The 53,102-nt window shown below is 57.4% G+C and carries 40 protein-coding genes; 20 read left to right on the forward strand and 20 right to left on the reverse strand.

Going from position 1 to position 53,102, the window contains the following annotated elements; all coding sequences use genetic code 11:
• Window positions 1–193 (forward strand): hypothetical protein (locus AOQ71_RS46640; protein WP_205668228.1); only part of this gene is annotated, 193 nt, incomplete at its 5' end.
• A gap of 1,206 nt (window positions 194–1,399) precedes the next feature.
• On the opposite strand, the gene AOQ71_RS15340 is transcribed toward AOQ71_RS46640, so the two are convergent.
• A complete protein-coding gene (locus tag AOQ71_RS15340; RefSeq protein ID WP_057747517.1) occupies window positions 1,400–2,062 on the reverse strand; it encodes a DUF6875 domain-containing protein in 663 nt (220 codons plus the stop codon).
• Window positions 2,063–2,195: 133 nt separating this feature from the next.
• On the opposite strand from AOQ71_RS15340, the gene AOQ71_RS15345 reads away from it, so the two are divergent.
• A complete protein-coding gene (locus AOQ71_RS15345; protein WP_157083517.1) occupies window positions 2,196–6,479 on the forward strand; it encodes a non-ribosomal peptide synthetase in 4,284 nt (1,427 codons plus the stop codon).
• Window positions 6,480–7,803: 1,324 nt separating this feature from the next.
• Here AOQ71_RS15345 and AOQ71_RS49705 read toward each other — a convergent pair.
• Complete coding sequence (locus AOQ71_RS49705) at window positions 7,804–7,938, reverse strand: hypothetical protein (protein WP_283809594.1); 135 nt, start codon at window positions 7,936–7,938, stop codon at window positions 7,804–7,806.
• A 1,314-nt stretch (window positions 7,939–9,252) separates the two neighbouring features.
• On the opposite strand from AOQ71_RS49705, the gene AOQ71_RS15355 reads away from it, so the two are divergent.
• Window positions 9,253–9,402, forward strand: coding sequence for a hypothetical protein (locus tag AOQ71_RS15355; RefSeq protein WP_228749897.1), 150 nt, complete (start codon window positions 9,253–9,255; stop codon window positions 9,400–9,402).
• A gap of 354 nt (window positions 9,403–9,756) precedes the next feature.
• Here AOQ71_RS15355 and AOQ71_RS45085 read toward each other — a convergent pair whose 3' ends face one another.
• The 5 genes from AOQ71_RS45085 to AOQ71_RS15375 all read right to left on the reverse strand — a co-directional run bounded on the left by AOQ71_RS45085 (window position 9,757) and on the right by AOQ71_RS15375 (window position 14,996).
• Complete coding sequence (locus tag AOQ71_RS45085) at window positions 9,757–10,062, reverse strand: hypothetical protein (RefSeq protein ID WP_157083518.1); 306 nt, start codon at window positions 10,060–10,062, stop codon at window positions 9,757–9,759.
• A gap of 855 nt (window positions 10,063–10,917) precedes the next feature.
• Window positions 10,918–11,517 carry a DsrE family protein gene (locus AOQ71_RS15360; RefSeq protein WP_057747519.1) on the reverse strand — a complete coding sequence of 200 codons (600 nt, stop codon included), beginning with the start codon at window positions 11,515–11,517 and terminating at the stop codon, window positions 10,918–10,920.
• 41 nt (window positions 11,518–11,558) lie between these two features.
• The gene (locus AOQ71_RS15365; RefSeq protein WP_245316886.1) at window positions 11,559–12,188 is read right to left on the reverse strand and encodes a hypothetical protein; all 630 of its coding nucleotides are present in this window, start codon (window positions 12,186–12,188) and stop codon (window positions 11,559–11,561) included.
• On the reverse strand, window positions 12,185–13,267 hold the full coding sequence (locus tag AOQ71_RS15370) for a TAXI family TRAP transporter solute-binding subunit (RefSeq protein WP_430648623.1): 1,083 nt from the start codon (window positions 13,265–13,267) through the stop codon (window positions 12,185–12,187). The genes AOQ71_RS15365 and AOQ71_RS15370 overlap by 4 nt, the downstream gene beginning before the upstream one ends.
• A gap of 7 nt (window positions 13,268–13,274) precedes the next feature.
• Window positions 13,275–14,996: a coiled-coil domain-containing protein gene (locus AOQ71_RS15375; protein ID WP_057747522.1), complete on the reverse strand. Its 1,722-nt coding sequence runs from the start codon at window positions 14,994–14,996 to the stop codon at window positions 13,275–13,277.
• Window positions 14,997–16,280: 1,284 nt separating this feature from the next.
• On the opposite strand from AOQ71_RS15375, the gene AOQ71_RS15380 reads away from it, so the two are divergent.
• On the forward strand, window positions 16,281–16,598 hold the full coding sequence (locus AOQ71_RS15380) for a hypothetical protein (RefSeq protein ID WP_057747554.1): 318 nt from the start codon (window positions 16,281–16,283) through the stop codon (window positions 16,596–16,598).
• 1,781 nt (window positions 16,599–18,379) lie between these two features.
• Here AOQ71_RS15380 and AOQ71_RS15390 read toward each other — a convergent pair.
• Complete coding sequence (locus AOQ71_RS15390; protein WP_157083519.1) at window positions 18,380–18,562, reverse strand: hypothetical protein; 183 nt, start codon at window positions 18,560–18,562, stop codon at window positions 18,380–18,382.
• 431 nt (window positions 18,563–18,993) lie between these two features.
• Between AOQ71_RS15390 and AOQ71_RS15395 the strand changes: the two genes are divergently transcribed.
• From AOQ71_RS15395 to AOQ71_RS15405, 5 genes are all read left to right on the forward strand, one after another.
• Window positions 18,994–20,538: an SUMF1/EgtB/PvdO family nonheme iron enzyme gene (locus AOQ71_RS15395; RefSeq protein WP_057747555.1), complete on the forward strand. Its 1,545-nt coding sequence runs from the start codon at window positions 18,994–18,996 to the stop codon at window positions 20,536–20,538.
• Between the two features lie 21 nt (window positions 20,539–20,559).
• The gene (locus AOQ71_RS15400; protein ID WP_057747525.1) at window positions 20,560–21,021 is read left to right on the forward strand and encodes a DUF4399 domain-containing protein; all 462 of its coding nucleotides are present in this window, start codon (window positions 20,560–20,562) and stop codon (window positions 21,019–21,021) included.
• Window positions 21,022–21,648: 627 nt separating this feature from the next.
• Complete coding sequence (locus AOQ71_RS47840) at window positions 21,649–21,849, forward strand: hypothetical protein (protein ID WP_083514226.1); 201 nt, start codon at window positions 21,649–21,651, stop codon at window positions 21,847–21,849.
• Between the two features lie 904 nt (window positions 21,850–22,753).
• The gene (locus tag AOQ71_RS43240; protein ID WP_083514228.1) at window positions 22,754–23,092 is read left to right on the forward strand and encodes an H-NS histone family protein; all 339 of its coding nucleotides are present in this window, start codon (window positions 22,754–22,756) and stop codon (window positions 23,090–23,092) included.
• A gap of 171 nt (window positions 23,093–23,263) precedes the next feature.
• Window positions 23,264–23,548, forward strand: coding sequence for a hypothetical protein (locus AOQ71_RS15405; RefSeq protein WP_057747526.1), 285 nt, complete (start codon window positions 23,264–23,266; stop codon window positions 23,546–23,548).
• A 71-nt stretch (window positions 23,549–23,619) separates the two neighbouring features.
• Here the strand turns inward: AOQ71_RS15405 and AOQ71_RS15410 are convergent, their stop codons facing one another.
• The gene (locus AOQ71_RS15410) at window positions 23,620–24,582 is read right to left on the reverse strand and encodes a UDP-glucuronic acid decarboxylase family protein (RefSeq protein WP_057747527.1); all 963 of its coding nucleotides are present in this window, start codon (window positions 24,580–24,582) and stop codon (window positions 23,620–23,622) included.
• A gap of 348 nt (window positions 24,583–24,930) precedes the next feature.
• A complete protein-coding gene (locus AOQ71_RS15415; RefSeq protein WP_057747528.1) occupies window positions 24,931–25,197 on the reverse strand; it encodes a hypothetical protein in 267 nt (88 codons plus the stop codon).
• Window positions 25,198–25,698: 501 nt separating this feature from the next.
• Here AOQ71_RS15415 and AOQ71_RS15420 point away from each other — a divergent pair.
• On the forward strand, window positions 25,699–25,974 hold the full coding sequence (locus AOQ71_RS15420) for a hypothetical protein (RefSeq protein ID WP_057747529.1): 276 nt from the start codon (window positions 25,699–25,701) through the stop codon (window positions 25,972–25,974).
• 25 nt (window positions 25,975–25,999) lie between these two features.
• Here the strand turns inward: AOQ71_RS15420 and AOQ71_RS15425 are convergent, their stop codons facing one another.
• Entirely contained in the window at window positions 26,000–26,737 is a 738-nt protein-coding gene (locus AOQ71_RS15425) for a metallophosphoesterase (RefSeq protein WP_057747530.1), read from the reverse strand.
• Between the two features lie 591 nt (window positions 26,738–27,328).
• On the opposite strand from AOQ71_RS15425, the gene AOQ71_RS15430 reads away from it, so the two are divergent.
• Complete coding sequence (locus AOQ71_RS15430) at window positions 27,329–28,759, forward strand: undecaprenyl-phosphate glucose phosphotransferase (RefSeq protein ID WP_057747531.1); 1,431 nt, start codon at window positions 27,329–27,331, stop codon at window positions 28,757–28,759.
• Window positions 28,760–29,606: 847 nt separating this feature from the next.
• Here AOQ71_RS15430 and AOQ71_RS15440 read toward each other — a convergent pair.
• The 6 genes from AOQ71_RS15440 to AOQ71_RS15465 all read right to left on the reverse strand — a co-directional run bounded on the left by AOQ71_RS15440 (window position 29,607) and on the right by AOQ71_RS15465 (window position 37,269).
• A complete protein-coding gene (locus AOQ71_RS15440) occupies window positions 29,607–30,062 on the reverse strand; it encodes a hypothetical protein (RefSeq protein WP_157083520.1) in 456 nt (151 codons plus the stop codon).
• Between the two features lie 217 nt (window positions 30,063–30,279).
• On the reverse strand, window positions 30,280–31,566 hold the full coding sequence (locus AOQ71_RS15445; protein WP_157083521.1) for a hypothetical protein: 1,287 nt from the start codon (window positions 31,564–31,566) through the stop codon (window positions 30,280–30,282).
• A gap of 274 nt (window positions 31,567–31,840) precedes the next feature.
• On the reverse strand, window positions 31,841–32,482 hold the full coding sequence (locus tag AOQ71_RS15450) for a hypothetical protein (protein WP_057747535.1): 642 nt from the start codon (window positions 32,480–32,482) through the stop codon (window positions 31,841–31,843).
• A gap of 68 nt (window positions 32,483–32,550) precedes the next feature.
• Window positions 32,551–34,965, reverse strand: coding sequence for a polysaccharide biosynthesis tyrosine autokinase (locus tag AOQ71_RS15455; RefSeq protein WP_057747536.1), 2,415 nt, complete (start codon window positions 34,963–34,965; stop codon window positions 32,551–32,553).
• 650 nt (window positions 34,966–35,615) lie between these two features.
• The gene (locus AOQ71_RS15460; protein WP_057747537.1) at window positions 35,616–36,599 is read right to left on the reverse strand and encodes an NAD-dependent epimerase/dehydratase family protein; all 984 of its coding nucleotides are present in this window, start codon (window positions 36,597–36,599) and stop codon (window positions 35,616–35,618) included.
• Between the two features lie 391 nt (window positions 36,600–36,990).
• The gene (locus AOQ71_RS15465) at window positions 36,991–37,269 is read right to left on the reverse strand and encodes a hypothetical protein (RefSeq protein WP_057747538.1); all 279 of its coding nucleotides are present in this window, start codon (window positions 37,267–37,269) and stop codon (window positions 36,991–36,993) included.
• A 438-nt stretch (window positions 37,270–37,707) separates the two neighbouring features.
• On the opposite strand from AOQ71_RS15465, the gene AOQ71_RS15470 reads away from it, so the two are divergent.
• Window positions 37,708–38,808: a glycosyltransferase family 2 protein gene (locus tag AOQ71_RS15470; protein ID WP_083514229.1), complete on the forward strand. Its 1,101-nt coding sequence runs from the start codon at window positions 37,708–37,710 to the stop codon at window positions 38,806–38,808.
• On the opposite strand, the gene AOQ71_RS15475 is transcribed toward AOQ71_RS15470, so the two are convergent.
• Window positions 38,809–40,116 (reverse strand): hypothetical protein, encoded by a 1,308-nt coding sequence (locus tag AOQ71_RS15475; protein WP_157083522.1) that lies wholly within the window; start codon window positions 40,114–40,116, stop codon window positions 38,809–38,811.
• Window positions 40,117–40,254: 138 nt separating this feature from the next.
• Between AOQ71_RS15475 and AOQ71_RS15485 the strand changes: the two genes are divergently transcribed.
• From AOQ71_RS15485 to fcl, 6 genes are all read left to right on the forward strand, one after another.
• Window positions 40,255–41,448 carry an acyltransferase family protein gene (locus AOQ71_RS15485; RefSeq protein WP_083514230.1) on the forward strand — a complete coding sequence of 398 codons (1,194 nt, stop codon included), beginning with the start codon at window positions 40,255–40,257 and terminating at the stop codon, window positions 41,446–41,448.
• Window positions 41,399–42,943, forward strand: coding sequence for a glycoside hydrolase family 16 protein (locus AOQ71_RS15490; protein ID WP_083514231.1), 1,545 nt, complete (start codon window positions 41,399–41,401; stop codon window positions 42,941–42,943). Before AOQ71_RS15485 ends, AOQ71_RS15490 begins: the two co-directional genes overlap by 50 nt.
• A gap of 180 nt (window positions 42,944–43,123) precedes the next feature.
• Window positions 43,124–44,224, forward strand: coding sequence for a glycosyltransferase family 61 protein (locus tag AOQ71_RS15495; protein ID WP_083514232.1), 1,101 nt, complete (start codon window positions 43,124–43,126; stop codon window positions 44,222–44,224).
• A 13-nt stretch (window positions 44,225–44,237) separates the two neighbouring features.
• Window positions 44,238–45,797, forward strand: a complete 1,560-nt coding sequence (locus AOQ71_RS15500; RefSeq protein WP_057747545.1) for a lipopolysaccharide biosynthesis protein — start codon at window positions 44,238–44,240, stop codon at window positions 45,795–45,797.
• The gene (gene gmd, locus AOQ71_RS15505; protein ID WP_057747546.1) at window positions 45,790–46,872 is read left to right on the forward strand and encodes a GDP-mannose 4,6-dehydratase; all 1,083 of its coding nucleotides are present in this window, start codon (window positions 45,790–45,792) and stop codon (window positions 46,870–46,872) included. Before AOQ71_RS15500 ends, gmd begins: the two co-directional genes overlap by 8 nt.
• Window positions 46,853–47,809 (forward strand): GDP-L-fucose synthase, encoded by a 957-nt coding sequence (fcl, locus tag AOQ71_RS15510; RefSeq protein ID WP_057747547.1) that lies wholly within the window; start codon window positions 46,853–46,855, stop codon window positions 47,807–47,809. Before gmd ends, fcl begins: the two co-directional genes overlap by 20 nt.
• Window positions 47,810–47,902: 93 nt before the next feature.
• On the opposite strand, the gene AOQ71_RS15515 is transcribed toward fcl, so the two are convergent.
• The gene (locus tag AOQ71_RS15515) at window positions 47,903–48,703 is read right to left on the reverse strand and encodes an FkbM family methyltransferase (protein WP_057747548.1); all 801 of its coding nucleotides are present in this window, start codon (window positions 48,701–48,703) and stop codon (window positions 47,903–47,905) included.
• A 483-nt stretch (window positions 48,704–49,186) separates the two neighbouring features.
• Here AOQ71_RS15515 and AOQ71_RS15520 point away from each other — a divergent pair, with 483 nt between their 5' ends.
• Complete coding sequence (locus AOQ71_RS15520) at window positions 49,187–50,230, forward strand: polysaccharide pyruvyl transferase family protein (protein WP_162268358.1); 1,044 nt, start codon at window positions 49,187–49,189, stop codon at window positions 50,228–50,230.
• A gap of 10 nt (window positions 50,231–50,240) precedes the next feature.
• Here AOQ71_RS15520 and AOQ71_RS15525 read toward each other — a convergent pair whose 3' ends face one another.
• Complete coding sequence (locus tag AOQ71_RS15525; RefSeq protein ID WP_057747550.1) at window positions 50,241–51,893, reverse strand: putative Ig domain-containing protein; 1,653 nt, start codon at window positions 51,891–51,893, stop codon at window positions 50,241–50,243.
• 298 nt (window positions 51,894–52,191) lie between these two features.
• Here AOQ71_RS15525 and AOQ71_RS15530 point away from each other — a divergent pair, with 298 nt between their 5' ends.
• Entirely contained in the window at window positions 52,192–53,010 is an 819-nt protein-coding gene (locus AOQ71_RS15530; protein ID WP_057747551.1) for a glycosyltransferase family 25 protein, read from the forward strand.
• Window positions 53,011–53,102 lie beyond the last annotated feature (92 nt).

Below are 53,102 nucleotides of genomic sequence, written 5' to 3' on the forward strand. Positions count from 1 at the left end.
CCCTGCAATCCCAAAACAGGCCACAACGAATATTGCGATCCCAGCTCAATCGCTTAGCCGCTCTTCACGGACGACGAGGAAAGCTACCAGCAGCCAGGTGATCACGTTCGTCTCCAGTGATGGAGTTGAACGCGCTCATCCGCGCACAGTCAAAAACTCAAGCCGAAGTTTTTCAATTTCGGCCATTGGCTGAGGATTCAAAGCAACGGTTGTGGCCGCTGTCGGTCCTATAAGCGGAATGCCAGGAACAGAAGAACCCCAACAACGCATGCCGCCAGTAACAGCAAGTAAATACCCACGGCAACTCCCCGACTCATTTCAGATTAGGGATTTAAGTGAGAGCTTACGCCATCCCGGTGGCCAAGCTCAATTTTCCCCAGAAATAGCGCGGAACTGCCTCGGACCGTCGGCCCGGGACTAAAAACTTCAAACGGAGCCGACGGTCCGTTGGGCAGGGCGCGTCACGCGGAGTGCCTGCGCTCGCAACAGTACTTTACCTCTAAATGATCAAAATGAAAGAATTTTATTGCTGCATTAAATCAAATTAATCATGGTTGTTCAGTTTCCGGCGGCTAAGTGCACGCGGGCGGCGTGGAGCCAAGGCACTTGGCTCGTCGTCGCAGCATTGGAGCATAGCCATTCAAGCTGAAAGCTTGGTTCCGCCGCCGGCGCGCTGCAGAGGGAAATATGGCGCCCGCCTAACTCTGGACTTCGGGGCGTCCGTAGCTGGATCAGTCCGGGTCGGAGACCTTTATCGCTCATCGAGGGTAGCCAAAACTCCCCGAGACTTACGCGCTCGACAGTGCATGGCGAGGCCCCGCCGCTTTATTCATTGGCGGATCCAAGCTCCCGAGAAATACCCAAGTCAAAAGGCCTTAGCGTCGGGAGTAGGTCTTCCCCAGGGTTGGCGACCTCAGACTCAAGCCGAGGTCGTTTGTCTTGGATGCAAAAGGCTGTCCAAAGCCGCTTGCCAAACCGCCCCCGTGCTCCCTGCCTTTCCGGTTGTGCCTCGTTGCGCATTAGTCCGGATAGTTTGAGCGCAGCCAAGCTGTGGAAATTGGTACAGTGATCGACCGCCAGGTTCGCCACATCAACTTTGTTTGTTGACGGATAGGACGACAGCAAAAACGTCGTACCGAGACAGCCAGCGACCGCCACTGCGATCAAGATCGTGCGCATAGGAGACCTCCTGGTCCCCCCGATTTGAGGGTTGGTCCAACCGCTCGGTGAAAGGTTCAATGGATGGGCGATCGATCGTGCCTCACCTTGTGGTGGAGGTATCGAGTACACGCCGCGGGACACAATTGTTCACCAGCAAGAGATGAAGGAAGTGCGTCAGAAGCCGCATTTGAAGCTCAACAGACCGAGTTGACTGGTACAAACAGCCATTCAATTTAGGTTATTGGTGACCTGCATAAGCGGATTTTGCGCGTTCATAGCAAGTGATGAGGTGTTTGTGATACGGATACAGAAACGCACCTCCCTGCGCGAATCGGCTTCCAAACCTGCTTTCATACGCTCGAAATGCTTGCTCATCGTCATGTAGAAACATGATGTCGTGTAACGTCATATTGCGGATCGCCACCAGAGGAACCGGAGATCGCGAGATTGCGTTCCACTCAGGATTGTGGATCGCTTCTTCCCGGCACCTCGGATGAAACTGACCAATCATCAAACCAGACTTGACGATCTTCGGCTTGATGGTCCGGTGGCACTCATCGAGTGCCCCTAGGAATTTCTCCTCGATATTCGGGAATACGATGAGCAGCGCTTTTAGCGCCTGCTCATGCCGCGCAAAGGGGGGCGCCTCCTTGAAGGGATTGACGTATCCCAAGATTACGTCGGCAATCGACCCGGCATCTTCTCCGTTCAATTCGTTATGAAACACCATGTAGAGGGAGTTCGCTTTAATCGAGGCCTCCACATAGGGACAAACCGTCTGAGGCGGGTAAGGACGTCTGACCTTTTCTTCCTCCCGCGCAAGATAGTTCCTGGCCCAGGCAAGAACTCGAGTGGCGGAGATAACGTCTTCAGTCGTCACAAAGCTCTGAATCTTCCGCATTTTCCTTCAATCCCCGCGTACTGTGCCCGGCCAGATTTAAAGCACCTTACATTAATACCTTGGGGATTTATTAATTCAACAAAATCATATATTGAATTTTCTCTAGATTATATTTAATCGAGTGGAATGACAATTGAAGATCGCAAACCATCGGCAAGGCAATCCAACCGGCAGGTTCAACACAGGTTTAACAGCCTGTCCTCAGCGACCAATCAGCATGATTGAAGACGTGTACGCGCTGTCGCCGCTACAGCAAGGCATGCTGTTCCACAGTTTGTCGGCTCCCGGAACAGGGGTCTACACCGAGCAACTGCTGTGCGACTTGCACGAAGCAGTTGACGAAGCCTCTCTGCGGCGCGCCTGGAGAATCGTGGTCGCTCGTCATCCGGCTTTGCGAAGCCAGTTTCGCTGGACCGACGTCAATGAGCCGCAACAGCAGGTGCAAGCACAGGTCGAGATCCCTTGGCAGCGACAGGACTGGCGCGGAATTCCAGATTCCGAACAGGATCGACGAATGGCTGATCTATTGGAGACGGACCGTCGTCGAGAATTCGATCTCGCGCGAGCGCCGCTGCTTCGTCTAACCCTGGTACGTTGTGGCGAGGCGAAGTACCGCCTCATCTGGACGTTTCACCACGCGCTGTTGGACGGCAGGTCATTCCCGGCAATTCTTGGCGAAGTCTTCTCCTACTACGAGGCTCTCCGCGCTGGCACAGCAATAACGCTAGAGTGCCCCAGACCTTATCGGGACTACATCAAGTGGCTGCAAACACGGGAGTTCTCCAAGTCCGAAACGTTTTGGAGGAGCACCCTTAAAGGCTTCACGGCGCCCACTCCGCTGGTGGTGGATCGCTTGCCGACCAACGAGCGGAACGTCGACGTCCAGGGCGGCAATAAGGAGATATTGTTGTCGCGTGAGATCACCTCCGCACTTCGTTCGCTTGCGGGGCAGAATGAGCTGACTCTCAATACGATCATCCAGGGGGCCTGGTCGGTGCTGCTAAGCCGGTATAGCGGCGAGGCGGACGTCGTGTTCGGAGTGACCAGGAGTTGTCGCCGAAGCGCGATCGAGGGCGCTGAAGCCATGATCGGCTTGTTCATCAACACATTGCCGTTGCGCGTGTACGTGGACCGCGACGCCGCACTCATTCCTTGGCTTAAGGAAGTACGCGCGGCAATTGTGGCGATGCGCGAACATGAGCATACGCCGCTTGAGAAGGTGCAGGCTTGGAGCGATGTGTCAGCGGGCAGGCCGTTGTTCGAAAGCATCGTTGTATTTGAGAATCATCAACTGAACTCCCTGTTGCAAATGCGGGGACGGTCTTGGTCGACTCGGAAATTCCATCTCTTTGAGCAATCCAATTATCCGATCACCTTGGCGGCTTACGACGGGACCGAGCTATGCCTGAAAATTGGATTCGATCGCGGTCGACTGGATAGCGCGACGGCTGGCCGAATGCTCGGCCACTTACAAACACTGCTTGAGGCGATGGCAGAGAAGCCGAAGCAACGGCTCGGTGATTTGCCGCTATTGGGAGCGGCTGAGCGTCACGACCTGCTGGTCGCGTGGAATGAAACACTGGCAGACTACCCGAAGGATGGGTGCATCCATGAACTCTTCGAGGCGCAAGTCGATCGAACTCCGGACGCCGTGGCAGTGGAATTCGGCGAGCAGCGCCTGACTTATCGCGCCCTCAACCATCATTCAAATCAGCTTGCCCATCATTTGCGCGAATTGGGGGTCGGTCCCGGGGTTTTGGTAGCTATCTGCTTGGAGCGGTCGCCGGAGTTGATCATCAGCTTGTTCGGCGTCCTCAAAGCTGGAGGCGCTTATGTGCCAATAGATCCAGCCTACCCACCGGCACGCATCGCATTTATGCTGAAGGACGCCAACGCGCCCGTTCTACTCACGGAGCGCAAGCTGAGCCGAATTCTGCCCGATCTTAAAGCGAACGCCGTCATTTTCATGGATGACCCTGCAGTCTGTGCGGGGAGCGTCGGCAACCCCAGCCGCGCTGCGACCGACTCGAGCCTTGCTTATGTAAATTATACCTCGGGATCTACAGGAAATCCGAAGGGGGTCATGATTCCTCACCGAGCGGTCAGGAATCTGATGGCCTGGATGCAATCGACGTTTCCCTTGAACGAGGGCGATCGCGTATTGCAGCAGATTTCATTTAGCTTCGATCCCGCGGTCCTGGAAATCCTGGCACCGCTCTTCGTCGGCGCGCGTCTGGTCCTGGCACAGCCGGGCGGACATCGTGACCCAGCATATTTGGTCCAGACGATCATTCGATGCCGGATTACTGTCATGCACCTCGTGCCATCGACGCTGCGCTTGCTTCTGAAGATACCGGAACTCAAGGCCTGCCGAAGCCTCCGGCATGTGTTCTGCGGGGGCGACGTATTGACTGGAGAACTCGCCGGAGAGTTTTTTGGAATGGTCGGCGCAGAGTTGCATTATTTTTACGGACCAACCGAGGCCACAATCACCTCGCTGTTTTACTCAGTCCCGCGTCAGCACGCTGACGATGTTGTTCCCATTGGCTTGCCAGTAGCCAACACTCAGGCTCACGTGCTGGATGCTCATATGCGGCATGTCCCGGTCGGCGTCCCTGGCGAGTTATATCTGGGTGGCATTCAGATAGCTCGGGGCTACCACAATCAGCCGGAATTGACGCGTGATCGATTCATTGGCGATCCTTTCAGCAAGGTGCCGGGAGCGCGGTTGTACAAAACGGGTGATATGGTTCGACGACTGCCGAATGGCATGCTTCAGTTTCTTGGTCGAGTGGATCATCAGGTAAAAATTCGTGGCCATCGCATTGAACTCGGCGAGATTGAGACGGTCGTGACCACGCATCCAGCGGTGCAGGAAGCGGCGGTTGTAGCGCGAGAGAACTCAGCGGGGGACAAGAGACTGATAGCTTATGTGAGGCCGGCGATCTCGTCGGCTGGCCTCGGCGCCGAACTACGGAGCCTGTGCAGAGATCAACTGCCGACTTATATGATTCCTGCGGACTTCGTCTTCCTGGATGCATTTCCCACGACCCCTAACGGTAAACTGGACCGCGGGGCATTGCCATTGCCCGGTGTGAGGTCATCTCAGTCCGAGGAATTGTATGTGCCGCCAAGCACTCCGATGGAAGAAGCGGTTATCAGCATATGGTGCGAATTACTTGAGCTGAAGAAAATCGGGATCAAGGACGATTTCTTCGAATTGGGCGGCCATTCGTTAATGGCTGTGCGGATGATCAACCGGATCAAGCAAGTAACGAACGCAACCCTTGGGATTTCGGATCTCTACAAAAATCCGACAGTGGAAGAGCTATCAAAGGTCATTGCTACCCGAGGGCTAGCGACACGACCGCCGGTAGTTGAAATGCAGAAGGGCAAGGCGGAGCGCCCGGTGTATTTCGTTTACGCGGGGCCGGATGAATTCGGGCTCGCCGAATTGCTGGATAGCCAGGTGTTCGGGATCGATATGCGTCCTTGGCCCCTGCAATGGCGTGCCGCGGTCGCAAACAACCGGAAATCCGCCTTCCCGACAATCGAACAATTAGTTGCGCCATATGCAGCAGCCCTGAGTGCACATTTAACGTCGTCATCCTGTGTGCTCGCGGGGCACTCCTTCGCAGGGATCATTGCCTTTGAAATGGCTCATCAAATGCAAAAGCAAGGTCGCCGGGTAGATCTGGTGATGTTGTTCGATACCTCTGCGACATATCCAACTACACGTGAAGTTGCTTGGCGGAAATGCCGACAAATTTGGAAGCAAGCTCCGAACGAGCTGTCTTCACCAACAATCGCATCGCGCTTGCAGCGCTCATGGCAAACCGTCCACTGGATGCTCGATGAGGAAGCGCGGAAGTGGTTTCGAGGCATCTGGAGAGGACGAAGCACTTTTACCACCATGGTCGACGAGGACGGGGCTCCGTTGCCGACGAGGCTCGTAGAACGATTGTATACGAGGATCCTGCGGTCTTATCGCCCGCGCCTCCTTGACACTCGGGGGGTTCTTTTTCGGTCAGAATCGGGGGACGGTATGCGGGGTTTGGACGACAGCCTTGGCTGGAAGGGTCTGTTTCTTTCGGGTCTGGAAATCATACCCGTGAATGGAGATCATTTGTCGATGTTCCGGGAGCACAATCGAACGCTAGCTCAGAGGATCAACGCAGCGCTGAAGCGATTTGGCACGATGTCGGAATGTGCCCAGATTGGGCCTCTACGTACGGGTCGAGCAGCAAGCACACAAGAGGGTAGCGCCTTCGATAATTCGGAGCCTGATACCCATCTCATTGATCAACATCGACTGGAGCATTACGAGGGCTTCGCCGATTGCGGAGACGCTGATAACAGCGACGCTGCACGCCAGATTGCGTCCCGGCGGCAGGATGTGGAAAGAAGGGCTGGCTAAGACGTTGGCTGCAAGTGAGCTGTGGGCGTGTCACCATTGCGCGTAACCGCGCGTGGTGAATTGCGTATTGCCCTTATCGTCGACCGAGCAGCCGTCGTGCAGTCCGGGTTGATAACTTCCCTCTTCGCCGCATTGTCCTTGCCTCCGCTTGACGCAGCCGAAAACGAAGTCCTTCCAGTTCTGTAACAAGTGCGATTAGACCCTGCACTCGGTCTCTCAGAATGGCCGAATAGTTGTAAACCTGACTTCGACTACTCATCAGCAGTTCCTAGAAACAATGGCCGAAATGACCGCGGCGCTATCGGGAAAACTATGCAATCGCAAGTAGGCGCATGATGCAAGGCAAAAAGGTTAAAAAGGCCTACTAATGTAGTGTGAACGAGCGTGCGCTCCTTTCGCTTTGGTTTCGGATCGAGTTTCACCTGAACCCTGCAGTTACAGCGCCTGCCAATCAGCCCTCAGCGTTTCGGACGAGAAACCAAAAGGGTTCGGATCGGTGGGGCGAAATGCGGCTCGGAAATCCTGCGCCGATAGGAGGGTGGAAAGACCGCGGGCGTTTCATGGCGGACCCGACGCGGCTCGGCATCGAAAGCCACGAGTTCAGGCGTCTATAGCGAAATGGCCACACGTACAAAGGTTCCGCAGCTGCTGAAATGGATTTGGTGCTGCATCAGGCAGCCATTCGATTAGGATGGCGGAGTCATTGGATGGGATCGCCATGCGGTACAAAGCCTTCCTGGTGGACAGTAGCCGGCACCCGATCTGTGCCGCAAAGCTTGATTGCATCGACGAGCAGAGCGCGAGATATCGGGCCGAGCAAATGTCTAGCGAGCACGATGTTGAGCTTTGGGAAGGCGATCGGCTCATTGCGGTCTTTCGAACCCCTGGGGGACGTCGGGACAACTAGACGCTGAGCGACATCGGCTACATTGTTCGTCTGGAACGTGAATTGTGTACGCTCCTGCGAAATCAGCTGCTATGGTTGTCGCTTAGCCGTCGTCGGCTGGCAGCGCATCTTTAATCCATCCCTCGCAGGACCTGCGCGATGCGCGCCAATACCACATCTTCGTCCCGATCTTAACTTTTTGCACCAACATCAAGCTTAACGAGCGGCTCTGGTTGCGCAACGGCAATGCCCTGATACGCTTTGGGTGCATCATGGCTGCGTGTTTGCGATGATCAGATATTCATCCTACGGCACGACAAACTTCTCGAGGCGATCTCCTGCGGTCGAGGATTACGATCCACTTCGAGCAGCGTATGACGAGCTGTTGAAGTTACGCGAGAGCGTCGCCATCGCCGAAGCTAAAGCGGCGAAGCAGTCTCATGCAGGCTGGAAGGCAAATTGATCAAAAATGGCGGCTAAGCCGTTCAGGCAAAATGGTTCAGGCTTGGTCTGAAGGCTGGTTTCGCCTCTTTCGTATCTTGCCGCGCGCGCAATCTGCTTCTCATCGTGCATGTCGCGGATCCAACAGTGGGGACAGTCATGATCCCGCGGGCAACAGCAGGACTGTAATTCCGACCTTGAGCACTCCAGCGGCTGCACACTACGCAAACGGCTACTCCGGTCATGGCGCTTCTCCCGAAAAAGTCGCCTAGCGAACTGAGCAATCTGAGTCTCCGCCTAGAGTCGTGGCATCGGAAATGGCGCCATTATTTATATTAATATGGCGAAATTTAAATTGATAATAATTAAAAATTAAACTATAAATTTAAAGACAAAAGCCGACGGTGGGCTTGTCGGGCCAACGACACCTCCCGGCAAGCAGCAGGCCTGGCCGTTGGATATGGTGCGGATGTCAGAAGCCAGCGGAGGAGGGCAGCATGAACCCGCAGCGACTGGAGGATTGGTTCATTGATTGAGTCGTGGACGCTGCCCGTAGAGGTCGATGAAGCTCTGGCCGCGAGGCTCCTGCTTGTCATCTGACAGAACTCCAAATTATTCGAGGCAGGATCTCGGACTTCGAGGAGAACACCACGCGCTGAGATAAGGGGTACGTGGACACGACGACGAGAGGCCAGCCTGCCGCGCGAACCTAACACTGAGCTTTCCCAATTGTGAATGGGGGCTTTCAATGTCAAACTTCGTCGAAGATCTACAGATGCTCCGCTTGATCAGAGCATTTCAGAAAGTAACGGACCCAGCTGCTCGGCGTACGATCGTGATATTCGTAGAGGAGCAGGTGCAGAAGCAGGGCGCGAAAAAACCCGAGGATCGCATGAGCGGGCCAGCCTAGCTGGGGGTGCCTGGCCGGACTGTCTGGTTCGTTCGGGCCTCCGTCGGAATGTTCGCTCGATAGTTATGCGATTTCGTCTCGACCCGGGCAGCGCGTCGCCAGTCTTCGTCCGTGCGATGCGCATTTGCCTGACTGCCTTCGAAGACACATCGTCGAAGTTGCTCGGCTGGTCTCAATTATGCAGCGAGGCCATTCGGAAAAATCCGCCCCGCAGCCGCGCCTTGCCTCAAGCTGAGGCCCCGAAAACCCCAATGTCTCAACAAGGTCTAAGCCGCAGCCGCGCTGCGGTTCACGGTTCAGAAGAACGCGGGTTGCCTGAGGTGTCGAAACCGACGCGCCCGACGATTCCGCTTAGAGGGCTCTGCTATCAGTCAGAGGGCGGAGCAGCTAAAGGTACGCCCGGTCGCTCCCCAGCGGTCTCAAGGGAGCAATAGTCTTGCTACCGCCGATTGGTTGCACTTTTCATCGTATCCGCCCACCCTATCGACGTCGTGATTCGGGGAATCATGTATCAGGACCAGTTCGAGAGAATGTCGATGGACGAACTGTGGGAGCTCCACAGCATGGTCAATGCCATTCTTGCGGAAAGGCTGATTGCCAAAAAGCTCGCGTTGGAGACGCGGCTCAAACAGCTTCGATCGGAGAGCGCTGACGCAGGCAGTTCATCGCTGAGGCGGGATCAGTGAGTGACGATGCATGGCACGTCCGATCGAGCTGTCCGTGTCGTTGAACGGTTCTTCATTCGATGGAGATGTCCGCGTGCGCTGCGATGGCGGACATCGCCGAATGTGAGAGGGCTTCCGGTCGCGGCTATACAGTCGAGCAACGTGCATCCGCAACGCTAATATCTCGTCGCTGCGGTTTTGCTTTGATTTCGATACACTTGACGTTGCGGAATGATAAACGGGTCCTGTGCTGCCCGGCATATTGACGAGAACCACGATTCCATGGCCGGTCGGCGGCGCTTTGGTGTCGTGCGCTCAAGCTCGCCTACAGGCGTGCTTAGCTCCGTCGGATGGGCCCGCCCACGAAACGGTAGTCTACGGTGCTGTTTTTGGTCCAACCCCTTTGAGCACTGCATGAAGAAAGGCGCTTGCGTGGTCATACTTCGCCGCGCGATCGACCGCCTGACCGCTTGGGCCAAACGCGCGGCCGCCACTTATTGGATCATACACCCCGGCGGGATCTGATGCGGGATCGAGGAGGTCTTCGCAAGTGCTTCGAGTGGGCACAAAAAGCTTGTGCAGTCGAGATGCGTCGTAATGGTTTTCTTTGTGGTCTACAGCCAACAAATATAGCGCAATAAAGTCACGGAAATCGGCGCGAAATGTTGCTCGCTGGGCCATGAGTATTCTCTCCGCCCCGATCGATAATTCGAAAATCAAATCAAACAATACATGATTTGAAATGGGAGGGCGACGAGAAAATTGCAGTCCGATTCGCGCGGTCGAGCGTTCCGAAGCCGAGCGACAGGCATCGGAGAAAAGATACCGCGGACCGGGTGCACTAGCGTTGCGTGCGGATCCTAACGTGCCCTCGCAACTCACTCAGCAGCTTCAGAGCCGGTCAGCTCTACCCGATCACCTTCGCGGCTTGCGACGCCCCTTGCGACGAGCCGATCAACTACCGCGTCGCTGATCCGCTTGGTCCCGAACCGCCAGCCGCCGCGGACGCGCTTGTTAAAAGGTCCAAGTTGCAGCAGCCGAATGTAACTACGATCCTCTGGCGAGAAAGTCATATTTGGCCCCGAAAATTTAACACCGCCCAAGCTCTCTATATTAAGAATAATCAGTCGATCGCGACAAGTCTTAGCGATTTACGACCGAGGCGGTATTTAAATGCCGGCTGCACGAGCCGCCGAGCTAAGAAGCTGTAAATTGTGGTCTCTTGGCCGAATAGGGTGCATCGATTGACGCGGCCGAGTGCCGTCCCTTGGCGAGATCAACGGGGTGGCTTAAGGGGCCAGATGCCGATGTTCATGGTGCGCTGCGGCTTTGTCTTCCTCAAGTGCCGCCGAGAGGCACTGTGGACAAACCGAGAATTGTTTTTCAGTCACCGCCCTACTCAAAGCACAAGCAGGTTTCGATGCGGCATGCGCGTTCGGGGCGTATCGCATCGCGCGCGAGGCGGCACGTCACAGACTGAGCGATGTTCTTCCGGCTCGCTTTACCGAGAAGCAGCGCTACGATGAATGCTCCCGCCTATGGCTTAACATAGGTCCAGCCCTGCTCTTCCAACTCCATCACCCGCACGACGCCGGACTTGACCACTTCAGCCTGGGGGATAATCGGGATGTCCTTGTTCTCAGCCTTCCGCATGTTCTCTTGGGTGTTGCCGCAGGCCTTGAATGAGACCTCCGGCGTGCTGAGCGCCATCGTTTCGATCCGCGCTTTCACTGGCGAGGTGTCTTCGCGGAACATGTGCAGCCCGGGACCGAACGCGATCACTTCGATTTTCACCTTGTCGCCGGTGTCTTTGTAATATTGCGTGACGTTCATTGCATTGTTGAGCGTGAGGTTCATTGCTGCGGGATCATTTGTATTCACCTGGAGGACCAGATGGTGCTGCTTGCTATTCGCCATGGCGTGGCGATCCGTCCGGGGAGACGCCGCCTGATGGCGCGTCCGCGCACTCGCGGGCGACGTCGCACGCGTGCTTGTGGTGCGCGTCCCTTCCGCAACTGCCGGCTTTGGCGCCGGCCACGGACGGGCGTACTCTTGCCCTGCAGAGAACGACGCGCCAAGCAGGAGTGCTGCGATGCAAAGGATGGCTATTCTTAGCATGTATCGAAACTTGCTCATGTTCCAATCTCCTATCTGAAAAGACAGTCTTCTATCGCGCACTAGTTGTTGGGCTTCGCGATCGCTTGCGGCCATTTGCATGTAGCGGCGATCTTGGCGCGCACCCTGTCCAGTCCGGTCAAAAGGAAAGAGGCGTCTAGAAATGCTTGTGTCGACCGGGAAAGTTGCACGTCAAGCTGACCCTGGCTGGGAAGCGATTGTATCAAGGCCGCTGCATCAGTCTTGAACGCGACACCGCCTCCAAATGCTGGAGTAGCCGCAGGGAGCTGTATGACCTGGCCGCCATTAACCCGATAGGAAATGGCGTAGTCCTCACCGCGACCCGAAACATCAGATCCTGCGACCACGAGTTCCGTGCGTCCTGCGCGGCATCGGATCGAGAGCCGCGTCGCACTGCCTACATCTTGGCGCGATGATATCGTCGCGGTGGCGATCGGTGAGAAATCGACCGGTGATCTCGTTTGGCCGACAACCCAGCCATCCTCGTTGCGCCCCAGAGGAATAGCAGACGTGATGGCCTGGGAGAGTTCGTCAAGGCATTTCAGCCGCTGCGCGCCTGCCATCCCGGAGCAGGCGCGAAGCTGTGCTGTCGGATGGTCCTCCCCCTGCGCTAAGGCTACGCCGCTCACAAACACGAGAACGGCTGAGTCGAATGCGACGGCCCGTTTCATTGCGATGCCTGTGTCGCGGGCGGATGGGCGTCCAGCCATGCTTGTGCGGCAGGGAAACGCGAAAGCCCAGGAACCGTCGCCGCAAGATTGATCGATTTCCACTTCGGATCGAAACCCGCGACCTGCAAGCTCTCAATCCGCGAGAACAGTCGATCGACAAAGCGCGCGACGCGCCCGAAGCGGTTCGACTTCGGCGCCCAATTGAAGGCGACCAGCGCCGTCGGCACTGCGATCGTCGGCACGCGCTCGCCTGGCTTGATCAGGCTGGGATAATCGCTCGCGTCGAGAAAGGCAGGAACATAATAATCCTCCAGCTTGCCATCATAGAGGACGGGAAGGAACTTGAACCCTGGATCCCAGTGACCGCGCACGAACGCATCGACCGGCTTCGATGTGATGAATACAACTGCGGCGATATCGCCCTTGCGCATCTGCTCCAGTGCGACCTGATGTGGAATGAATGTCTGCTCAACGTCGAGGCCGAGACGACTGAAGATCAGCGGTCCCGAATAGGCCGCGGCGGTGCCCTGGGTATTGAAATTCACCTTCTTGCCGACCAGATCGCTCAGCTTGGAAACCTCCGGTCGCACGAAGATGTGTAGCTCGGATGGAAATAGGTTGAGAACGTAGGCTAGCCTGCGCTGGATGTCGGGCACCTGGCTCCTGTACTCTTCGAGTACGTCGGAATTGATGATCGCAGCGTCGACACCGCGAAGGTAGAGCAATGAATTGACGTTCTCGGTCGGTCCCCGCGTCACGATCGGCAGGACGTGGAGATTATCTCCGTCATCGACGACGCGGGCCATCTCGGCGGCGAGTCGGATGGGGGCGCCTTCGATGAGGCCTCCAGCAAGACCGATCGTCCAGGCGTTCATGGTATCTTGCGGCTTAGGCGCTTGATGTACGCTAACGCCCTGAGCCTTGAAAGTTTTGGCACGCGCCTCAACCCAAGCCGGCCGTAAGGTCAGCAATAGCGAAATTGAGGCAGCGAAAGCAAACAGCGTCCATCGACCGAAAGAAGAGTTCATTTGCCAGGCCCTCCGATGGATCAAATTTCTGTCTGCGCCGCCTCTCCTCAATCGCGGGTCAGCGCCGCGACGAGTCGAGCCGCTCTTCTGCTTCCTTGATGCCGCCGGCCCGTGCTCTTGCGTAGAGATCGCGCGCTTTCGCCGCGTCGCCGACCGTCCCATACGCCCCCCATTTGCGAAGGACGATCGGGTCATAGGTCTCCGCAAGTGCGAAGCTTGCATGCGCATCCCCGATCTCGGCGGCACGCTCGAGCACCGCGCGCGCCGAGGCGATATCACCCTGACCAAGCAAGACACTTGCCCGGGCTACGAGTCTTGCCACCTCTGCAGCATTCCCCGAATCAGGCCTGGCGTTCGTTCGCGTGGCGCCTAGGGTTGTCTGGGACGTCGCAACAGGCCTGATCGCGTCAGCCTCGGGCCGTTTGTCCTGCACGCCCCGACGCTTCGTGGTATCCCCGGATGCAGCGTTCCGCTGCGATGCAAGCTCCCGTTCCAGCTGTGCGGTCTTTTCGCGCTCCTGCTGAAGCAATCTCAAGGAGACCGCCGACGTGTCCGCGACAACCTGCTTCAGCCGAGTAGCTTCGGCGCTCGCCTGGGCGGCCTGCAACTCAATTTCCAGCCGGGCCGCCTCGAGATCATGCGCCAGCCGCTCGCCGCGTTCTTGCTCTTGTTGCAAGGACCTCCGCAACTCCGCGGCGCCGGTCTCTGACGCCTCCTGGGGGGCAGCCGCCCGATCAGCGACCCTGCGGGCCTGAGCCTCATACGCGTAGATTGTGGCGTGCGCCATCGACAGATCGTTCTCGAAAGCCTCGGCCCGCTCGTGCTCTTTCTCCAACGTCAGCTTGAGCTCCGCAGAGCTCTGCTCCGCTGTCTGCTTCATCCGGTTTGCTTCATCGATCGCTTTGGTTGCCAGTGCCGTTTGAGCTTCCACCTCACGCCGGGCCGCTGCCAAGGCTGCCTCCAAGCGGCTTGCGCGCTCTTGTTCGTGTTGCACGACTTTGCGAAGCTCCGCAGTGGTGTCGTCCATGACCTGCTTGGCTCCGCTGGCGTCGTCCATCCCCTTTGCGGATGATGCCGTCTGCCCCTCGGCGTTGCCGCTGCCCGTTGTCAAATGCCGTTCCAGTGGCCCGACATGCTCCTGTTCTTGTGGTGCGGAATCGGAGGTGCCAGAGCCGCTGTCTCGCGCCGCATCATTTCTTCTTGGGACCTTTTCGGTCTCAACCTTTTTCTGTTTCTCACTCTGAGCGAGCATCTCTGTCAGGCGCTTCTGTTCTGCCGCACCGGCCTTTGCAAGACATGCGCTTACTTTTTCGCTCACGCCTGCAAGAGCACACCAAGCCTCATCGGACAGTGCCCTACAAGATTTGAAGGCGCTCAATATGTTGCCTCCGCACGAGGACTGGTAAAGCACGATGTCGTCGCTCTTGGCTGTTCGATGTTTTTCGGAGCACTCCCGGCTCCTCTGCGCTGCTGCATGGGCGTAGTCGATCTGCTGCCGCTGATAGGTGGTGCACTCTTGTTGTGATTTCGGCTCCGCCGGCGGAATTGGCTGGTCGTCGGCAACCACGTAAGAAGCAGGGACGACCAGCGCTGGCAGCAGAAGCGTTATTGCTAAAGGACTTGAGCGAAACATCTGAGGACCATCGGGACAGCAGGGCAGTTCCTGGATTGCGTCGGATAAGCCCGTGAAATGGGTCGCCTCATGCCAATGAAGCTCCATCGGAAGTGTGTGCGGTATGGACAATTCATCGATCTGTCGTTCAATGGCTTTCCACTCCAATGTGCAGCCTCGTATCCAAGCCGTGAAAATGGCTCCGGCTGGATGGGGCTGGGCCACAATGCCCGAGCCAGAAGAGGCACGGCTGGCGCGTTCAAGGCCTTTCGAACCTGCAGCCGTAAAAACCCAATCCAAATTTAATTATTATATCCATATAGAATTAAAGCAATATTTAATTAAAAGCAAGCTCGAGTCGGGCATCCCACGAACCAATGCGCCGTGGTAGCGAGGCGCGTCTATCATATGAGCAGCCGCTGGAATGACACGGCCCGCCTCTCTTGGTCCAATGCAGGTGTCCACTCATTTCACGCAAATACACGCAATGCTGCGGGACTAAACCTTCGGAATGGCTATTGTCCGGCCGCGTTCTCTCCCGCGAAGAGTCCATGAGCGGGTGCCTTGAAGCTGCATTAGCAGTCCGCTCGCCAGCAAGCGGATGATGTTGCGCAATGGAAGCGTTTTTGGTCTTTTCTGCAAGGGCCCGGCGTAAGGCGAACTAGTTAGTCTTGATCCTGAATACTTCAGCGACCATGCGACCAACGGTCCTTGTAAGCGATTTCATCCGCTTCTCCATGACGACGAAGAGAAGCATCAACCAAGTCGCGAGAGCTGAGCACCACAGCAGGGCTTCTAACGTTCTGGGCATAGCGCGACTCCCAAGATGCTTCTTAAATCACAAACAGCGTTTGCCGGACCGGTGGTCCTGGCAAGTCCTGGTAAAAGCAGCGGCGCCTCAACCCACTCGGCAAACGACACAACGCGGCAACGGGGGAAACGAGAGCGATCGAGAGCCGACAGTTGGCAAGACCGGCGCCTGCTCAGAGCTAACGGTGCCGCGACAAAGCCATCCCAGAACCGCCGATGCCCTCGAACTCCAGATGTTCGAAGCAGTCCTTCGCAAGCCCTGTCCTGATCGACTGTGTCGGCGCAAAGGACCTCGAGATCGCCCTTCTCGCCAGAAGTAATCCTTACCGAACCGATTGTGACCGAACCGATTGTGCTCAGCCGCGCTCAATCGCGCTGACAGCCGCTCCGCACGAAGCACCGAGCGGCAAGGAAACGGCCCGGCACCCTTGGGGGCGTAAGCAGGGGGGCAGGAGGATGCCGGGGCCGTTTCTCGCAGGTCCTTGGCGCGTCCATCCGGCGCCAGCGACCACCAATCCTACCTCAAATTAAAATCGTGTCCACGATTAATGTCGATTTAAACTTGATTATAAAACGACCGCATGAGTAAATGGCGCAACAGTCGAAATGATGCAGCTATCGAAGTCCTTTAGAGGTTCTGGCATGACCCGCTCCCCATCCATAGTGCCTCTCGTGGCGGCAGATCAGGACGTCTATCTTGTGCTGGAGGATTTCGGGAGCCGACTTGGGAGAGCTTGGTGCGAGACGGCCGAAGAGGACACCTCCCGCGCGACACTGGTGCGGCGTTTGATCGATGGTCAGTACGAGCATCCCAGCCGCATCGTGGCGTTCAACACGGCGGAAGGATGGTCCCGTGATGTCACCACTGACATCGCAGATGAGCTGCGTCGCCGCTTTGTCGAGATCGACGAAGTGACTCCGGCGCTGCTGGAATTCTTGGAGAGAGCGGCGAGACATTGAGGCGGAACGTAAACACTCTCTGTGTGGGGTGATGCGCCCATTATATGCGAGTCGAACTCGCCTCCTTGCGCCGAAGGTCGCCCGCCGCCAACAGCGGCCCGAGACCAGCCTCGCCGCATCGATGATCCGCAAGGCCGACTGTCGCGCCAATGCAGAGTTTCTTCTACACCTCGAGCCGAACCACCCCGCGATCTCTGCTCAGGCAAGCTGGCGAGGGTGTTGGCCCGCTGCCCCCGATCAGACCCAACCAGCGAGACGCCAAAATATGCCACGCCCTGAATACCCGCCGGGTCACTCCCTTCCCGGTGGGCGGACCATCCCGAGGGAAGATTTGCTTCGAGCGGTCGCGTTGGCGACCGCTTAAAGCGGCGCTCTCCAGCCGACTGCTATGCTCGCTGAAAATCAGAATAAAGTACCCTTTGCCTATATAAAATAGTTATTAAATGTAATCGTAATGGCTAGGACGTAAAAATGGAATTAGACTTCGAGAAAATAATACCAAGGGAGGAGTGGATGGACACCGTACGCCGCTTGCGCGCGATGGCACAGCTGTGCCGACAAACTGCGGCTCATCATCCCGATCGAAGTTGGAAGTTGCTCGCTGAGGCCGAGTATTGGGAGCATTTGGCCGATGGCGTACTTCTTGCGCGACCAGAGCAATGCGAAACGGGGTGCGCCACCATCAATTGAGCATTCCGAACGCAGCGCCGCGGCAGCTTCATGCTTCGGCGCTCGTCTGATCTGCTGATTTTGACGAAATGATTCGTTAGCTCCCTCTATTCAATATTCATACCGGGTGGATTGTCGAAGTTCAGGCTGGATGCATGACTTGTTCGACCCGCCTAACGAACAGCGCTCGGCAGTGCTCCTTGTCTCGCGCGCCTACACCTGGTCGCGGACAGTAGTCACGCGATCCCCCCTTGGATCCCGATCGCGATGGCTGTCAGCCGCTTCGATTTTGTCGCGCGCGCATCTTCAAGCTCTGCGGGCGGCTAATGCCACGCAGGCTCGTCGCGCGTCAGGGTGGGCGAAATCCGGGAGCGGGGTACGTCATGCTGCGTGCGGATTGACCACTGTGTAGCCTCGCAGCGAACGCGCGTGAATCCTCGTCGCGTGGCCTCCCGAGTTTGCATCATACGCCAGCCAAATATCGCCACCGATGTGCTGTTCCAAGACGAAAACGTGTCCGTGTCGCGCTGCCACCATACCGGGCGCTGGCGACGTCCGCGGGAAGCGCAGCCAATTGGCTGCGAGATTCAGTTCTGGCACGATGCGGCCAAAGACACGCATGGCCGCACCGCAGCCGCAGAAGGATTGAGGACAGCCCGCAGGGCGACCTCCAACGATACGAGCGGCTGGGACGTCTACTCTGCCCGCGGACATAGCGAGTCCGGCAAACGGCCTTCGCTCAAGAACATGCAGTCCATAGGAAGATCGAGACAATCGTGCCGCACCTGGCAGGGAATAGGAAAAATCGCACGGCATTGTCACATTGCATTCTGGCGGCCGGCTCGTGCGGAACGGACGAGCCTGCGAGGAGATGGGCTCAATCGAAACAAGCAGGGACGCAACAATTATTTGTTTAAACATGCAAGACTCCGGGGTTAATGGGTCCTGCCCCGGAGATAAAGACCAGTGCCAATTTGACCAAATTTAGTCACGCAGTGCGAACCGGAAGGTGGAATTCGTCAGGATTGGACTGCGAATTGGCCGAAATAAATGCGGATCTTGTTGTCGGCGACGTGTGCTGCGGCAACAGGGGTGCGCCGCGGCCGGCCTCCTCAATCGGCGGCGTGCCAGCTGCGTTGTTGCTGGGAGTCTTTCTCGTCGTGAGTCTGATCAGCCGCGCCATGACCTGCTTTTGAAGGCTTGGCGCTTTCGCCGGCGAGCAAAAGCAGTCTTTGCATTTCAGCAAGGCGGGCGCGGCAATATTCGCGATAGAGCAGGTCGAATATGACGAGCATGGTCGCCTCCATCCTTGGAGTGCGCACCTATGGGATATTCCGGCAAGTGCGGCGACGCACCTTAGCGCTCTCGTTTCAATTCCGTTGTGACCCCGTTCACAGCGGCGGCTGCTTTCCCGCAAGCCAACCGATCGTCCTTGCTGTTCATGAAAAAGAGCAGGGCCGGTGACCAAAGTTCGTTGCACGAGGTAATCGGCGAGAGGCCCGCTCGACCCCGCGGAACCATCTAAGCAATTGATCGCTTGTCGCAGCGCGAGAGCCTGCAACGGTCAGAGGATACACCAGGAGATCACTACATTGAAGTCAGGTAATAGGTCCGATGATAGACATTGACCTCCCATTTAAATGTGGTCTATTTAATATTATTTTGATCACGCCAATCGAAAGCTGCATGGCGACCCAAGAATTGTCCGCAGCCCTGGAGCTTAATGATGGCCGAGATACGCAATTTCAGGTCGGGAGAGCGGGAGGGAGGTGGGGACAGTAGCGCGCCGCGCCGCCTCGCAGCGATCATCGTCGGTGATATCGCCTCCTATAGCCATCTCATGCAGTTGGACGAGGAGGGGACCCACAAGCGTGTCAAACGCATTCAGCGCGATTTGGTTGAGCCGAGCATAAGCGAACACGAGGGGAGGCTCGTTAAGACGACCGGAGACGGCTTTATCGCGATTTTTGACAGTCCGGTTGAAGCGGTGCGTTGCGCAATCGTGATTCAGCAGAACCTGCTTGGCCGCAACGTCCCTTTGCCGAAGCATTCAAGAATCGAGTATCGGATTGGCGTCAACCTGGGTGACGTCATCGTCGAGCCGGACGACATTTACGGCGACGGCGTCAACATCGCCACGCGCATCGAAGGTCTTGCTGAACCAGGGCAGGTATTCATCTCCGGTGCAATCTACGAGCAGATCAAACACAAGCTGGTCTGCGGCTATGAAGCGTTGGGAGACCGGCGCGTCAAGAACATCACCGATCCTGTGACGATTTATCGGGTGCTCCCCGATGCACAGGCGGTTGCAGGTCGGCGGAATCGTCGCGAGACGATCCTGATCTTGCTGCTGGGCGTCACAAGTCTGGTCTTGGCGAGCAGTGTGCTGTGGTACCTGGTCCAGCAGCCGAAGGCTGGAGCGGGGCGGCAAGTTTCGGTGCCGTCTTCGACCCCCGTCGCTCCACTCACGCCGACAACTCCCAGTCTGACTCAGTCTCAGCAGAGCCCTGAGGCGCCGGCATCGTCAGGCGTCAACGCGCCAACCATCGTGGCGAAGCCGAGCACACCCGTTCCGCAGGCGCCTCATGAGCCTACTCCGCGCGAGCCCGAGATGGTCCCGATTCCCGGTGGTGCGTTTGCAATGGGCAGCAATGATGATCCGACGGAACGGCCGATCCATCAGGTGACGGTGCGACCCTTCTCAATTGGCAAATACCCGGTGACCGTTCGAGAATGGAATGAATGCGCCGCCGCCAAGGCGTGCACCGTTGCCGCAGCCGGAGACGACGAGGCGCCAGCGGGCAACCTGAGTTGGACGGATGCACGACAATATGTGACGTGGCTGGCCAAGGTCACCGGCAAGCCATATCGGCTGCCGAGTGAAGCGGAGTGGGAATATGCGGCGCGCGCAGGCACTCAGTCCAAGTATTGGTGGGGCGATCGGATGATGCCAGGGATGGCGGGATGCAAGGATTGCGAACCGTCCTCGTCGGCGGCTCCGGTCAAGGTGGGAAACTATCCGCAAAATCGGTTCGGTCTGTACGACATGGGAGGGACGGTCGATCAATGGACCGATGACTGCTGGCATAAAAATTATCAGGGCGCGCCGACAGATGGCTCACCCTGGATTACAGGGGACTGCACCTCGCGCGTCATTCGGTCCGGCTCTTGGAAAAACGATGCCAGATACGTGCGTCCCTCGAACCGAGACAGCTATGACACTGGTGTCAGATATCCGACGCACGGCCTGCGCGTGGCCCTAGGTCCCTGAGAACTGGCAAGGAGGTACCGGATGAGGATTGTGGGTATGGTTGTCCTTGTAGCGCCGCTCTTGCTGACAGAAATGGCGCATGGGCAAGGTAAATCGGCTCCGAATGACGCGAAGCTGTACTTTATCTCGCCCGTGGATGGCCAGAAAATCAAAAGCGGCTTTTGGGCCCGGTTCGGGCTGCGAAACATGGGCGTGACGCACGCGGGCGACGACTACGCGAACAGCGGTCATCACCATCTCTTGGTGGACGTTGACGAGCCGGTCGATCCCAAGGAGCCAATCCCGCAAGACAAATCTCACTTGCACTTCGGCGCCGGACAGACCGAAACGTATCTCGAACTTCCGCCTGGAAGGCACACTCTCCAGCTCGTTCTGGGCGACGCCAAGCACTACCCATTCGATCCTCCAGTCGTATCGGACAAAATCACCGTCCGGGTCGGAGAGGAGGCTATCAAGCGGCGTCGCTGGCGTCGTCTGCACTAGGCGGCTCCTGGCTCGTGGCCCAAAATCTCGCGATACAGGCTCGCAAATTGTCCACGAACGACCCAAGAAAGCGTGCAGCCCCCCGAGCCAAACTCCGATCGTGAGCCTTGCCGTTGGCATGCGACCAGGTTTGTTAATTAAAACCGAAAGCGCTCAGTTCGTAATAATTCCGGAAGCCTGTCAGCTCCGGGCGGTTCGCCTGCTTCGACATCGCCTAACCCGCGCTATTTTCATTGTATCCGGCACCCGAACGAATTTTTGCCAGTAGATTTTTTTATTAACCGAGTTGGAGACAGCGATGCGACGACACGTCGTGAGACCGTGGAGCTATCAAGATCTGGCCTTATTGAGGACACTAGCGCGAGAATTGCCCACCCGAGAACTTGCGTCGAGGCTTGAACGCAGTCCAGCTGCCGTCATCTCGAAGGCGCGAGAACTTAAGCTTTCCCTAAAAATCCCGAGGATGAAAAAGGGCAGTCTAGTCTAGCGACTTTAAAAAATGCACAAAATTCCCTGGCTTGAAATATATCCGATTGAACCCTTGGATTGTTTTGCTAAACTGACGAATAATTTCTTTGAATACGTCTCTCGATCCGATCCTTGTATCTTTCATTCTCCGGGGGCACGATGTTTGATGCCGCTACCACTGCCCTGCTACGTGCAGTTCTGAACGAGATCTGCGATGGCGTTTCGCCTCACGAAACCGGTGCCCGTGCGCATGTGGCATCCAAAATTCTCGAGGCCGCGACGAAAGGCGAAACATCGGCCGATGGCCTGATCCAGGTCGGCCGGAAAGCGCTGAGTGACGCTCCTACTATGTGGCGGTAGCCCCGCCCGCGGTCCAACGTTGGCGCAGCCCGGAGAATGATGCCAAGGGCTTTGGGCCAATCATCAGTTGGTGTGGTCTCCCCGGCTCGAGAATCCTTCGGTGCGAACTTGCCGGAGTTCGCCCGCATCTGTCACCGCTTCGTAGAAGCGGAGTAGCAGCATCAACCGCGCAGGCCCGGGAATTTCCGCTGGAGATGCTCCGGCGCGGGGAGGGGGATCCTAAACTGGCCGGGTGCCCGTGCCAGGTCCCGCTCAAGTCCGGTTGTGAGCGCCGCCAAAGCAGTCCGGCCAGTCGAGGCTTGACGGCTATCGCGAACCTGAGAGGTTGGAGAAATAGGTGCTGCCATCGAGTTCTGCTCATCTCGTTCTATACGTCTGAGCAGACCAAGGCCTTCTCGGCCACCGCAAACGCCGTGAATGGCGATGCATCGAGCTCGATGGTGCCGGTGCTTTCGTAAAGCGGCCTCCAACGCGCCATATAGCCAGGGCGATCATAAAAACTGGGACCATCGATGCTCTCGACGCTGACTACAAAAGAAAGGCCGTGAGTGCTTGCACTCCATATGTCCATGTGCGTGACAGAGCCACGGAAATGCAGTGGCATCGCAGAAGCTCAGCAATATGGTGGTTGTATTCAAAACGAGAGTGCTGGCAAGATCATATTTAAAACGAAGACCTGCATCCATTTGAATTGCGCTGCTCGATGATCTGTTCAAGGACGCTCGGGCTGATCATTGCTGACGATTGAACCACGCGGCAGATGGACCAGCCTGTATTCGGCGGCGAAAACCCAGGTCCGATAATGATAATAATGTGGATTATATCGCCCAACTCTTGCCGGTCACCCGCAGTAGATTAGATTGCCGCTTGCGGCGCAAACACGGTGTCTTGCTTTGGGGGGGTCATGACAAGTGACGACTTTGGATCCATGTGCACAGATGATCTGTGGATTTTGTATCAAGAAATCACGGATGTGCTGGCTGAAAAGATAGTCGCCAAGAAAGCCGCATTAGAATTGCGCCTTTGTGAACTCGACACTGCCGAGAGGATGAGGGGTGTGCGAAAACGCCGCTCGTACCCGCCAGTTTTCGCCAAGTATCACAATCCAGATAATCTGGTGCAAAGTTGGTCAGGCCGTGGCAAGACACCTCTGTGGCTCAAAGCACAGCTTATGGCTGGAAATAGGCTGGAGGACTTCCTGATTGACCGTCCACGCGGCGAAGGCCGACGCAGGAGCGGATAAGGCCTCGTGCCTTCGCTCGTCATCCTCGCGCCTCGCGCCAAGCGGGGCCACGAGGGGCTGCTTGCTCGCGTATCAGCACTATCAACGGAGTCCCTCATTACTGCCGATGGTGCGCCCATCACTGTCCATTAGGACAGTAACGCCGGCATCAACATTCTCCGCTCAAGCAGCATGACCACGCACATCAACAAGGTCCATCACGTCACCACCCTCGCCAAGGTCGCCAAAGACCTCGGCGAAGATGAAGATTGGCTGTGGGACATCGCCAACGAGGTGGAGATCGAGGATGGCGTCATCTGGGTCTATGGCGTCGGAGAAGACGCTGCGGCCTACGCCAAACGGATACTCGAAGCGCGGCGCCGGCGAGAGTCAAATTGTCGATTAGTGGTGGCTTGGATCTCGCTCGAGCTACTGCGCGCCGTGGATTCGATTGCAGAGGTCATTTCAGATCAGTAGACAGCGGCCCGACTGCACGCTCACGTCCGGCATGCCAGCAGCGGACGAGAAGATGGAAGGCGCGAGCGGGCTCAGACCATTTCGAGCGAGTGCTTGAAATAGGCGATGGTCTCCTTCAGGCCGTCCTCGAGCGCCACCTTCGGCTCCCAGTTCAGGGCGACCTTGGCCTTGGTGAGGTCGGGCTGGCGCTGGCGCGGATCGTCCTGAGGCAAGGGGTTGAACTCCAGCCTTGAGCGCGATCCCGTGAGCTCGATGATCTTCTCGGCGAGCTCGCGGATGGTGAACTCGGAATTGTTGCCGAGGTTGATCGGGCCGGTGACGTCTTCGCCCGTCACCATTAGCCGCATGATCGCCTCGACGAGATCGTCGACATAGCAGAACGAGCGGGTCTGCCCGCCGTCGCCGAACACGCTGATCGGCTCGCCCTTCAGCGCCTGAACGATGAAGGACGATACCACGCGACCGTCATTGGGCTGCATACGCGGACCATAGGTGTTGAAGATGCGCGCGACCTTGATCGCCAGGCCGTGCTGGCGCCAATAGTCAAAGAACAACGTCTCCGCACAGCGCTTGCCCTCGTCGTAGCAGGAACGGATGCCGATCGGATTGACGTTGCCCCAGTAATCTTCCGTCTGGGGATGGATCAGCGGATCGCCGTAGACCTCGCTGGTCGAGGCTTGGAAGATACGCGCCTTCAGCCGCTTGGCGAGGCCGAGCATGTTGATGGCGCCGTGCACCGAGGTCTTGGTAGTCTGCACGGGGTCGCGCTGGTAGTGGATCGGCGAGGCCGGGCAGGCTAGGTTGAAGATCGCGTCGACCTCGATGTAGAGCGGGAAGGTGACGTCGTGCCTGACCGCCTCGAATAGGGGATTTGCGATCAAATGGGCAATGTTGCGCCGGCTGCCGGTGAAATAATTGTCCGCAGAAACTACCTCGGCGCCGGCATCGAGCAGTCGCTCGCAGATGTGCGATCCGATGAAGCCGGCGCCTCCGGTTACGAGGATGCGGCTGTTCTTGTAGCTTTCAAACGGCATGATCGGTTCCAGATTGTCCGCGCGGCGGGGCGGGCTGAGTGGTATCGGCAACAGCCGGACTCTCCAACAGCCAAGTGGCTTGGGTCGAGCTAATTAATTACTCTACTATGCATGCGGTTGTTTTCGTATTTTTACCAGCCGAGGCGCGCGGCGATGCGCGTCTAGTCTAGCCGGGGCCTTCCCCGCATGCGTACGCATAGCCCAACTTACGCAGTTGAAAAGCGCTCCGCGGCAGTCCCATCAGCGAAAAAGCTCGAGCTTGCAACGCAAACCGCCGCTGCTCGGTTGCCCCGATGTAGCGGCGGTCGTTGTTCGAGCGTGACTTGGCTTAGCTAATCACTCCGGTGCTTACCGAAACCAAAATGGCCACCAACCACGACGAGGGATCGGCTGGGCCTGTGCCTTCATGGCCTGGACCTCTTCGACGGGACGAAGCTGCGGGCCATAGACCGCGGGGGGATAGACGTCGTCCCAAAACACATAGCCGGTCTGGACGTAGGCCGCGCGATGGTGCGATGGGGCAAGCGCCAGTTCTGCGGCCGGAGCCATGGTTGTTGTCATGGCGATGCCCAGTACGGAAAGGGCAATCGACGGAACAAGGGCACGGAGGCTCATTGCATGGAATCCCTATTAAAATGAGACGGGCAATAATGCTACGGGTTCCGAAAGGTTGCAAGGGCGTCCGGTCGCACCAAATGCCGCGGACAATCGTTTTCGGGGCATGGAGTCCGTGCGCAGTCGTGATCGGCCGGACAGGTGTGCGGTGAAGATCGAGTCCGACGCTGCACACCAAAGATCTCACGTGATCAATTTTTCGGCGCCAGGAATCATGATGTCGACACACTACTCACTCTTGATGACTGTCAGATTCCTCAGGACGCGTTCAATGGTTTCTGCCTCTGTCTCCGCATCGTTCTTCTGCTCCGGGCTCGCCTTGGGATACGCATTGCGCGCCTGGCGTGTCCGACGGAAGGTGGCAAACTTGTTCCTCTCCGCCTCGCGTCCTTCAGCAAGACCTGCCCGGACATCGACTTTCGGACATACGCGACGGGCTTTCTAGCCTTCGTCCGGTCATGCTGTAGATGGGCATCGTATCACTTTAGAGGGGACGACGACATGAGCGAGCCAAAGAAGGATGCTCCGCGGCGCTACATCAAGGACGGTGCCGGCCAACGTGTTCTGGTCGGCCTGACGATTTCCGAGACAATCGAATTCGAGACTCTCGAGAGTGGGCAAGCCCGCCCGGGCGCTGACTTGCTCGCCGGTGAGCCTGGGATCCGTCAGCACAAGCATAACGAGCGTTGGCTCGAACTCTACGTCAAACACGAGCAGGCCTGGAGCAATTGGATGGCCGAGACCCGCACTCGGCTGACGCCTCACATGCTCAACTAGTCCATCGACTCGTTCGCATTCGATCTCACACCGCCAGCATTCTGCTTCCCTGGATGCTCATCAGAGTGAGATTGCCGGTAGCATAGGCGCCGGTGTCGATGTTGGCGCGGTTATATCGTACGTCGGCGCTGCGCACCGGCGTGTGACCGTGCACGACATATTTTCCAAAATGCTTTTTGCTCTCCAAGAACTCCTTACGAATCCACAAAAGATCGTTCTCTTGCTGTTCGGATAGCGCCACGCCGGGTCGAACGCCCGCATGCACAAAGAAGAAATCCCCGCACGTAAAGCTAAGCCGCAGATTGTCGAGGAATTCCAGATGCTCAGTCGGCATTGCGCGAATCAAATCGCGCAGGATCGACGTCGGCTCCTCGCGCTTCAAATCCGGCGGGGCGAGCCCGTAAGACATCAATGTCTGGGCCCCCCCGACCGCAATCCAGTCCGCGAACAGTGAAGGGTCTTCGAACACGCTCACCAGAAATGCCTCGTGATTACCCTTGAGGAAGACCGCATTGCCCCGGCGACTACGCTCGACCAGGATGTCGAGGGTGGCGCGCGTGTCCGGGCCGCGATCGATGTAATCGCCCATGAAAACCTCGATCGCATAGTGCGGGCGGCTGCGAGCCACGTCGGCGTCGATCACCCGCAACATCGGCTGCAGCAGATGCGCACAGCCGTGAATATCCGAGATCGCATAGATGCGAAGCCCGTCGGGCAAGCGCGGCTTGTGGATTGGCCGACGTGGTCGGGCGAAAGATATCATGGGGCAAAATCGATCAGGTGGTCGAGAAATTTCCCCAAGTCGCCGGCACCTGAGAACTCCCCATCTGATACGAACAATGCGCGGATGATGGAGTAGGTCCTCGTTCTCCGGCTTGATCACGCCAAAAGAAGGGCGGAACTTCTTGCCTACCCTTGCGACGGGTTCCACCAGTCCGTGGAAATTGCAGCGCTGAACTGCATAGCGCGGCAAAGATGCATGCCTCATTTCATGATGCATCCGCAGATTGAAATTCATCTGTATTCCCGCAAGTGACTCCTCGCGGCCTCGCGACAGGTGAGCGCCTCAAAGATGAGCGAAGACGCGCTCGCGTGACCGTTAAAGCACGCGGAGGATATGGAACTTGATTCAAAATGCGGCAGCGCGTCGCCGATATGTCAGCACCGTGACGAGATCTTCAGTGCGCGTCGAATTGTCGATGCGCATTTTGACGCGACACATCATTCGTGCATCGCAAAAGTTTTGCATGCAGCGCCACAATGTCGCTGCGATCACTTAACACCCTTCGTTTGGAAGCGGTAAATCTTCAGCATCACAATGACCGCCAGGCACTCTCCACACGTAGAGGATCGAATGGTTGTTGCCACTTATGGTTCTGACAGCACCTATGCCACGTCCTCCGCACGGGGCACGGCTCTTCAGAAGCCTTTTCAGCTCCTCGTCATCGCGGCCGACCTTTTGCTGATCTTGCTCTGCTACGCGCTGGCGTCGGAACTCTATAGCGTCGCCGCGCCGTCATCTGGAGACGGAGCGCCCATCGGCGCCGGACTGATCGTCAGCGCAGTGTTCGTTGCAATCGCCTATTTTCAGGGTGTGTATGCAACGCACCGTTTGCTTAGTCTGGTCTGGCAATTGCGCAAAGCGGTGATCATCTGGCTGGTGTCACTGACGATCCTTGCGGTCGCGGCGTTTCTATTGAAATCGTCGGACAATCTCTCCCGCGGCACGTTCCTCGTCTTCACCGGAATTGGCGGCCTTGGGTTGCTCAGCCTGCGCTTTGCGTGGCAATGGGTGCTCGGCACGAACTTTGCTAAGGGCCGATTGGTCGATCGCAAGGTTGCCTTGCTCAGCCTGAAGCCGCTTGATTTCACCTCGAGCCGTTTCAAGGACCTGCGCAAGAACGGATTCGACGTGGTTCGCCATTTCGTGCTTCCCGCTAACAACCATGGCGGCAGCTGGGAGAGGCAAATTCGCGATGTCATTCTCCAATCCCGTGCAGCGGATGTCGAGGAGTACCTGTTGGCGGTTGATTGGAATGAGCTGCCGTTGTTGCAGCAACTCGAACTGCACTTGCGCGCTGTACCACAGCCGATCCGTCTCTTGCCGGATAATTCGATCGCTGATTTGGTATCGCGCCCGTTTTTGCCGGTCAGCGGCACGGTGGCAATCGAGATTCAGCGACCACCGCTCAGCGTGTTTGAACGTCTCCAAAAGCGCTGCCTCGACATCGGTCTGGCGTTGTTTTCGCTAGTGGCCCTGGCGCCGGTGCTGATCACCGTCTCCATTCTGATCAAGCTGGAGTCGCCTGGGAGCGTGATCTTTCGACAGTCGCGCCGCGGCTTCAACGGCAAGCCGTTTGACATCTGGAAATTTCGCAGCATGTACGTGTGCGAGAATGGTAACTCGATTACTCAGGCAACCAAGAGGGACGCGCGCGTCACGAGGATTGGGCGCTTCCTGCGCATGACCAGCATTGACGAGTTGCCCCAGCTCTGGAACGTGCTGCGCGGCGACATGTCGTTGGTCGGACCACGCCCACATGCGCTTGCCCACGACAATTATTATGACGAGCTCATCAGCAATTACGTATACCGCCACCACATGAAGCCTGGCCTCACGGGCTGGGCTCAGGTTAACGGCTTCCGGGGCGAGACGCCGACCATCGATCTGATGGAAAAGCGGGTAGAATATGACGTTTGGTACGTAAGGAATTGGAGCATTTGGCTCGATCTGAAAATCATGGCGCGCACGGCGGCTACCGTCATTTCCCAGGAGGCGTACTAGGTCAGCGCGGGCGCCTTGGCGGGGCGCGGCGCGGACTCATTCATATGCGCCGAGCTAGATGTGGATTGACGCGAGAGCTCCTTTTGGAGCCTTTGAAGCAGGTCGTCGCGCTCATCACCAAGTTTTAGGCCTTATACCTACGCGTCCTGTTCCATAGCCGCACGATGACCTCCCGTATTGCGATCAGCCGGGGCATCAGGACGAAAAAGACTCCCGTCGCGAGTGATCCGAGAGCGTGGCGAAGGGAGAATGTTTCGTTGCTATCGAGCTGGTCTTGATTCTTTTCGATCGGGACCGGCGCAAGGATTGTTCCCGACCTGTTGAGCCGCGATCGCGACCCGCGGGGAGGAACCACGATGAGCACGAATAAAACGTTGAGCAGCAGCCAGATGCTTAATATGGCAAGTATCGTCATCCAGTCCCACCGAAATGCAGCAGTATGGGATCAAGTTAACCGTCGGAACCTCGGAAGGAAAGGGTGCGCAGCGCTGTTGCAGCGTCAGCTGGCTCCTTTCAGCCGACGAGTTCCCGAGATTGTCTCGATCACCCCACGACCGCCTTCGTCAATCCCCGCAAACATCGGCTACGACAATGACCGTCGTTTGTGGACTCCGCACCACTACGGTTGGCGCTGGACTTATGGATCGCGCGAGCGCTAGGTGAGTTCGCCGGCGGCGGGAACCGCCCCGTATAGCGCAAGAGAATTGATCGTGAAAAGAAAAACGCGCGGCAGCGCGCGCTTTTTCTGAACGATCGAAGATCTGTAACCTATGAACGAAGCGGTCAACTCCGGCATCACCCGGTGGCGATGGCTCCCCGCACTTCATCAGGAGTGTCCTGTCCGAATTCAACCGCGCAGTGTCGCCAGGAAGGACGGGTCGATCGATTCAACGGCATCCTCCAGGAAAGCTTTGCCCAGTTTTGATGCCCTCCGATAAGCGGACACGAGTGCCGATCTCGACCCAGATCGGCGTATCAGGATGAGCCGAATGTCATTGCGTACGAGGTCCTTGACATCGGGAAGGGCGAGTGGGTCGAAGTGCGCCACCATGTCGATCCGCACCGGCATCAATCGCGCGTCGTTTGGTGCGACGAAATATGCCATCTTCAGGGCCTCGACCACGACCGGATCGTGCGGGTCGCGCTGGACCTGAAGCAGCGCCAGCGCCATCCATAGTTCAGGATTGTAAGGAGAAGTCGACAGCGTCCGCCGGACCCGGTTGAGAGCGTCGGTATGCGCTATTGATCGTAGGATCGTGGGCCCTAGCTGACCGGACTCAATTTTCTGCAGCGCGCCGATCAAGGAATGATTGCTCTCCAGCTCCGATCCAAACGGCGAGCGCGTTCCCAACACTGAGGTCGCATCTCCAGTCCACCGCGCCCCAATCTCGGCCGCATCTGCGGGAAATGTTGTCCGCCCTAGCGCCGTCACGGCCGACGCAATGGTATAGCATCCGACCGTCACGGCCAAGGCCATCAAAAGAATGCGAAAGGAGCCCGATGAACTCATTGTCGATGCATTAGTTCAATATAAAGCTAGTATTGCGGTGCGCGGATGGCGCCGAGTGGTTGGCGCCACTGGTCCGTCCCACTGATTGTGCAAGTCCAACTCCAACCATCATCGCGACAATCGCTTGAATCGTGGGGTTTGAGAGGCTTGAGTCAAGAAAGCTCTCGCAGAGTACAACGACGACGCCGGCGGCCGCGGTGGCCGCGAAAAAGGAATCACGTCCTCGCCGGACGGCGCCGCGAAAGCTAACGAGGAAGAACTGGGCGGCGAACGCTGCCAGGAGGGCGCTCGGCAATCTTCCCGCCTCGACAGCCATCAAGACTGCGGTAGAGGGAGGGTCTGCCAGCGCAGCTCCGAACTCCTGATAGGCTCTCGAAGTCAACCTAAAGGTTCCGAGACCATTCCCCCACGTCGGTGCATCAGAGAGCAGGTGCCTTGCCGGCGCAACTGCTTCCGGGGGGAGGCTGACGAATCCAACGAGACCCAAGCCTCCGGATAGCGAGTGCGGCACAACCATCGCGCTCGCGATCGCTGCAAGGACCAAGAACAATAGAGCCGAGGGCCAAAAGCGAAATCCCAAGCGCCGGACAGCGGCTATGAACACGAGGACCATCAATCCGCAGCCAGTAACCGCCACCAATGTGTGTTGTTCGAGGGCCGCAAGTGCGGCGAAGGCTACGGCAATTCCTAACAGGCCGCAGAAAACGCCGACCCACAGTTGGGGGGAGGCCAGATTGTGGATGTTCTGCTGGTGCAGGTGGCGTTCGAGTGCCCGAGCGACCAGCGCGCCATTTGTCAATATCGCAAGAGCCGCAGCTGCCGGAAACAGATTCTTAGCTGCGCCGGACTGGGGAATGATTCCGGCGAATAAATCGAGCCGGCCGAGTAGGAACTCGACTGACATAAGGGTCGTCACTGCGCTCAATACGAACAGGATCGTTTCGGCCATACGGCGATCCCTTGTGATGATGACGGTCGACACCAGCAGCGACACATTGACCAGATAGAGGAACAGGCTTTGCAGCGTTGCGCCCGTATCAACGCTAATGCTTCCCTGCAGCGATGGCTGATTCAATGCGATCGAAGTCGCCGACCAGATCGGGTTCGCAAGCGAAGACATCGGAAAGATTTGCAACGTCATCCAGACGACCGGAAGCAAGAATATAATGAGAAACTGCTTCAGCAACTGCGCCGCAGACGCGATTTGCGCCTCCGGACCTCTTGTTGCCATTGCCATCATCAAGGCAGTAGCAAGTGAAATCACATGCTGTGCGAAGGAGCCACTTATGATGGCCAAGATCGGACTCGCGGCCAGCAATGTGATCAAAAGCCAGGAAGCGATAAGCAATCGGAGAACCGTGAGACGTGGAAGCGGGAATGGAGCGCAGCATTGCGCGAGTGAGACATTGATACGCGTCGCATAGCCGAGCACGCGACGCCACCGTCGTCTCGGTGATGGATGGCCGGATAGTTGCCACTATGACGCATCATCACAACGCGGCCTGTCAACTCGTCACATGCAGTCGATTTACGGGATTCGCCCGGCATGACAGTTTCCGTGACCAGCTAAACTATCGAGCATAACAGTACTGCGACAAGTAACGGAGAGCCGTCGCCAGTCCAGCCATCGGCACCGCGCCGCGGATCGCGCTCGGTGTAGTCCCGATTTCGACCGCAAGCTCGTTTGCGGTTTGCCAGTTGCTGGCAGCAAGCTTCGAGGCGTCGGCGGGTAGTAGGAGCGCCACGCCGCCCTGGATTACAGATGCCTGGAACTCTGCGCGCTTCTCTCCTGCCATGAGGGCTACGTTCGGTCGCGCCGAGCGGGACAGTGGCTCGAGTACAATGAGTACAATTTCGATGCCGCCCTTCCCGCATTGCAGGCTCAGACCAGCAAGGCGTGTATCCGACTTGGCACTATCGACGACATGCATCACTGAAATGGCATCGTCGCCGCCGTCTGGATTCTTGCTCTTCACTAGGCGCCATCCGCCCTCAAGCTGTGTCGATTGGCTGCCGGACTCGATCTGCTTGAATGCCTCTTCGTCGCAACGTCGACGCTGCTCGGCGCTGATGCCAGACCCGCAGTTCAGAATGCCCGGACGCACCGGCTCGGCTCGACCGGGAGTCGTCGTCATCAACAGACCGGTACCGAGCAGAACTGAGAGCGCCATGAGAAGCGCCGACCTGACATGCGCTAGCGCCAAATCATTCATGTTGTATCCAAGGGCCCTGTCAAAAATCGGGCAAGCGCTGCCCACCGGTCCGGATCAGGCATCTGACGTCAATCGACGTAACCATACCTCTTGTAGTATCGATTGCGATAGTAGGCTGCGCCGTACGTATCGTAGCGGCTCATCACCGACACGTTCACCTTGTTAAGAACCGCACCGAGCATCCGCTCGCGCACAACCGGCGTTTCGTCTAGCACGCGCTCGACGATATCGATTTTCGACTTCGCCCATTCGATGACAAGGATATAGGAATCAGCCAACCCCCTGGTCGCCCGAACGTCGACGACCGGCGCCAGCGGGCTAAGATCGAGAACGATGCGATCAAAGTGCTGCCGTAGTTGCTGGAACAGGTCTTCCATCTGTTGCGAGGCCAGAACGTCGCTCGAATTCGAGAAGCGGGATGTGATGGCACAAGGAAGAAAATGTAGATTCGTCTGCGGGTCTATCCAGACCACGTTCCTCCAGTCGGCTTGGCCGATGACGACATGGATCAAGCCATCCTGAGCAGCCGGTGTAAGCCTTGCGGTGAGGCTTGGGTTGCGGATGTCGCCATCGATCAGCAGCGTACGGCACCCGCTTTGCGCCAGGGTCTGCGCCAGCGCTTCGCTGACGGTTGACTTTCCCTCGTTCGGAAGTGCGGAGGTAATCCCCAGGACCTTGTTGGACCCTGCACCGAAATTTGCAAAATCGCTGGCTAGCTTGATTGACCGAAATCCCTCTGCGAAGCGTGAAAACGGGGCATTGATCACGTGCCGCCCGACGCTCTCCTTGGTTGAAAGCAGACGGTCGCGATGCGACTGCTGGTGGCTGAACCCGGGCGCGGACCCATGTAGTGGCAACGTCGTGCCAGATGCTCCGTATCTCGGCGGTGCCTGCTGCGGTTTGGGCTTGTCTCGTTTACCGAATCTCCAGGCGGCCTTGCCGGATTCAGCGGAAATCGCTTTGACGGCACCCTGCTCGATGACCGGAATCGAAGCGAGACAGCGGGTATCCACGAACTGCTCGACCTGCGAAACGGTGCGGAAGACGCGATCCATCAAATCAAGTAGAATTGCGACGAGAGCCGCGAGAATCGACCCACCCACGATCGCCGCAAGCAGAATGAGTGTCGTTCTTGGCGACGTCTTGTTGGGAAGAGTCGACGCGGCCTGACTGATCACCCTCGCTTCAGTAACGGGAAACGATTGCTGCTGAACCGAGACCATGTACAGTTGCAGAAAGTTGTCCGACAATGCGCGAGCGCTCTGAGCGTTGCTTTCCAGATCTCTCAGGACGATCTGGGCCTGGCTGGTATTATTCGAGACCGCGATCGTATCGTTCAAGCTCTTCTGGCTGGACTCCTCGCGCGCCTTAGCAATTTCAAGGTCACTCTTGTAGACCTCGGCCGTGCGTCGCAGTTCGTCAATGATCGAGCGTCGAATTTCTCGCATCTGGTTGCGTAAATTGACAACCGCCAGATGTGTCGATCCATACCGGTTCGACCAATCGGCCTGCTTGGCCGCGTACTCGAGATAGGTCTGGCGCAACTTGGTGATGACCGGGTTGGCCATCGTCTCGCTCACAGTTGCCAGTTCATTCAGAATGACCTTGGAATCTTCGCTGTCCGCATTCAATATCGTGGTGATGCGTTCGAGCTTAGCTTGTGCCTCCGCACGTTGGCTACGCGCAGTCGTCAACGAAGTATTGATTTCAGCGAGTTGCTGCTCGGTGAGCAGTCGCCCGCCGGCGTCGACGATGTTGTTCTTGGCCTTGAAATCCGCAACGGTGCGTTCGGCGGAGGACGCCTGCGACCGCAATTCCTTCAATCGGTCCTGCAGCCAGACCGCCGCCCGTCTCGAGGCCTGATATTTCGATTCCAACGAGTCCACGATATAGCCTTCGGCGACCGCGTTGGCGATCCGCGCTGCCAGGTCCTGCGATAATGCCTGAAAGGAGATCTCGATAACATAGCTCACGCCGACGCGCTTGATGCTGAGGCCGCTCGCAAAGCGAGCGAGTGCTGCGCGCAGTATTTGCTCTTCCGTGGGCGGGGTCGACTCGGAGAAAATTCTGGTAATCGCGTTACTGATGCTGCTGAGCAATCCGCCACCGTCGCTCATGAAGTCTGCCGACTCCGCAAGTTTCAGGTCCTTGATGACTTTGGAGGCGATCGCTTCGGACTTGAGAAGTTCGACCTGACTGTCGACCATCGCCGAGTCGATCGGGTTGTCTGCGCCGCTCGCGGGCGCTTGCGTCTGCAGGCCCTGCATCTTGCGGCTGTCGATCATCAGGATGGCCGTTCCGGTATATCGCTTCGGTGCCGTGAACACGTAAAAGCCGGCAAGGCAGATGCACAGGAGCAGCGTGAAAATCATTACTGGATACTGGCGGCTCACCAGCGCAAGCGCAGAGGAGATGGTCTGCTCCAGCGATGGAGCCTCCGGCGCGGTGGTTTCAATCTCGCGAGATGTGATCTTTTGAAGCATCCGGCCCGCCTACCTAAATCTCTGTGAATGCGGCATCAGGCTGGCCTTGCCGCCGCGCTGAATTCGTGAATTGCAAAGTACCACGTAGAAGTTGCACGTTGGTAGAATTCGACACGCCGGGTGATCGAGATCGCGGCGCTCGAGAGTTGAGCACTGGCATGAGGCCTCGGCGAGAACACCTAGCCGGATAGTTCGGCACGTTGTTGGTCAGACACGTTGTTGGTCAGAGAAGTGTCGGCAACGCTGCCGGGCCATGTCGGTGCCGCTCGCCGCAAAATCGTCATAATGCCATCTCCGTCAACTCCGCCAAAAAGCGACTTTCAAGATCGAGGCAATTTACGCCGCCTGAGAAGATCATTGTTCGCCCATGAATTGGGCAGGTTGCCCGAATCCCGCGTGCCGACCCGGTGGAACAGCGCCCGACCGGCCACGAATTCTGCGATGCAATATCGGCCTGAGTGTGACGGACAAGGATGGGGATCCAGCAGCTGCGGCAGGCGAGGCGAACCCGGTCTCAGGGTTACGACCGAATGAGGCGCCGGAATGCGAACGAGTCTGGTTTCGTCCGCTATGGTGGCGAGGGTCGGCTTTGAAGTTCCACCGGTGAATCTCCGATCTCCGGGCACTTGAATGATCAAGCCGACGAGACCTCAATCAAAATCCTTGATGGAGGATTCCCGATTCCAATCCACAAGCGAGCTTGCCAGATCGTAGTCGAACTTGAACCCGCTTGCGATCAGGTGCTTCGGCAGAATGTTCGTAGAAAACCACAACTTCTTGATGCGGTCACGATTGATGCCGGTCTTGATGCCGACAGCTTGCAGCACTTCGAATGGAAGCACGGCGAGATTCATGAGCCATACCGGAATCGTTATCGTCGGCTTTGGGTATTCGGCAGCTTCAGAGAAGGCGGAGCAAATCTCGCTGATGGTGTAACGGTGCTCATAGCAGAAATTGTAGATCGACAAACTGTCGTTGCGAGACGCCATGAAGAGCATCGACGAGACCAGGTCCTTCACGTAGCCGCACGACTTGATGGTGTCGGTTCGGCCGGGATAGATGAAGGCCCGCCTTTCGAGAAGCCTCGACAATCGCGTGAAATTGCCTCGCTCGTAGCGCCCATAGATAACTGCGGGGCGCACGATGGTGAGCCGCCTGTCCGGGTCCTCCGACTGCCATAGGCGATGGATTGCTTCGGCCGAGAGTTTGGAACGCCCATAAGCACTGACGGGGACTGGCGTCGCATCTTCGGTAAGTGGGGTTTCCGTCGGACCGTAGACCGATATCGAGCTGGTAAAGATGACGTTCCGGCTGCCAGTGTCTCTCGCAAATCGGCAGACGTGCACCGCACCCAGCACGTTTGTATAATAATAGTCGCCGTCCGGATGACCCGGGGTGACATGGATCGCGGCGAGGTTGAAGATATCGGCAGGCACCCCGCCACCGAGTTTCGGGTCGATTGGCTCACGGACATCATGATGGATATATTCGATGCCTTCGACGTGCGCCCTGGGCTTCGCGATATCCACTGAGACGATTCGGTCGTAGCGGCCGGAAGCGAGCATTCGCGTCATCAGATGTGTACCGATGAAGCCTGCGCCTCCAAATACAATAGCCTGGGTGGGATGGGACATGTGCGCGAGGTCAACGTGAGTGAATGTGCTGAATCAACTGCGACGAACTTTGGTTCAAGGCTTGCTGACGATGGAGCGCGCGCATTGGAAAACTGCACGACCGCCGTTGCAAGAGTTGTGCCTGTACAGTCCAGCATCGCTTGACACGCGGTACGCCCGCTCGCGACCACGAGCGCTTTCGCTGCTGGATATCAATGAAGCGAGCAAATCGGGGCAGCAATTGGTTAGTCGTGCGCTTTTGATGCGGCGATAACAAGATCATTAGAGGCAGCGCGTGTGAACGCGGAAACTTCAGTTCCATCTTGGCGATCCCGAATGCGGCGGCGTTGGTTCAAGCGGCAACGCGCACATTTCTTGCGTACAACCAGGGGTTCTAGTCTGAATCGACGACTCAATAGAGCTCGCGATACTCAAATTGAAAGTTCGTTGATCCGGCCGCAATCCCCAATAGTCTCTGCAGTTTCTGGTAGCCTTCGAGCGGAACGACAATGCAGTCGGAACTTCCCGCGTAGCAAACCCGAACCCTGATCGACTGACCGCAAATGTTTTGAACCAGCACGATCTGCTCGATGATCTTGGGATTGTTGGCTTGGGGGTGCGTCAACGGATTGACCGATATGCAAAGCTTCCCGTCCACTGTCGTGTGATTTGGAGCGAAAGTACCTTCCATAGGTCGAATCGAACTCGAAGGCCGAGTGGAAATGCCGGAGCCGCCATACATCGGAGGAGATGTGCGACCGAAGCCGGAAATTTGAGCATTTGCCATCGTTGCGAGGAGCGATGAAGCGATAGCTACACATATCGCCGCATAACCGTCTGAGCGCCTAGATCGGTTATCATGTATCTTCACTGCTCTGCACATCCATGAGTTGGGACCAACTCCCGAAGAAGCCGCGATTGTCGGCGGCAGCATAGATTTGCAGTTGCGGCAACAGAATGACAGGCAAAATGGTTCCCGGATTGCAGGAGGAATCGTGCCTCTTCCTTGCGCTTGAAAACACGTGCTAGAGGCTGCACCTTCCTGGATTGGGTGTCTGACGTCCGTCCACGGTGATGTTCTGTCGGCGGTCATGCGACGTACTTACAACGCGAGTATTCTGAGCGGCGAATGTTGAAGAAGATACCAGGACATGCTGAGTTGCAGGAAGTCGAACTGGCGACCCTGCCGCGCCTCTCGGTCGTCATTCCGAACCACAATTACGCAGCTTACGTGGGATCCGCGATCCGCAGCGCGCTGGACATACGATGGCCAAACATCGAAGTGATCGTCGTCGATGACGGGTCGACGGACCATTCACTTGACGTCATCAACGAATTTGCAGACGAAGTCACAATCATCAGCCAGGCGAACGCCGGGCAGATGATATCCTGTGTGAACGGCTTTCGCAGGTCGTCCGGCGATATCATCATATTTCTCGACTCGGACGATGCCCTGCATCCTGATGTGATGACGGAGATCGTATCCGTTTGGTCCAAAGCCGCGAGCAAATATCAGTTTCAGATGCGTGTGATCGATGCCGAGGGGAAGCCGACCGGAAATGTCCTGCCGCAGTACTTCTCCTGTCCGTCCTCGGAGGACGTCCGCAAATGGATGGCAACAACCGGCGCTTATCCGACGCCGCCCGGGTCAGGAAACGCCTACCCGAAATGGTTTGTCGAGCGTGTCTTCGGCTTTGAGTCCGACTTCATTGATCGAGCTCCGGACAGTTATCTTTTGGCGGCCGCTCCTGCATGTGGCGAGATCGTGACGATCACCAAACCGTTGGCGGACTATCGCGTGCACGGCCTCAATCACGGGGCTTTCCTTCAACTCGACGATACCCGCTTTGCAAGAGAGATCGACCTCACGCGGAGGCGGTACAAGTTCTTTTCCGAGATCGCGCGCACGGAAAAGCTGCCGGTTGCGCCCGATGCGCTCAAGAGCAATTTGCTATTTCTTTGTTTGCGGATAGCGTCGTTCAAGCTGCGGCCGGACCTTCATCCAATCGCGGCGGATAGTTCATTGAGCATCGCTGTCGATGCGCTTGGAGCGGCAGCGTCGCCGCAAGGTTTCTCAAGATCGCAGCGCATATCGCTGCTGGCCTGGATCTTCTGCATCCTGATCAGTCCGCAGTACTTCCGTCGTGCCCTGGTGAGTTTGCGCTACGTGCCGGCCCAGCGGCCGAAATGGTTGCGCGCGTTACTCGGCCGACTCCGGATCATTCGATGATCAGGGCAGGGCTGGGACACTTCGGGCAGACGCAGCTTTGGGACGGATCGACCTCAGGCCGGCGCCGCCTGGCGGCTGCGACCATACGCACAGCATTGCCATCATGATCAGGAATGGAGCCATCGCGAGGTTGCCGCCGCCGAGCTGATAGCAGGCCAGCATTGTTAATGCGAGCATCGAGTTGTCTTTCCTGAATATCGAGAGGACGAGATAGAACAGGAAAATCAGTAGCCCGATAATTCCGTAATCCGCGACGAGCTTGAGAACGGGATTTCCGCTGCCGCCAAAGTAGGCGGGCGACCGTTCCAACCCGCCGGGCCCGGAGCCGATAAGCACTCTGTCGGTCTGAAAGAGATAGTCCCAGGTCTGTAGTTGTGCAACGTAGCGAGCATAGCCGCTCGACTTGGTTGAACTGAATTCATCAAGCCTACTAACGATGGGATCAAAAGGTTCCGGTGCAACGAGATACGTTGTGCCGATCACCAAGGCAACGGCCGCCCCGATGGCGATAACGCGCAGTGATTTGAGCGGAGCAATCAGGGGATAGGCACCGAGGGACACGACGAGCACCAGGAGGCCCGATCCGGACCGAGTGAGCACGTACGAGATGGCATATAGCGGAAGATAGGCAAGTCGCCGCAAAATGAACACATCGACGATCACACCTATAGCGAGCAATTGGGATAGTGCTCCTGGCTCCATCGGGAAAAACCCGTTCGCGCGCCGATTCAAAGACCCATAAAATTCCACCGCATTTTGATTGTAGGCGGACTCGACGAGGACCGGATCGAGCGCCGGGATTGCATCCTTGAACGAGAAGATGCGTATTCCGCCGAATTGAAGAACGATCTGGACGATTGCCAGAACGGCGCACAGGCGAACATAGAACAGGAAGACGGGAAGGACCGCCTCGTTCGAGAAGCTCGTCGAGGGTCCGAACAGGAAGATCGAATTCGTGACAAGAACCATCGCAAGTGATGCCGCACTGGTCTCGACACCGCGATCGGGAGATTCGGCTGCGGCGACCGCGCTGAAGAGAAACCAGACGACGACGAGTCCGAATGCGAGAGTCTGCGGCCCGCGAATGCTCACCAGACCAACCCACCATCCCCACGCGACGAGCGCGAAGAATCCGAACAGCGAAAAGAAGATCTGTCCGGTTCCGATGAGGAGTCCGAAGCGCTGCATGCAAATGCACAGAATGAAGGCGATATGCGCGAAAATGACGCTGTTGGTCTCGTCGCTTGACGCTGCTGCAGGGCGCTTGTTAGACGAGGTTCTGGCTGGGAATGTGTCGAGGCTCACCATGTTAGGACTCGTCGATTACTGCTTCTTGGCGCCTCGGTTGGCGGGTACGTCTGAGCGCAGGGCAACGATCGCGGTCGATCTTGGTCTCGCTCGTGAGGCTATTCACCCTCTATACTTGAGCCTGTAGTGACTTCCCACATGGAACACGACACGAGCGCAAGATTTAACCCTTACGTTCATGGTGCCAGAGGTTTGTTTTGCCTCATGGTATTCGTCTATCACGTCGTTCATTCCGGACTACCCACGTTCGATCTGTCTGCCAGGGGCCTGTTGGGAGAAGCGCTGCAGACCGGAAAATTCGGTGTCGAGTTCTTCTTCGGAATCAGTGGAATCGTGATTCTGCCAAGCCTCTATCGGGCATCCTCGGTCGTGACCTTTATTCTTGATCGCTATGCGAGGATTCTTCCTGTGCTCTGGGCGACCGTGTTCGCAATCGCGATTTTTGGCTGGCTTTCAGGAAAGGGTCCAAGTCTGCTGCTGGTTGGTGCAAATCTATTGGCGCCGCCTCCATTTATTGACATCATCCCCATCAATCCCGCCGCGTGGTCGCTCGGATACGAATTCCTGTTCTATGCAGTATGTGCTGTCGTTTTCCTGACCAGCGGCGTCAGTCGGCCGCTGGCCCTGGCATTAGCCGTCAGTTCGCTAATCTTGCTCGTGTACTATCCCCGCGCGCTCCTGATGATTGGTGGCGTGCTCATCGCCGAGAAGTACCTATCGTCGACCTTGTTGCAATCCCTGGCGAAGTACCCGGCGATCTTCTTCGTGCTGTTCCTCACGGTCTGGAGAGGCCTAGAGCTTGCCAGCGCAACAGACTACGTTGGCTTTGTCACGCCAGCATATTTGTCATTCCATGACTGGATCTCTGCTTTTCCATTTGTTGTTCTAGGTGGCGTCTTCGGGACTATTTTCCTACTGGGCATGTCCCGAGGAAACGGTCTGTTCGGAAGAATGTTGCGTTGGCAGGTGATGCAGTGGCTGGGAACGGTCAGCTTCAGTTTTTATCTCTGGCCGCCGATCGTCATGGCCGGGGTCAAGCTGATCATGTATCGAACGGGCATGGTCGATGCATTGGGGAGCGGATCGCAGCTGTTTTTCCTCCTGGTCTCGCTTCCGCCGTCGCTTATCGTTGCAACGATCAGCCATCGCGTCCTTGAAGTGAAGGTGACGGGACAGATTCGAAAACGGCTCGATAGGGCTTCGAAAGCGAAACCGGCCGTCCGGCCGATCATTCAAGCACTCAACGGCCCTCAGGGAGGGAACCTGATCGAGGAACAGTCAAATGTTCTTGATTGTTCGACCAGTCAGCGCCCCAAAACGATCGCAAGTTGATTGTCTATTCGGGAAAAAGCCGCAGAGCCGTGCGCTTGATTGTGCCGGCTTGCGACGTGGCAGCGTCACCGTTGCCATCGTCTTTGCGCATTGGACCGGCACAGCGTTTCCCGGCCGGGCTAACAGCCGAACCGAAAGGACCTCGTTGATGATCGCAGCCGTGCGCAGGCAAGTCCTTTGTGTCGCCTCGATAATCGTTGCACTCGGATCCGCAACGCCGGCCTGGTGCGCTGGCTGGGAGCTGGTCTTTTCGGATGAGTTCAATGGCGACAAGCTTGATCGAACCAAATGGGCTACCCGATACATCTACAACAACGAAACGATGGATCGTTTCAACGATGAAAAGCAGCGCTACCGCGACAACCACGTGGTGTCCGAAGGTGTGCTGAATCTTACTGCAAAAAAGAATGAGGGGGCGGACACCTTCGATTCCGCGATGATCCGCAGCCATCAGACATTCTACTATGGCTACTACGAAGCGCGGGTCTTTCTTCCGAATGCGCGGGGATCGTGGCCGGCATTCTGGCTCGAAGCCGATTACGACATCGATGGAAAGTTCTGGCATCCGCCGGAGATCGACATTTTCGAGTACGTCATCAATGGCGTGGAAGACAAGCCGAACATGCTGCACTCGAATGCCATGAGTAAAGATAAGTGGACGCCGCAGTCCTACACGTATCTGGACAGCTCGTTCGTGCTCAGGTTTCAGGATATGGTCAGCAAGGAGGATCTGAACAAGGACTGGCATATTGCTGGCTTCGTTTGGGCGCCTGACCGCATTTCGTTCTTCTGGGACGGCCGTCTCGTCTACACGCGCATGTATCAGTGGCTCAGGAAGGACGGCCAGTTGGGGCCGCCGGCGCACATCGATCTCAATTTCGCCATCGGCGGAGCAGCCTGGGCCGGCCGGCACGGGATCGATGACGCGGCTTTTCCGCAGACGTTCAAGATCGACTACGTTCGCGTCTGCCAGTTCACGTCCTCTGAGCGGGGAAGCCGAAAATGCGGCCCGAGCGACGTGACGCCGGATCCGAATGAATTTGGATATAGGGCGGCGCTCAACGACATGCCGAAGCCGACATTCCTTAACGTTACGAATGTGGTAGCGGATAAGAAGCCGGATGCGGGGGTATTGTCACTGAGCACAACCGATCCGCTCAAGATCGAAATTCCGATCAAGATTCCGAACGACTATCCGACAAATCGAACGCTTCATGCCTACGTCTTCGATGAAACAACCGGCGTCATGGTCGCATCGGCAAAGAAGCCGCTGCAACAGGTCTCTCGCAAGGAAGGGGAAGATGGCGTCAGCGTGATCGAATTTGCGCTGCCGGCCGTGCCGCGTGAAGGGAACTATCTGCTGGGCAGCAAACTGACGGCTGAAGTCGCCGGCGAGGTCGGCCCCAAAGAAGTCCCAGTTGCTTGCGACACCACGGTGATCCAACCAAAAAAAGCCAGATCTTGCCGTCTATTGTCGCTGCATGTGCGCCGCTGATCGGAGGGGTGCATCCAAAGGTGGCATCAAGCTCCGTCTGATCTGGATCAAGCCGAGTACCGCTGATTGCGATCGGCACGCTGTCCGAAGGTCGGTCTGAATTTTGCTTTGGCCGTGGCAGGTGAGCCGTCATGCGGGCTTGCCTGCCACGGTCAGTGTCTCTTGCAATGGTAGTCGTCCATGAACTCAAAGGTTCGCGCCGTCAGGCAAATCCTCCGTGGTGCATTGCGCGGCAGCCCGAGCCGGCTTTGTGATCATCGCACGTGGCGAAGTGAACATCCGCATACTTGGCTGACTGCCGTCGAGGAAGAGGTACTGGCGCGGAAGGCGCCGGTTCGATTCGGCAGCCGCGACGCAGGTTTCGGTGAAAGCGTTGACAACAGAATGCCCGAGCTAGGCATTCTCCGCCTGGACAAGGCCCGCATCCTCGGTCCCGACGGCTGGCTCGTGACGGAGGATGGAACGCTGCTTTACGAGAGCACCTGGTACGGATCGTCGTTCTCGCGCCATCCGCGATCAATTGCCTACGGGACGCCGCTGCCGCTAAGCGGCACCTGTCTCTCGCTGGCGAGTGATTTCGCCGGAGGAAACTATGGGCACTTCCTGCTCGACTGCCTGGGACGCTTGGCGCTATTTCAGAAAAGTGGCCTGTCGCTCGATCATGTCGATTGGGTCTATTTGCCCAAGCCTGCGTCCGAAACGGCAGCCAAACTCGTTCGCCGGCTTGGAATTCCAATGCACAAGTGCGTGTGGGCAGCCCAGGAGGATATCCAGGCCGACCTCGTAATCGGCACTTCGTTTCCAGGCTTGCGACGGAACTATGCGCGATGGCTTACGGAGTTCTTCCGCTTACAGGTAGCCAAGTCGCCGCTTCGTCACGACAGGCGCGTATACGTTCCGCGCAAAGGACAAAGGAAGATTGCCAACGAAGAAGAGCTGATGCCTGCACTGAAAAAGTTCGGCTTCGAGATCTACGACTTTGATGACGTTGAGGATGAAGCGGCGTTTTTCTCGGAATGCTCGATTGTCGTTGGCCCACATGGTGCGGGGCTGACCAATCTCGTATTCTGCTCGCCTGGAACGAAAGTCCTGGAGCTGATCCCTTCAGACCACGTTCATCCCTACTACTACACGATCGCAACGTCCGCCGGCGCGGACTATTCTTACATCGTGGGGGATAGCCACGGAACGCGCCCGCAGGGAGCGTTTGGGCCCAGTCCATTCGATTTCGAGGTTGCGCCTGACATCTTCGAGCGCGCACTGGAGGCCATCTGTCAATGAACGAGCATTGAAAATGGTCGCTATTAGTGCCCGTACGGCGCACCCTTTGTCGAAAAATTCAATCGCCATCGGAGCTGCCTGGATCGGTGTGAGCCGGCTGGTGGTTGCCAGTCTCGGCTTCCTGAACATGCTCATATTGGCAAGGATGCTCACGCCGGAGGATTTCGGCCTGGTTGCCGTCGCGACGGCCATCATTGCTGTTCTGACGTCGATGACTGAACTGTCCCTGGCATCGGCGCTCATTCACCATAGGGATCCAAGTGAAGATCAATTCCACGCCGCATGGACGTTGAGCCTGGCTCGCGCCTGCTTGCTCGCACTCTTGCTGTCGTTGCTCGCTTATCCGGTGTCTTTGTCCTACGGCGATGGACGTTTGATTCCGATCCTGTTGGTCCTGAGCTGTTCGATCGTGATATCCGGCCTTCGAAATCCGATGCTAGCGATGATGCAGCGTCAACTCGTCTTCTGGCAGGAATTTGTGACGAGCAGCAGCCGGGCGCTCGCTACCATCCTCGTCTCCTCCGGGATCGCCATTTGCTTCAGGAGCTACTGGGCGCTGATCGCCGGGGCTGTCGTCGCCAACTTCATCGATGTCGTCGCCTCTTATCTGATCCAGCCGTTCCGACCCAAATTCCGGATAAAGGGTAGCCGCTCTCTATTCTCGTTCTCTGTGTGGCTATCGCTCGGACAGGCCGTCAGCACGCTGAACTGGCGTTTCGACCAGATCATCATTGGATATTTTCTCGGGAAAGCCGCCCTGGGTGGATATGTGCTGGGCAGCGACCTGGCCGCGACGCCGACACGAGAAGCAACAAATCCGCTTGCCGGGACGCTGTTTCCCGTGTTCGTGAGGCTGAGGGACGAAAAAGCCGCCCTTCAACGAGCTTATCTGTCGGCGCAAGCAATGCTGTGTGCGATCGCCTTTCCGGCCGGGTTCGGTTTCGCGTTGATCGCCGATCAATTCGTTCCGCTTGTGCTGGGTGAGGCCTGGGCAGGCGCGACAATCGTGATCCAGCTCCTCGGCGGTGCAATTGCGTTGCATACGCTCAGCGCGACCGTCCAACCCCTTGGTCTGGCTCTTGGGCAGACGCGCAGGTTATTTCATCGCGACGTTGCGATCCTAATCGTGAGGCTGCCTGTCATTGTTGCGGGCCTGTGGGTGGGAGGGTTACTTGGCCTGCTGGTGGCTCGCGTGGCGGTTACGCTCGGCGGTGTCGTCTACAACATGGTCCTGGTCCGCGAATTGATCGACACTTCTGTCTCCCGGCAATTTCTCGTGAATCTGAGGACCGCTTTGTCCACCTGCACGATGATCATTGTCGGTCTTCTGACCAATTTGGCCTTCATCACATCTGTTGGCCATGAGTCTCACGTCTATGCTCGGTTGATCGCTGTTGTTCTCGTGAGCGCGCTTGCCTATGTCGGGTCACTCTTTGGAGTCTGGCGAGCGACAGGCTCGCCGGCCGGGCCCGAGCGTGAGATCCTGCGAATCCTCGGCGCAATCGCCAACAGGTTCCGGAAAATGGGAAAATCGTCGATGATAATTAAGCAGTCGGGTGAGCAATATGAATGAAAGGTCGAAGCGCCGCGTCGCGCTGATTACGGGCGTCACCGGTCAGGACGGTGCCTATCTCGCTGAGTATCTGGTTGGCCTGGGCTACATCGTCCACGGCATCAAGCGGCGGTCGTCCTCCTTCAACACCGCCCGTGTCGATCATCTCTATCATGATCCGCATGTCGGCGATGTGCCGTTCCTGATGCATTACGGCGACATGACGGATTCGACAAACCTGATCCGCCTGATGCAGCAGATCCGGCCAACCGAGATCTACAATCTGGCTGCACAGAGCCATGTGGCGGTCAGTTTCGAGAGCCCGGAGTACACCGCGAATGCTGACGCGATAGGAACGCTGCGGCTATTGGAGGCGATCCGCATTCTTGGCATGGAAAAGGAGACGCGGTTCTATCAGGCGTCCACCTCCGAGCTCTACGGCCTCGTGCAGGAAGTGCCGCAGAAGGAAACGACTCCCTTTTACCCGCGCTCCCCTTACGCGGTGGCGAAGCTCTACGCCTATTGGATCACGGTGAACTACCGCGAGGCCTACGGCATGTTCGCCTCGAACGGCATTCTCTTCAACCACGAGAGCCCGATCCGCGGCGAAACCTTCGTCACCCGCAAGATCACGCGCGCCGTTGCCCGCATCGAGACGGGCCTCGAAGAGACGTTGTATCTCGGGAATCTCGAGGCCAAGCGCGACTGGGGCCACGCCAGGGATTATGTCGAAGGCATGCACATGGTCCTGCAGGCCGACCGGCCCGACGATTTCGTGCTGGCAACCGGGGAGACCCGCTCGGTGCGCGAGTTCGTGGAGCTCGCCTTTGCCGAAGTCGGCCGCAAAGTCGAATGGCGGGGCAAGGGCGTCGAGGAAACCGGTATCGACAAGAAGTCAGGCAGGATCGTCGTGCGAATCGATCCGACCTATTTCCGACCTACCGAGGTCGATCTCCTGATCGGCGACCCCAGCAAGGCGCGCGAGAAGCTCGGCTGGAAATCCAGGACCCCGTTCGCGCAACTGGTCAAGGAAATGGTGGCTTCCGATTTGTTCGAGGCCAGGCGAGAGGTTGCCAATGGCAAGCAAGCCATTTGAACTTGCCGGCAAGACCGTCTTAGTTGCCGGCCATCGCGGCATGGTTGGCTCCGCGTTGGTGAGGCGGCTTGCGACGGAAAATGTCGAGCTGCTGACGGTGTCGCGGAGCGAGGTTGATCTGCGTGACCAGGCCGCCGTCGATAGATGGTTCGCTGCAAGGCGTCCGCAGGCGGTGTTCCTTGCTGCCGCCAAGGTCGGCGGCATCGTCGCCAACAATACGCTGCGCGCCGAGTTCCTCTACGAAAATCTTGCGATAGCGGCCAACGTCATTCACGCTGCGCATGTCAATCGATGCGAGAAGCTGATGTTCTTTGGCTCCTCCTGCATCTACCCCAAACTGGCAGTCCAGCCGCTGCGCGAAGAGTCGATGCTGACTGGCCCGCTGGAGCCAACCAACGAACCCTACGCGATCGCAAAGATCGCCGGCATCAAGATGGTCGAGGCCTATCGCAACCAGTATGATTCAAACTTCATCAGTGTGATGCCGACCAACCTTTACGGTCGCGGCGACAACTATCATCCCGAATACAGCCACGTCGTCGCGGCGTTGATCCGCCGCTTCCATGAGGCCAAGACGTCGGGGACGAAGAATGTCCTGGTGTGGGGCACCGGCACGCCGCGGCGCGAATTCCTCTTTGTCGACGATCTGGCGGACGCCTGCATCCACCTGATGAAGACCTATTCGAGCGGCGAGCTCGTCAACATCGGCACCGGCGTGGACATTGCGATCGCCGAATTTGCACGCCTAGTCGCGGCGACCGTCGGCTATTCCGGCGAGATCAGCTTTGATACCTCGCGCCCCGACGGCACTCCACGCAAATTGCTTGACGTCAATCGGTTGGCGAAGCTGGGTTGGCGGGCCAAGACCTCGCTCGAGGATGGGCTCAAGTTGGCCTATCAGGCATATCTCAGCGAAAACCGGCAGGTGGGGGAGTAGGGACCGCGCCTCGCAATTGCGAGCCAACGGTCGCGCATCCGCGCGCCCAATGTCAGCGGCTGGCGCGATTCATCGGCGCGGCCACGGGGGCGATCACTCCGGAGCGAACCAGCATTTCGGCAGCACGACATCATCCCTGTTTGCGACGTTTCTCCTATCGAGGTCGTGAGGAAACCTTCTCGCAGGCGTCCGGCGAGAAGCGCGATCCTTGCGCAAGAACGAGAATTCCATGGTCGGCGGGACCTTGAAGTTCCTGTATTCGATGGGTTTGAAGTAATTGTTTGGATGAATGTGTACGACGTCGAAGTGCTTGGTGATCTTCTTGAAAACAGCGCCGATCAGCTTGAGTCCGATCGGATTGAGAATTCTGTCCAAGGAATGGAACTCGATGATTATGATCCTGAAGCGCTTCAAGTACTCCCAGCTCGTTTCAATGAGAACTTCGTACTCGCCGCCTTCAATATCCATCTGAAGGATGAGGTCGCCGATGTGAGGGCCCTTTCTCGACATCCAGTTCTCGAGAGTCATGAACTTGGCATTGTTTTCGTTTCCGAGGAATTTCTTTTCGAAATCGAGGAGGTCATTGTGGATCGCGGGTGCATCCACCGAGAAGTCAGCGAGGAAACATGGGATGCCGCGTTCGGCAAGGCCGAGCTCGAAGTCAGAGACGTTGTAGACGCCCGGTGAAAAGCAGCCGACGCATCCATCCAGGTCGTCCGGAACCAGATAGCCGCCATCAGCCAATCCGCCCAGTCGAATCAACTTCTTGTCCGTCACGACAGGGAAAAGGTCCCGGAAGAACTCCCTGAGCTCCTCCTCCTTTGAGGTGCCGGATATCATAAAGTCGTTATCGAGCAGGCGTGCCTTTACGTAGTCTTTCAACAAACCAATCATGCAGTTCACTCCGAACTCGCCAACGCATCTGGGCGCGGGCTGGCTGCAAGAAGCGGCACTCCCGTAGGCTCGATGCCTATGTTCGTTGCGATGAACACATTAGCCTGCCTTAGGACTTCAATAGATTCGATTTTTGTCACGAATATGTGCGGTGTTGTCGCTAAGGGGGCGTTGCCGAGACTTGCCTTTTGGCTGCTAAGCCGATCTATTCCGTGCTCTGGAACCCGGTCAGCTTCCGCATCGTCAGGGACGCCGAGGGAGCACGCGTGTTAGAGGCAGAAGCCGGCTGAGTGCGAAAGATCGAATGACCGGCGCTGGAAGCTCGGCAGCGCAAAGGTCCCGCGTTGCGGTCAAATCTTTCGCAACCGTAGCGAGTGCCGCGCGCAATGGCAGAAGTGGGTTTGTCGAATGCGAAGTTTGGGTGATGCATCAGAAGCGGTTCGATGCTGTGATGCGACCGGTGGCGCCGAAGAGCTCAGAACGATGGCCGAAAAGCCCATGAAGGACTCTCGTTCCCTTATTACCGAGTTACAGAATGAAATCGACAGGGTCATCGGGCCTCATCTGGAGGGCGTCGAGGATTTTGCGCTGGTGGATTTCCCCAACCACTCAAATGTGGGCGACAGCGCCATATGGTTGGGTGAAGAGACCTATCTGCAGAAGAAGCTAGGCAGAGCACCGTCCTACGTCTGCACCTATGACACCTGGTCAAAGGAAGAGTTTGAAAGAGCCGTTCCTGCCGGACCTATCCTTATCCATGGTGGGGGCAATTTCGGCGACCTGTGGCCCAGCCATCAGGAGTTTCGGCTCAGGCTTCTATCGGAGTTTCCGGATCGCCAGATCATCCAAATGCCGCAAACCATACACTTCTCCTCGGCGGCAAGTCTCAAGCGCGCCGCGGACATCATCAACTCGCATAAAAAGTTCCGGATTCTAGTCCGCGATGTGCAAAGTTTGAAGATCGCGACAAAGGAATTTACGGCTCCCGTCGATCTCTGTCCGGACATGGCGTTCTGTCTGGGGGCGCAGAGCTCGCCAGCAGCAATAACCAGGAAATTGTTGCTGCTGCTCCGAACCGATCACGAGAAGGTGGAGCGAAAAGGTTTCCCTCCGCTCCCAAACGTTGCAGTTGTCGAGGACTGGCTCGTCGAACAACGAGGCTTGGGAAAGTGGTTGTTTGTGAAGGCGCTGCTTGAGACGGCGCCCCTCGTGCTCAAGGGCAGGAAGCCGTCAGGGCTCGACGTGCGTATTCGCTGGTTTCACCTTCTGGCGTCGAACCGTGTAGCCCGCGGAATGAGACAAGTTGGATCGTCGGCCTATGTGATCACGGACCGGCTTCACACGCACATTTTTTGCGTGTTGTTGAATGTGCCGCACTCGGTCCTTGATAACAATTATGGGAAAATCAGCACCTTTGTCGATGCCTGGAGCAAGCCCTTCGAAAAGTTGAGCCGGCCATTGAGCACGAGTGTGGCCGAGGCCCTCGCAAAATTTCTTGGCAGTTCCGCCCCGAGGGATCAAGGTTGAAGGTCGAGCATCATCCTCCGTCCGGGCGGCTCGCCGCATCGTGCGCGTGGACGGTGAACGTCGTCGTCCTCTCTGTTGTCTGGCCCGCATTGTTTGCGCAGGATATTGTCAGCTTGCTGACCCCTGTTGCCGTTGGGCCGCCGCTGATCAGTCCGGTGGATCGGTCAAAGGAGAGCCCCCGCGGCAATCCTTTGACGGACAAGATCTTCGGCATCATGACCCCGACATCGCACTCCCCGTAGACATCGTGGTGGTAGCTGTCGCTTGCGGCGGCTGAAAGGGGGCCGGTCGTCACGCGCGGACCGCGATTGATGGAGAATCGCACTGGCTCCATCGTTGAGCCGTCAGGTTTGTAGCCATAAACGACGACATGAGACCGTCCGGCATTGCCCTTGCCGGCGGTGAAGTCCGCCTTGATCGTGCGCGACGCCGCATCGTAGGAAATTCCTTCCGGGAATTGCGTAAAGGTTGTCTGCTCCGTCATGTCCGGTTCGGAGCTGTCATAGGGTATGACTTGGACGAATTCGGTAACGCTTGCATCACCCCAGAGGACCCTCGCGTCCGGGAGCACAATCTTGCCATTGCCGTCGTAGTCAACATTGAGGTCTGCGACCGAAACCAGCGGCTTCCAATGCTTGACGCCTGTCGTCCGCCAGCCGCGGATCCAGTCGACATCGAGATAGGCGCCGGTCGCCGACCTGGCCCACGCTGCGGCGTCATACGCCTCGCCCGCGAACGTGTTATTGAATATGTGCGACGTCAGCAGCACAAATGACGGCATATCCTTGGTATTGGAGTCCACGCCGGCAAACTGGGATCGAAGCGCGCCATCGACGTAGAGTTGGGTGTTTCCACCGTTTCGAAAGACAAAGCTGAAGACGTGGAACGCGCCGTCCATATAGTCGAATGGTCCGGCGGTGTTGTCGGTCGAGATTGCCCCCGAGGTATGGACAATATTGCTGAAGTGCATCCCTTGGGAGTTGCATTCCAGATCCCACTCGTTGCCGGTTGGATTGAGCACGGGTGCGACCGAATAGGTCCAGAACGCGGGATGAAAGCCGGCCGGATTTGTAAGCCTGGGGCTGAACCGGGCACGCATCTCGATGATGACGGCGTTGGTGGTCGGGTAGTATGCAAACGCCCCGGCGGTATGAATCATCGCGGAGAGGTGCGGCCGCACGCCTCCGTTGATGGATCGGTCGGTCGGCGTAAGAAACGCCTGCTCGCGCGCTGTTGCATTGCGCGCGGCGAGGCGCAGGACCGAGCCGGAGACCGACATATTGTCGAAGCCAACCGCGACGCCGCGGTTGCGGTCCTTGTAGCCTGTAGTCAGCGGGTCGGCATCAAAAGCTGTCCCGAGCGACGTGGTATTGCCGCGGATACCCGGATGATAGGCGCCAGTCGGGAAGAACTTGCCGCGAGCGTTTGCCGGACCCACGATATCGAGAGAGTTGAATTCATCTCCCCACGACAGCGTATAGCCCGCATAGAACCCACTGCCATTCTGGCCGATGACGGCGCCGCCGACGATTTGGCTGCGTTCCTCAAACGGCAGGATGAATTGCAGGCGCTGTCGCAAACCATCGTTGCTCAGGCCAAGATAAAGGGCTGAGCGAATGACAGTCAGTGATGCGACGAACAGTGCTGCAATAGTGCTGTTCATTCGACGCTTCGATGACATCCACGCCTCTCTTACTCGAGACCGCCGCGAGTTTCGGCAGGTACATAGTCACTCCTCGCTGAGGAACCGTCGGTTCGGTGCAAGGCGTCCCAAATGCCGGTCGCTTTAGGTGTAGCCGCAGATTTCGCCGTGCGTTACGAAACATGACCGTTAAATGGCCACCAGCATGGCAGCCACTGGGCGCGTGCCGCGTCCTTGTCAGCAGCGACAAGTTCGCGGTAATCGTTTTGGAGATCACGTGCAATACAGTTCCCAATCAACGCGTCGGACTGGTCAATCAATGGGCAGCAATCTCAAAATTGTGGCGATTAGCTTGGCCTGTTCCGCGCGCCGCGAGCGCGCGAGTGCAAATCTGGAGTCGCTTGAGATTCCATGGACCTTCTTTGATGCGTTGCGTGTGCCAGCCAAGGGGCTCCCGCAATATGATGAGGCGCTGGCCATCCGCTTTTGGGGCAGGGGCCTTTCACGTGCCGAAATCGGCTGCGCAGCCAGTCATATGAGTGTCATGGCGCAAGTGGCAGCTTCAGATGCCGACAATTCATGGACACTTGTGATCGAAGACGACGTCATTCTCGATGCCGGGTTCAGCTTCCGATCGCTTCCGGACATCTGCAAGGCTGCCGAGATCGGCTATCTCCGGCTGTATGGGCGACACATGGCGCCGTGCAAGCACGTGGTCTGGCTGGATCAGCGGGAATTGGTGCGGTTTGAGCGTGCGCCAATGGGAACGCAGGCCTATCTGATCTCCGGCCATGCCGCGCGTCGGTTCATCGACAGCGTGACAACTATTCATCGGCCGATCGACTGGGAGATGGACCGCTTCTGGGCAAATGGCCTCCACAATTATGCCTTGTTTCCTTTTCCGTGCCTTGAGCTGACGCTGACATCTTCGATCGCAAAGGCGGCGGAGTCGGTCCGCGAGCCTACTGCGTTTGACAGGGCGGCTCGGTTTGCGTGGAAATCAAAGGAATATGTTCTGCGCCTGTCGGAAAATATCCGCCTTCGACAGTCCGACAAGCGGATTCGCCTCCGCCTCGCCGGCGCAAGCAGTCTTTCCGCGCCAATGCCGGAGACAATTCGTACGATCGAAAGCATGTGATTGACGCCTTGAGGAGTCGTCCGTTAAGAAACCGATTTGAGCGGTGAGCAGTCGCTGGCGGGCGCGATGAGGGTGGTGAGGATCAGGCACCA

The organism is Bradyrhizobium manausense (assembly GCF_001440035.1).
Classification (GTDB): domain Bacteria; phylum Pseudomonadota; class Alphaproteobacteria; order Rhizobiales; family Xanthobacteraceae; genus Bradyrhizobium; species Bradyrhizobium manausense.

Bases quoted from the DNA above. Each gene is read 5' to 3' on its own strand.
- AOQ71_RS15340 (WP_057747517.1), bottom strand. From the start codon at position 2,062: ATGCGGAAGATTCAGAGCTTTGTGACGACTGAAGACGTTATCTCCGCC.
- AOQ71_RS49705 (WP_283809594.1), bottom strand. From the start codon at position 7,938: ATGCACGATGAGAAGCAGATTGCGCGCGCGGCAAGATACGAAAGAGGC.
- AOQ71_RS15355 (WP_228749897.1), top strand. From the start codon at position 9,253: ATGGACGAACTGTGGGAGCTCCACAGCATGGTCAATGCCATTCTTGCG.
- AOQ71_RS45085 (WP_157083518.1), bottom strand. From the start codon at position 10,062: ATGGCCCAGCGAGCAACATTTCGCGCCGATTTCCGTGACTTTATTGCG.
- AOQ71_RS15360 (WP_057747519.1), bottom strand. From the start codon at position 11,517: ATGAGCAAGTTTCGATACATGCTAAGAATAGCCATCCTTTGCATCGCA.
- AOQ71_RS15365 (WP_245316886.1), bottom strand. From the start codon at position 12,188: ATGAAACGGGCCGTCGCATTCGACTCAGCCGTTCTCGTGTTTGTGAGC.
- AOQ71_RS15380 (WP_057747554.1), top strand. From the start codon at position 16,281: ATGACCCGCTCCCCATCCATAGTGCCTCTCGTGGCGGCAGATCAGGAC.
- AOQ71_RS15390 (WP_157083519.1), bottom strand. From the start codon at position 18,562: ATGCTCGTCATATTCGACCTGCTCTATCGCGAATATTGCCGCGCCCGC.
- AOQ71_RS15395 (WP_057747555.1), top strand. From the start codon at position 18,994: ATGGCCGAGATACGCAATTTCAGGTCGGGAGAGCGGGAGGGAGGTGGG.
- AOQ71_RS15400 (WP_057747525.1), top strand. From the start codon at position 20,560: ATGAGGATTGTGGGTATGGTTGTCCTTGTAGCGCCGCTCTTGCTGACA.
- AOQ71_RS47840 (WP_083514226.1), top strand. From the start codon at position 21,649: ATGTTTGATGCCGCTACCACTGCCCTGCTACGTGCAGTTCTGAACGAG.
- AOQ71_RS43240 (WP_083514228.1), top strand. From the start codon at position 22,754: ATGACAAGTGACGACTTTGGATCCATGTGCACAGATGATCTGTGGATT.
- AOQ71_RS15405 (WP_057747526.1), top strand. From the start codon at position 23,264: ATGACCACGCACATCAACAAGGTCCATCACGTCACCACCCTCGCCAAG.
- AOQ71_RS15410 (WP_057747527.1), bottom strand. From the start codon at position 24,582: ATGCCGTTTGAAAGCTACAAGAACAGCCGCATCCTCGTAACCGGAGGC.
- AOQ71_RS15415 (WP_057747528.1), bottom strand. From the start codon at position 25,197: ATGAGCCTCCGTGCCCTTGTTCCGTCGATTGCCCTTTCCGTACTGGGC.
- AOQ71_RS15420 (WP_057747529.1), top strand. From the start codon at position 25,699: ATGAGCGAGCCAAAGAAGGATGCTCCGCGGCGCTACATCAAGGACGGT.
- AOQ71_RS15425 (WP_057747530.1), bottom strand. From the start codon at position 26,737: ATGATATCTTTCGCCCGACCACGTCGGCCAATCCACAAGCCGCGCTTG.
- AOQ71_RS15430 (WP_057747531.1), top strand. From the start codon at position 27,329: ATGGTTGTTGCCACTTATGGTTCTGACAGCACCTATGCCACGTCCTCC.
- AOQ71_RS15450 (WP_057747535.1), bottom strand. From the start codon at position 32,482: ATGAATGATTTGGCGCTAGCGCATGTCAGGTCGGCGCTTCTCATGGCG.
- AOQ71_RS15455 (WP_057747536.1), bottom strand. From the start codon at position 34,965: ATGCTTCAAAAGATCACATCTCGCGAGATTGAAACCACCGCGCCGGAG.
- AOQ71_RS15460 (WP_057747537.1), bottom strand. From the start codon at position 36,599: ATGTCCCATCCCACCCAGGCTATTGTATTTGGAGGCGCAGGCTTCATC.
- AOQ71_RS15465 (WP_057747538.1), bottom strand. From the start codon at position 37,269: ATGGAAGGTACTTTCGCTCCAAATCACACGACAGTGGACGGGAAGCTT.
- AOQ71_RS15470 (WP_083514229.1), top strand. From the start codon at position 37,708: ATGTTGAAGAAGATACCAGGACATGCTGAGTTGCAGGAAGTCGAACTG.
- AOQ71_RS15475 (WP_157083522.1), bottom strand. From the start codon at position 40,116: ATGGTGAGCCTCGACACATTCCCAGCCAGAACCTCGTCTAACAAGCGC.
- AOQ71_RS15485 (WP_083514230.1), top strand. From the start codon at position 40,255: ATGGAACACGACACGAGCGCAAGATTTAACCCTTACGTTCATGGTGCC.
- AOQ71_RS15490 (WP_083514231.1), top strand. From the start codon at position 41,399: ATGTTCTTGATTGTTCGACCAGTCAGCGCCCCAAAACGATCGCAAGTT.
- AOQ71_RS15495 (WP_083514232.1), top strand. From the start codon at position 43,124: ATGAACTCAAAGGTTCGCGCCGTCAGGCAAATCCTCCGTGGTGCATTG.
- AOQ71_RS15500 (WP_057747545.1), top strand. From the start codon at position 44,238: ATGGTCGCTATTAGTGCCCGTACGGCGCACCCTTTGTCGAAAAATTCA.
- gmd (WP_057747546.1), top strand. From the start codon at position 45,790: ATGAATGAAAGGTCGAAGCGCCGCGTCGCGCTGATTACGGGCGTCACC.
- fcl (WP_057747547.1), top strand. From the start codon at position 46,853: ATGGCAAGCAAGCCATTTGAACTTGCCGGCAAGACCGTCTTAGTTGCC.
- AOQ71_RS15515 (WP_057747548.1), bottom strand. From the start codon at position 48,703: ATGATTGGTTTGTTGAAAGACTACGTAAAGGCACGCCTGCTCGATAAC.
- AOQ71_RS15520 (WP_162268358.1), top strand. From the start codon at position 49,187: ATGGCCGAAAAGCCCATGAAGGACTCTCGTTCCCTTATTACCGAGTTA.
- AOQ71_RS15525 (WP_057747550.1), bottom strand. From the start codon at position 51,893: ATGAACAGCACTATTGCAGCACTGTTCGTCGCATCACTGACTGTCATT.
- AOQ71_RS15530 (WP_057747551.1), top strand. From the start codon at position 52,192: ATGGGCAGCAATCTCAAAATTGTGGCGATTAGCTTGGCCTGTTCCGCG.